Source organism: Lactonifactor sp. BIOML-A5, assembly GCF_009677585.1.
GTDB lineage: Bacteria > Bacillota > Clostridia > Lachnospirales > Lachnospiraceae > Lactonifactor.
This window is the reverse complement of the sequence record NZ_WKYV01000008.1, coordinates 57,672-115,342: the sequence shown is the minus strand read 5'-3', so window position 1 is coordinate 115,342 and position 57,671 is coordinate 57,672. Positions and strand designations below refer to the sequence as shown.

Genomic DNA, 57,671 nt, shown 5'->3' with positions numbered 1-57,671 from the left:
CGGACAGGGATTTGCCTCAAAATTTAATGTAAAATGGCCGCTGGTACTTGGACATGAGTGCGGAGGCACCATTGTAAAAGTGGGAGAAGGAGTTGTGGACCGTAAAGTGGGAGACAGAGTTGCTGTGGAAACTCATATTCCCTGCGGGAAGTGCTTTAACTGTCAGAATGGTATGGCACACAACTGCTCCGACATGGCGATATACGGAACCAGTACAAATGGCTGTTTTGCAGAATACGCACTGGCTCCCTCAAAAGTAACCTTTGTTATTCCGGAAGAGATGAGCTTTGAGGAAGCAGCCCTTTTAGAACCAGCCGGCGTTGCTATGCGTGCGGTAGAGGAGGCCTGTGTACAGCCTGGAGATACCGTAGTGGTAAATGGCTGCGGGCCTATAGGTCTGCTGGCGGTACTGATTTTGAAAGCTGGAAATGCGGCAAGAGTGATTGCTGCGGATTTGGATGATTATCGCCTGAATCTGGCTGAAAAATTGGGTGCTATTACAGTCAATCCCATAAAAGAAAATGCTGTTGAAAGGATAAAATTGCTGACCAGGGAACGCGGAGGTGCTGATATTGTACTGGAGACCAGCGGAGCTGTTCCTGCTTACAAAACCATTTTTGATTTTATCCGGCTGGAAGGACGGCTGATTACTGTGGGACATCCCGGAGGTGAAGTGCCCATTGACGTGGCGGGAAATATTAACACAAAGGGGCTGTCTGTAAAAGGTATTTTTGGACGCAGGATTTGGGAAACATGGTGGAATGTCTCCTCCCTGATAACCGCTAAAAAAATCAATGTGATGGATGTTGTAACACATAAATTTACGCTGGATGAATGTCAGCAGGCATTTGAGCAGTCAGCCAAGGGCTCCGGGAAGATACTTTTTGTAAATAAGTAGTCCGGGGATTGGCTTAAAGAAAATATAAATTTTAAGGAGGTATTTGTTATGCTGAAAGCAAAAGAGATTGCTGATTTACAGGAGAAGGCGCGCCTGGTCCGTAAAGGAATTATAGAGGTTTCCTATGCATGCGGACGTTCTGCGCATCCGGCGCCGGCGTTAAGCTGTGCAGATATGGTGACAGCATTGTATTATGGATTTATGAAGGTTGACCCCAAAAATCCAGAAAGGGAGGATAGGGACCGATTTATTTTATCAAAAGGACATGCCTGCCCTGTTTTGTATTCTGTATTAGCTGAAAAGGGCTATTTTCCAAAAGAGTATTTCCCAACCTTACGTCATCTGGACAGTAAGCTTCAGGGACATCCGGTATACGGAAAAACACCGGGCGTTGATATGACAAGCGGCTCCCTTGGAAATGGGCTGGGCATAGGACTCGGAATGGCATATTATTTGAAAAACGCTGGGAAAAAGAGCAAAGTATTTGTCATGCTGGGCGACGGTGAAATGAATGAGGGGACCCTGTGGGAGGCTATTAATGTGGCTCCTGCTCTAGAAGCAGACAATTTAATTGCAATTGTAGATCAGAATTATTTACAGAGCTGCGGCTCTACACAGGATATATGCCCAATGAATAATATGGCAGAGCGCTGGCGTGCATTTGGATGGAATGTCCTTGAGATTAACGGTCATGATATGGAAGAGATCGTGAGCAGACTGGAAATGGCGGTGAACCATCACGGTACACCAACCGTTATTATTGCCCAGACAGTGAAAGGGAAAGGCGTTTCGTTTATGGAGCATGATAATTCCTGGCATCAGAAGGTCATCAGCGAAGAACAGTATAAAATCGCTATGAAAGAACTGGAGGAGGTATAATATGAGCGTAGTATTTGATAAAGAATCCACACGAGTAGCTTTTGGAAATGCGTTGGTTCGTATGGCGGAGGAAGATGATACTATTATGTATGTTGCAGCAGATACTTTAAAGTCTGTTGGGGGAACGCAAATAAAACAAAAATATCCCAATCGGGCATTAAATATTGGAATTGCTGAGCAGAATATGGCTTTGATGGGGGCTGGCATGGCTGCAAGTGGGGCAAAAGTCTTTGTGGCTACCTATGCTACGTTTGCATCAATGAGAATCTGTGAGCAGATTAGAACCTTTATCTGCTACCCCAATCTTGATGTTAAAATCGTTGCCGGGTTAAGCGGTCTGTCAGGGGGACAGGAAGGTGTCACGCATCAGGGGATAGAAGATGTGGGAGTGCTGCGCTCTATTCCTAACCTGGTAATCGTAGAACCGGCAGACGCAGCCTCCACAGAAGTGATTACAGAAGCAATAACAAAGCATAAAGGACCTGTCTATATGAGGATAGGGCGTAATGCATCTCCCACAGTGTTTGATGATACATACAAATTTGAAATAGGAAAAGCTAACTCCCTTATTGATAAGGGAAACGATGCGGCCATCTTTACTACCGGGGCAGCGGTTAGACGTGCTTTGGATGCGGAGAAAATCCTTGCTGCTGAGGGATATGGAGTAAAAGTGATTGAGATGCCGTGCATTAAGCCGCTGGATGAAGAGGCGGTAATCGCAGCTGCAAAAGCCACCGGATTGGTATTTACTACAGAAGACCATAATATTATCGGCGGACTTGGAAGCGCTGTTTCAGAAGTCCTGTCTGAAAAATATCCTGCCAGGGTTGAGCGGATCGGGATCAGAGACCAGTTCACAGAATCAGCAGATCATGAAGAACTGCTGGATAAATATTGTCTGCTCCCACGCGATATCGCAGATTGTGTTATTGCGGGGATCAAAAATAAATAAACTTTTAGTGCCGCGCTTGTGGATGCAACCTGCCACAAGCGCACCTCCAGAATGAAACTCTAGATAAAAATTATAAGGGAAACATCATACATAGAATTGGTGTTTCGGGGTAAAGTTAGGAAAAATATGTGAAATATAAATAGATGAAGTAGTACTAATGCTTTTATATTGACCATCCTGCTGCTTGGTGTTATCTTAAACATATGATGTATAAAGGAGGAATTATGAAAACAGGAAGACGTTTGTTATCTATCGTTCTTATTGTTACAACCCTCTGTGCTATGCTGACCGGCTGCTCAGGCAGATCCAAGAAGGACAGCGTGACACTGACCGTTGCCCATGTTCTCAATGAGACCCACCCCTACCATTTGGCCTGGACAAAGGTTGCAAAACTGGTAGAGGAGCGTACAGACGGGGCAATGAAGATTGAAGTGTATGCCAATGGGGTTCTTGGAAATGAGCGGGATATTATTGAAGGAATGCAGCTGGGCATTGTGGATATCAGCTGTATGTCTACGGGAGCGCTTGCAAGCTTCTCGCCTTCCTTTATGGCTCTGGATCTTCCGTTCCTTTTCGATAGCCGGGAGAATGCCTATAAGGTGTTAGACAGTGAAATTGGCAAGGAAATGTTAGACGATCTGAGTAAGCATATGATAGTAGGCATTGATTTTTGGGAAAATGGTTTCCGCGACGTCAGCAACAGCAAGAGGGATGTGGTTGTACCGGATGACCTAAAAGGGCTGAAGCTGAGAACTTTGGAAAATGAGCTTCAGATGGGCACCTTTACTACCCTTGGGGCAAATGCCATACCTATGGCCTGGGGGGAGGTTTATACTGCTTTGCAGCAGGGGACTATCGATGGACAGGAGAATCCCCTTGCTACCATCTATCTCAATAAGATTCATGAGGTTACGACCCATATCTCTTTGACCGAACATTTTTATGCTGCGGCTCCGGTTGTTATGAGCAAGAAAACTTATGATAAGCTTAGCCCTGAAAATAAAAAGATCCTGGTGGAGGCTATACAGGAAGTGACGGATTATGAACGTGAGATTAGTGCCCAGAGTGATATAGAGTACTTAGAGGCTCTGAAAAAGGATGGCGTAAAGATAATAGAAGACATTGATAAAGAGCTGTGGCGGGAGGCTTGTCAGCCTGTTTATGATAAATATAAGGAGCAAATCGGGGAGGAACTGCTTCAGCGGATCCAGGAGAAAATGGACTCTTGAGAATAAGCAGAGAAAGCTGTAGAAGACTTTCATCAAGAAAATAATGAAAGAAAAGGTGAGCCTCACAGAGGCTTACCCGTAGAGAAAGGAGTTTGCATATGAAAAGACTGGATTCTTTGCTGGACAAGATTGAAGGAACTCTGTGTACGCTGTTTGCCTGCGTCATGGCGGTTGCCATTCTGTTTCAGGTCATTAACCGCAACACGCTTCAGCTGCCCTTTACCTGGGGGGAAGAATTGGCTCGTTACTGTATGGTGTGGCTGATGTTTATCGGTATTAGTGTGGGTGTGAAAAAGGGCGCACATATCGGTGTGGATGCGCTGGTTAACCTTTTACCGGCTAAAATCAGGAGGATGATTCAAGTTGTTTCCAACTTGCTTGTGACGGTGATTTATCTTTATCTAACTGTGCTGTCAGTTCAGATTACCTTAGGCATTCGGGAGACTCATCAGGTATCCCCTGCTATGCAGGTGCCTATGTATATTGTATATGCAGGTCTGATTGTGGGAATGCTTTTCAGCACCCTGCGTTCTATTCAGGTTACCGTTGACTGTATTTCTCATAAGGAACTGCAGAATCCGGATGCAGATTTTGCAAGTCAGTTTACGGATGAGATTCCAAGAGGAGGTGACGATACATGAGCATAGTTATGTTTGGCGCTCTGATTATTCTGATTGCAATTGGCGTACCCATTGCCTTGTCTCTTACGGGAGCAACGCTGGCAGCATTGTTCACTACAGATGTTTCGTTTCTGGTTGTTGTTCAGAGGTTCTTTACCTCGATGGATTCGTTCTCTCTAATGGCAATTCCATTTTTTATGATGGCGGGACTGCTGATGGAACGGGGCGGTATTTCTAAGCGTTTGATCAATCTGGCTAATTTGCTGCTTGGAAATATGTACGGCGGACTTGCAATTGTTTTGATTATTGTTTCTGCTTTTTTTGGTGCTCTCACAGGCTCGTCGGCGGCAACCGTTGCGGCTATAGGCGGCATCATGATTCCGTCTATGATTAAGCAAGGGTATGATGAACGTTTTACCCTTGCTACCAGTGCAAGCAGTGGCTATCTAGGCTGTATCATCCCCCCTAGTATTCCTATGATTACTTATGGAGTGGCAACAGGAGTATCTATCGGTGCCATGTTTATGGCTGGTATCTTTCCCGGTATACTTCTGGCACTGGGAATGTGCTGCTATGCACTCTATGAGGGGAAAAAACGTAATTATAAAGCACATAACGGACGTGCCTCCCTAAAGGAGATTGGTATAGCTTTCCGGGAAGCTATATGGGCGCTTTTTATGCCGGTTATTATCCTGGGAGGGATCTATGGAGGAATATTCACCCCAACCGAAGCTTCCTGTGTTGCTTTGTTCTATGGTTTAATTGTAGGCGTCTTTGTCTATAAAGAACTGAAGATCCGTGACCTGCCAGGGATGATCAAACAGTCAATGGTAAACGCTGCCATGGTTATGTTCATTATAGCAGGAGCTACAGCCTTCGGATACCTTATGACCCGGGGGGCGATTCCCACGAAGATTGCAACAGCGATTATCAGTCTTACGGATAACCGCATAGTATTCCTGCTCATTGTCAATCTTGTGCTGCTGATTATGGGGACTTTTATGGAGACGAATGCAGCTATTATGATTACCGCGCCGATCTTTCTGCCCATAGTTCAGGCCTTAGGAATTGATTTAGTACATTTTGGTATGATCATGATTGTCAATCTGGCAATCGGTCAGATCACACCGCCTTTAGGTGTCAATCTTTTTGTGGCTGCAGGTATACATGGAGGTTCCATTGAAAAAGTTGTCAATAAGCATTTGGTTTGGTATCTGATAATATCCATTCTGATTTTGTTATTGATTACTTATATTCCGGGAATTTCTATGATGCTTCCACAATTTTTAAAATAGGTTTACATAAATAAAAAAGAAATGTCAAGAAAACCTGCTGGAAAACAGCAGGTTTTTCATAGGTATTGTTTACATTTTGTTGTATTTTTTATCTTCTTCTCTGTGGTAAAATAGCCTTAACTTCAAAAACAGAGGAGAGACAGAGATGAAAAACAGGATTCTGGTTGTGGAAGATGAAAAAGCAATCTCAGATTTGATCTGTATGAACCTGGAGGTGGCCGGATATGAGGCGCTCCCGGTTTACGAAGGAGATGCCGCGGAGCAGGTACTGTGGAATGAGAAGGATCTGGATCTGGCCCCTGTGGACATTATGCTGCCTGGCCGGAACGGATTTGAATTAATGGAATGCTTTCAAAAAAGGGCAATTCCTGTTATATATCTTACGGCCATGTCAGATGTTGCTTCTAAAGTAAAAGGCCTTCGGGAGGGAGCTGAGGATTATATTGTAAAACCCTTTGAGGTGCTGGAACTCCTGGTGCGCATAGAAAAGGTCCTTGAGAGGACCGGACGGCAGAAGGAGGTACTCAGTTTCGGAGGGATTGTAATTAACCTGGACAGCCATCAGGTAAGAAAGGATGGGGAGTGTGTCACCTTGAAACCCATGGAATATGATCTGCTGTTGCTGCTGGTGAAGAATAAGAATGTGGCGTTTACCAGGGAACAGCTGCTGCAGCAGGTGTGGGGCAGTGGCTATATGGGAGAAACCCGGACTGTGGATGTACATGTGGGCCAGCTGAGAAAGAAACTGGGTCTGACGGATCAGATAAAGACCATTCCCAAGCTGGGATACCGCCTGGAGGATAGGGAATGAAGCTTTGGAAAAAGATATCTATACTAACCACAGGCATACTTCTGTTGGCCCTGGGGCTCTGCGGGAGCTTTACCGTAGTCCGAATGGGCGGCTACAGCATAGAGCAGAGGGTGTTTAATGAGGGCAAGCAGATGGAGGGCATGGGATACGCCTTTGAACAGTTCTGCAAATCCAATGAACTCCTGGACATGAGCGACACAGTAAAAGCATCTTTTCTGGACTTTCAGTTCAGGAAGTGCTGCGGGAAGGATTATGCTCTGATACAAAAGGGGGAGTCTGTGATAAATCTCACAGAGTTTCAGGTGTCTGATACAGGGCTTCTGGACAAGCTTAGGCCCTGGAACAGCGAACATCCGGATTATGAGATTCAAAAACTGAATCACAGATATATTCTTCTTATGGCCAGGCCCGTGGAGGGCATGGAAGAGACGTATATTCTGACCGCAAAGGATATTACCCAGGTTTTTACGGGGATCGAAAACCAGGCTGTACTGTTCGGGGGCGTCTATCTGCTGGTGTCATTTCTGGCGGCAGCCGGTATTGGCATTCTGACCAGGTTTGCCCTGAGGCCTCTGTACAATCTGGAGAAGGCATCCCTTGCCATCAGCCGGGGGCAATATCAGGAGCGGGTGCCCGTAGCTTCCAGGGATGAAATACAGGTGGTGGGAGAGGCTTTTAATCAGATGGCAGACCAGGTGGAAACACAGATTACCCAGCTGCAGGAGATTACAGAAAAACAGAAGATGCTTTTGGGCAGTCTGACCCACGAATTAAAGACGCCCATGACTTCCATTATGGGGTATGCGGATACGCTGCTCCATGTAAAGCTGCAGGAGGAGCAAAGAGAGAAGGCCCTCTCCTATATTTACCAGGAATGCTGCCGTCTGGAACGGCTGTCCGGAAAGATGATGAGCCTCACGGGACTCTATGTAAATGATACAATTCATCTGAAGCTTGGATCTGTGGAGGAATTGTTTCAAAAGGTTGCCCATGTGGAGAAGGAACACCTCCGGGAGAAGGAGATACAGTTTTCCATGGACTGCCGGATGGAGAAGATCCCCATGGACAGCGATCTCATGGAGAGCCTGCTGGTAAACCTTGTGGACAATGCTATCAAAGCTTCCAGACCGGGAGGAAGCATCTGGATGGAGGCAAAGGATCACAAAATCGAGGTGATCGATGAGGGGAGGGGAATTCCCCCGGACGAGGTTTCAAAGGTAACAGAGGCTTTCTATATGGTTGACAAGGCCAGAACTAAAAAAGAGGGCGGGATTGGACTGGGGCTTGCCCTGTGTAAAGAAATTGCCCATATCCACAAGGCTAGTCTTGAGATCGAGAGCTCTCCCGGCTGCGGTACGGTAGCCCGCATTCTTTTTACAGACGCTTACAATTTATTTACAACTTCCTGAATACTTTGAAAGTTCTTGCTGGTATGCTGGGATGAGAAAGGAGGAAGTGTATGAGCAGCAGGTGTATGAAAAAGTTTCTGGCAGGAGCCGCGGGAGCGGGAATTCTTGTGACAGGGCTTCTGGGATGTTACCAGACAACCAGTCAGATGACGGTTACAGAGAAAAAACAAAATGAGGCACAGGGAGGTGCCCAAAGCCAAAACGCAGCGGAGGAAAAGGGGCAGAATACATCTACAGTGGAAGGGCAGGTACAGGCCCCGGAGAGGTATCAGGCTTCTTTTGAGACCAATGAGGGGATGTTTCGGGTTGAGGCGGATGCGGATATCCGGGTGCCGGAAGCCGAGAAGATGGAGATAAGGCCTGTAAAATCAGGAAATATCAGTCAGGAGGATCTGGACCGAGTCACAGGGGTGCTCTTTCAGGGACAGCCGATGATGCAGTATCAGGACGAAAAACAGGCGGGAGAGATGACCCAAGAGGAGTGTGAGCGATATATCCGGCAACTGGAGGCGTTGAGGGACAAAGTGGATTCCGGAGTGAGGGAGCGTCTGGACACAGAGATAGAAGCGTACCGGAAGAGAGGTGAGAAGGCACCGGCATCTGTAAAGATGAAGGAGGTTCCCATCAAGGTGCCGGAACCTGCAGACGGGGCCAGCCTGGAGGGATTTGTTACCATCGGGGAGAAGGAATATGAATTTCAAATGGTAACTGTCAACGATGAGGGAGAGGTGCTTCAGAAGATAGGCTTTTATGACAGGACAGCCAGGTGCGCCCAGTACTTTACGGAGTCCCGGGTCTCTGAACAGGAGGGAGATTTTTCCATGGAAACTCCGTCAGAGACAATCATTGGGGAGGGCAATGCCCTTTTGGAACAGCTGGGATATGAAGGTTTTGCCCTGGCACAATTGGAGTATCAGAAGGCAGCCAGCCCTTACCTTGAGGAGAAAGATGCGGAAACTGGGCTGGTCCTTCACTATACCAGGGAAATTGACCAGATTCCGATTCTGTATTATCGGGAGGCGGGCAAATATGCAACCTCCCTGACTCTGAGGGAAGACAGGAAGAGTGACGGAGGGATTGGATTAGGGGAAGGAAACTCCCCCATCCAGAAGATCTGGCAGCCGGAGGAGATTTCCATCCTCTACACCGATGAGGGACTTTGGCGGGTTTTGATTAAAAATCCTTATATCGTTGAGGCAGGAGCCGGTGAGGCGGTCTATCTGCTGCCCTTCCAGGAGATAACTGACGTGTTTCAGCGTATGATAGGAGAGAAATATAAAAGCTATCAGGAACAGAATATTAAAGCCTCTGCGCAGGTACAGCAGATAAAACTCGGGTATGTAAGAACCGCGGAGGATGCGGATGACCAGGAAGGAAGACTGGTCCCCGCATGGATTTTTTACGGGAATATGGAGACAGTGTACCCGGAGGAGGGAGAGTATCTTTTATCCCAGGCAAGCTTTCACAGTGCGGCTCAGGCCCTTCTGATTATCAATGCCATGGACGGTACGGTAATCGATGCCCCGTGACAGCCATTATATAAAAAGGGCCTCCCGGCGGGCTGACGATTTATATTGAATTTCTGGCATGATATTGTATAATATCCATAGATAGGACAGAATGACAGCATACCACAGAGCGGGGGTATTATGAGCCAGAAGGGAAATACTACAGAAGAGGCGTTAGGGTACAGTCTGAAGAAGCTGATCCTTAAGATGCCTTTTGAAAAGATTACAATCCGGGATATCACAGAGGAAGCGGGGCTGATGCGTCCTACCTTCTATAATCACTTTAAGGATAAGTATGACCTTTTAGAGTGGGTTTTTACAGAAGAGATAATACAGCCGGCGGAAGCTCTGATTGAGAGCAATATGATGGAGGAGGCTGTCCATCTGATGCTGAGGCGGATGGAGATGGATCTTGACTTTTACAGGAAGGCCGTACGGATTCAGGGGCAGAATTCATTTCAGGATATAATTTTCCAGGCATTCCGGGATATTATGAGGAAGGTACTGGAGAGCAAAATGAAGGGAAAACGCATGGCCAACCGTCTTCTTACGCCGGAATCTATAGCTGAGTATTATGCGGCGGTCAGTTCCTTTGTAATAATACGGTGGATTAAGACTGAGTGGGAGGTAACGACACAGGAGGTTGCCCAGGCGTACGCCATGCTGGTGGCAGAGCCTCTGGATGAGATGATTCGGGAGCTGTAAAGCTGCGCATGACAAATAGTCGAATTTGTCATTAAAGAGCGACAAAATAATGTTGTTGTCATTATAAAGAAAACATTGTAAAGAGATTGAATATTAACATATTCAGTCTCTTTTTTTATAATAAAAGAAAGAAATAATACTATTGTCCGGAAAGAGGTGGTGTGAGGTGGGGACAGTTGTAGTGTGGCTCCTTGCCCTGGGATTGGCCCTGCATATATTCGAGACCACTATGGAGATAGGAGCCACCCAGGAAAACTGGGGAAAAAAGAAGGCTCTGGTCATGGGGGTTGTGTATGCAGGAGTACAACTGCTTCTGATGGCCCTTGGGGGACTGGCTGCCTGTGTGCTGGAAAAGCTTCCGGCCATATATATCATTGGCAGAGCCTGTCATTATACAGCAGTTTTGCTGCTTTTGATGATTGCCGTGCGCCGGTTCCGGAACGGGACGGACAAGGCAGGCTTTCTGGAGCGCAGGGAGGCTCCTCTGTCTGTGAAGGGATGTATCCTGAGGTCTGTGAGAACCGGGATGGAGGCAGTTATTATAGGAGTCTGCCTCTACTACGGGAACGGCGGCGCCCTATGGGGCGGTATCTGTGTATTAAGCCTGTCTGTTCCCGGAGCTGTGGGTGGATTTCTGTACGGATATTGGCGGGGGGTAAAACAAAAGAAGATGGTATGCCTTACGGACGCAGTATTTATGACACTGGCAGCGTTTGGGCTTTTGGTGTAGGGAAGGAGGGAAAAAATATGACAGTAACAAGAAAAATGGAACGGGCAGCAGTGGGAAAGACAATCGACGAAGTACTAAAATATGTGAACAGGGACAGAGAGAAGCACCTCTTGAATCTGGTAGACCTGGTAGAGAAGCTGGCGGGAGACATGTTTCAGGAAAAGACCTATGCGGGGGCAAGAACCCTCATTCGGCAGCCGGAAGGAAAGTGGATGCAGTATGTTAACTGTCTTCTGGACGAAGTAGATCCCCACGTACTCAGGACGACTGTGCTGAATCTGGGATACGAAGCAGCCTTTCAGGGGACAAAGATCATACGAAGGATGAGAAAGGAACACCAGTGCAATATTCCCTGGGTTATGCTTCTGGATCCCACCAGTGCATGCAACCTTCACTGTACAGGGTGCTGGGCCGCTGAATACGGGCATAAGCTGAATCTGTCCTATGAGCTTATAGACAGCATAATTACCCAGGGCAAAGAGCTGGGGGTTTACTTCTACATGTATACTGGGGGAGAGCCTCTGGTGAGAAAAAAGGATTTGATCCGCCTGTGTGAGAAGCACAACGACTGTGCATTTCACGCATTTACCAACGGAACGCTGGTGGACGATGACTTCTGCAAAGAGATGGCTAGAGTGGGGAACTTGTCCCTGTCTCTGAGCCTGGAGGGGTTCGAGGAGGTAAATGACGGTCGGAGAGGGAATGGAATCTTTCAGAAGGTGCTGACGGCCATGGATCTGCTCAAAAAGTACGGCCTGATATTCGGCACTTCCATCTGTTATACCAGCGCGAACACCGAGACTGTCACCTCAGATGAATTCCTGGATTTGATCATTGAGCATGGCTGCCGCTACAGCTGGTACTTTAATTATATGCCTGTAGGGAATGAGGCGGTAAAGGAACTGATTCCCACGGTGAAACAAAGAGAATATATGTACCACAGAATCCGTGAGATCAGAGGCAGAGAAGGGGGCAAACCAATCTTTGTCATGGATTTCCAGAATGACGGAGAATTTGTAGGAGGCTGTATTGCCGGGGGCAGAAACTACCTGCATATTAATGCCAACGGAGATGTGGAACCTTGTGTATTTGTTCATTACTCCAGCGCCAATATAAAAGAGGTTTCCCTTCTGGAGGCTCTGAAGCAGCCGCTGTTTATGGCCTACAGGGAAAACCAGCCCTTTAACGGGAATCATCTCCGGCCCTGCCCGATGCTGGAGAACCCGGAGATCCTCCAGAGGATGGTGCACGAAACCGGGGCCAGGTCTACCGATCTGCAGTCGCCGGAGACTGTGGAACACCTCTGCGGCAAGTGCGTGGAATATGCCAGCGAATGGGGGGCAAAGGCTGACGAATTGTGGGAGGAAAATCCTCACCACAGAGAATATTTCCAGAACTATAAGGAAACCTATAAATAAAACTACAGGCTTTGGACGGGAAGGGGTGGACGGCTGATTATTATGTGCCCTTTTTGGTAAGCATTGGATTTGCCCTGCGGCTTAAAACGGACTGAACTGCTCCTGTTGGAATTCCCAGACTTTTGTGGTAAGATAAAAACAGCATAGATTAGAAAGAGGGCATGTATCAATGGGACAGCTGGTTGATTTTACCATGGAGAGAGAGGGGCTTGTGAAACCAGGGGACAGGATTGAATTAAAAGAGGATAGAGCAAGTACCATGTCCGGGCTGATGTATTATTATACCATTAAGGATGCGGTTGCAATGTCGGGGAATTTGAGAAAACCCCTTGTGAAGCTGACCGGTACGGTTACCCAGGTGGTTCCGGAGACCAGTGTGTATATGGTAACCGTAGAGATTGACGATGAGTAAAGAAAAAAGGTCCCGGGTGCCGGAGAACAGGCGGAGGATGCACAGAAAGTGCATTCTCTTTTTTTGCTTGCGACAGAATGTGATATATTATATAGATGCAAAATAATGCGAAAATGTGAGGGGGTTTTATATTGCTTGCAAATAAAAAACAAATCTGATATATTAGAAAGATAAAAATATAGTGAGCAGAAAGGAGAAGGAACATATGGTGAGTACAGAAGAAAAACTGAGACGCCACAAGGCGTTCTGGGCGGCAGAGAAGGGGAATAAGCCTTTGGTAATTGTGCGGATTGGGGACTTATTTTTGAGCAGAAGGTTTGAGGCTATGCTTCCTCTGCTGGAGCGGGGGCATGAAATCACACCGGAACAGATTGTGGTTGAAGACTTTTTGCCGGATTATGAACGTATGTATCTGGAGGCGAATTCTGTTAATCAGGATGGATTCTTTGCGGCGGAGCCCTGTACAGGATTGCCGTGGATGGAAGCTATCTTTGGGGCCAGAGTAGTTGGAGAATCGGTTAGTGTGATTACAAGGCCTGTGGTCGGAGAACTGAGTAATATAAAGGGTATAGAGGACAAAGGAAAAAACCAGTGGTACCAGAAATACCTGGAATTTTCGGCAAAACTGACGGCGTTTGCCAAGGGACGTTTTCCGGTGTGTCAGCCTATTCTGCGAGGCGTGACTGACACTGTAGGAGCCTTAATAGGACAATCAGAGATGGCCTATGCGCTGGTGGATGAACCGGAAAAAGTTAAAGAGGCATTTTTTCAGATTGCGGAAGCGCTCAGAATGCTTATCAGGGATCAGTATAAGACGACAATCTCTTTTTTTGGGGGCAGGAGCATAGGATTTTATCATATATGGGCTCCCGGGAGTGTGATCTGGTACCAGGAAGATCTGGCTTCCCTGATGTCTCCGGCGCATTATCAGGAGTATCTGTATCAGACTTCCTGCAGAATTGTTGAGGATTATGAGTATTCGCTGGTACATCTTCATCCAGCCAGCTTTTTGCATCTGGACGGGATTCTGCAGGTGGCTAATCTAAAAGCAGTCCAGCTGAATAAAGATTTGACAGGTCCTTCCGTGGAAGAAATGCTGCCCCAGTGCAAAGCGGTATTGGATGGGGGGAAGAACCTTGTTCTGGGAATGGGGCCGTTTACAAAGAAGGATATTGACGTAATCTATGAAGAACTGCCTCATGAACGGACGGCGCTCAACATACTGGCTGATAGCGTGGAAGAGGCCAATGAAATAATCGGATATATAGACTCGAAAGATTGGTAACGTGAAATATTACATAAATAAAAAGAGATAGAAAATTGTACAGTATTACTGAAAAATCAGTGAAAATATCTGCTAAAATGGACATTGACCCATAGCTAAAAATGTATTATATTGGAATTAGTGATATATCAGACGCGAATAAATCACTACAGGAGATGTAATATGACATCAAAGGAAAGAGTAATGGCGGCATTAAATCATGAGGAAGCCGACAGAGTGCCGCTGGATATTGGCGGGATTAATAATTCTACCATGCATGAACAGATTGAGAAGGCATTGAAAGAAAAACTGGGCCTGAAAGACAATGGAACTGTCATAAAAGCAGTCCAGCAGGGCGTTGTTGTTCCGGATGACAGTGTGGTGGAGTATTTTGGAGGTGATACGTGTTCCCTGTACATTAATGAATCCCGCCCCTGGAAGGATAACGGGGACGGCACCTTTACGGACATGTGGGGGGTGGGGCAGAAGCTGAATCCAGATGGGTATTATTATAATATGTGTTTTCATCCCATGGAGCATGTGGAGGAGCCGGAGGATCTGGAAGCTTACACCTTCCTGCCGCCTACAGAGTACATGGTAGAGGGTCTGGCAGAGAGAGCGGAGGCTCACAAGGACAAGTGCTGCATTCTGGAGGGGCTGCGGGAGCCTATGTTCGGCCTTCCCTCCTGGCTGAGAGGAAATCAGAATTATTACATGGATCTGCTTGCCAATGAAGAGCTCTCGGACGCCCTCCACGAGAAGATACTGGCGTATTATCTGGAGCTGATTGATTTTATTATGGTACGCATAGGGGATAAGGTTGACATTGTAAAAGTGGCGGATGATTTGGGGGCGCAGGATGCGCTGCTGATGTCCCCGGAGACGTACAGAGCTAGGGTGAAACCTTACCAGGAGCGGCTTTACAGCTATATAAAGAAAAAGTATAACAAAAAGCTGCTGCTCCATTGCTGCGGGGCGATTGAACCTATTATCGGCGATCTCATAGAGATTGGTGTGGATGCCCTGAATCCGGTGCAGATATCGGCTAGAGGCATGGAACCGGAGATGCTGAAGAAGAAGTATGGAAACAATATCACCTTCTGGGGTGGTGGCGTGGATACACAGAGCTGCCTGAACCTGGGGACAGCAGAAGAGGTAAAAGAACAGGTGAAAACAAATCTGGAAATTTTTAAGCCTGGAGGCGGCTATGTTTTCTCCCAGGTGCATAATATTCAGCCGGGTGTACCCCTGGAGAATATCCTGGCTATGTATGAGGTTTTTAGAGAGAATTCTCAGTATAAGTAAAATGGAATGGAAATGGTGTGCAGATGGGCTGCTGCCTGAAGACAATCTGTCTTCAGGCAGCAGCCCATTGTTTTTTGAAAGAAAAGCCTATACATATAATAATTGGATAATATTGGTGTGATATATTATAAAAACAAAGGAAAAGGCAAAAAACATGTAAATCATATATAGAAAAAATGCACAATAAAAATAAGAAATAACTATTAATATATAACAAAATGCGGCAAAAAACGAAAAAAGCTGAGAAATATTATTGACACACCGCGGGGAGCGTATTATGATGTAGTTGCGTCTGATATATTAGAAAAACACATAAATATAAGGAAATTGCGGCAGGTATTCTGTTTGTTTCCTTTGGGAATCAGAAGAAAAGGAGAGCTTATATGAAAACAAAGATTTTAAGTCTTTTTATGGCGGCAGTGTTAGCTGCAGGTATGTTGGCCGGATGCGGAAAAAGTTCTGATGACAATTCTGCAGGAACAGAGTCAGATGCATCAGATACAGAAAAAGAAACAGATAAAAAGTCAGATGGAGAGCCGGTGGTATTGAAGATTGCAACAATTCTTACCAGCGGTGAACCGGCGGTAAATCAAATGGAGGCATTTGCAGAGCGTGTGAACGAGAGGTCTCAGGGTTCCCTGGAAGTACAGGTATATGCCAATTCTGAGCTTTATTCAAATGCACAGGATATCGTAGAGGCGATTACCAGAGGCGGTAATATCATTGGATTTTTCGATCCTGCCCAGATGTCTGATTTTGTACCGGACTATGCGGTTATGAATGCTCCGTATTTGTACAATGCTCCGGAGGATATAGAGAAAGTGGGATTGTCTGACTATGGGCAGGAGATGGTGGCTCAGGCAGCCGAAAAAGGAGTCCGGGTTCTGGACAGCATGACTACATATTTCGGAACCAGACAGGTGATTAGCAAAAAGAAATTTACCAACCCGGAAGAGTTTAAGGGCATTATGTGCCGTGTGCCGACCACCCCTCTTTGGGTAAAGACCATTGAAGCTATGGGAGGAAACCCCACGACCATAGCTTTCAGCGAAGTCTACAGTGCAATTTCCCAGGGAGTGGCCGATGCGGCTGAAAACCCTCTTCCCAGTATCTATGCAGCCAAACTTCATGAAGTGGCTCCCTACGTAATGCTCACCGGCCATATGATTGCTCCGGGCGGACTGGAGATGTCTGAAGAGTTCTTCCAGAGTCTGACAGAGGAGCAGCAGACCATACTAACAGAAGAGGCCCTTGCATTTGCGAAAGGAACAACAGAAGAAGTGTTAGAAGCAGAAAAACAGGTAAGAAAAGAGATGGAAGAACAGGGAGTTGAATTTGTAGAAGTAGATACAGAGGCGTTTGCTGAGGCATGTAAATCTGTGTATACAGCATTTCCTGAATGGACAGACGGCGTATATGACAGGGTGAAAGAGATTGTGGACAAAGAGTAACCAGGGGTGAAACACTTGTATGTTCGGCGGCCGGGTAGCCATGTCTGGCCGTCATTAAAATTAGAAAGAAGGAGATTCAAGATGCAGAAAAACTTTAAAATTTTTTTGGCTAATCTGGAAGAGTTTATCGCAGGTTTCTTTCTCATTCTGCTGATTGTACTGACCAGCGCTAACGTCATATTACGTCTGGTATCAGGAAAGTCCCTGCCCTGGGCAGAGGAGCTCTCTTATGCCAGCTACGCCTGGGTAGTGTTTGTGGGGGCGAGTGCGGCATTTAAAAGAAAAGGACACAGCAGTATTGATTTACTGGTTCAGCTCTTTCCAAAGAAGATGGAGAAAGGGGTAGCGGTATTAACCACAGTAGTTGAGATGACAGCTATCGTGGGCATTGCCTATCTGGCAGTGAATCTCTCCGCTGCCGCTGTGACCAAGCTTACTCCGATTCTCCATATCTCATATACCTATGTGGATTTGTCTGTTGTATTTGGCTTTTTTATGATGCTTCTTCATTGCATCAAGCAGATATATAATATTTTTAAATATGAAGATTATAACAGCAGGCCTCTGTATGCCAGCCTTATCAATATAGATCCGGTACAGGATATGACAGATGAGATTACAGCTTCACAGGGAAAGGAGGGGCAGTAGAAGATGGCATTTTTACCTCTGATATTAATGTTTATACTTTTTGCGATTAATGTGCCGGTTGCTTTTTCTCTTGCAATATCGGGCATGGTATATTTTATCTTTTTAACAAATGATCTTCCCATGGACTTACTGATACAGGCAATTATGAGCAGTACCACATCCTACCCCATGCTGGCAATTCCTTTCTTTATAACAGCAGGTGTTGTAATGTCCTATGCCGGGATTTCCAAGAAATTAATGGATATGGCCGAAGTGCTGACCGGACACATGCAGGGCGGCCTGGGACAGGTAAATATTCTTCTGAGTGTTTTCATGGGCGGGATCTCAGGCTCACCTATTGCGGACTGCGCCTTTGAAGCAAAGGTTTTGGTTCCGGAGATGGAAAAGAAAGGGTATTCCAAAGCATTTTCGTCTGCATTGACAGCGGCATCTTCTGTGATTACACCGATTATTCCCCCTGGCATATGTCTGATTCTGTACGCTACGGTAACCAACCAGTCCATAGGCGATATGTTTATGGCCGGCTATATTCCCGGGATTCTCATGGGGGTGGCGCTGATGATCACAGTATGGAGAATTTCCAAAAAGCGAGGTTATCTGCCGTCAAGAAAGGCCAAAGCATCCTGGAAAGAGATAGGAAAACAGGCAAAAAGTTCTGTATGGGCCCTCATTATGCCTTTTGGCATCATTATGGGGCTCAGGATGGGATGGTTTACCCCCACAGAATGCGGAGCCATCTGTGTGCTTTACTCCGTATTTTTGGGAATCTTCATATACAGGGAATTAAAAATAAAACATATTCCAAGGATTTTAATAGAGTCAGTACTCAGTACGGCATCGGTTATGTTTATCATGTGTTGTGCGGGCTTATTTTCCAAATATCTGAACTGGGAGCAGATTCCCTCTACGGTATCAAACTTCCTGCTGGGGCTTACAGACAATAAGTATATATTTCTGCTGATTGTAAATGCTTTGCTGCTGTTTATGGGAATGTTTTTTGATGCCAATGCCGCACTGGTGATCTTTCCTCCCCTGTTGGCGCCGGTTGCCCAAAAGCTGGGAATTGATCTGGTGCAGTTTGGAATTATCATGTGCATGAACATTACCATCGGCGGAGTGACACCTCCATTTGGCATTCTCATGTTCACCGCTGCTAATATAACAAAGGTAAAGGTGGGAGAATTTATCAGGGAGGCGCTGCCTCTGCTGGGAGCCCTGATTGCAGTTTTGCTTCTTGTAACTTATATACCAGGGATCTCGCTGTTTTTAATCAGACTGTTGGGATAGGAGGAAGATACATGTCTCGGTACTATGAAGAAGTTCCGGTTTTGGGTGACAGAAAAATGATAGAAGAGGCTGCTGGAGGATATCTGCAAAAAGAAGGATTTCAAGCGCTGGGAGAAGACGGCCTTTGGGGAAAGCTTTATAGTATCACGGGAGGCCCGCATTTTATTCAGCTGACTATAGGCGAAGGGCGGGTGGCTGTCCAGGCCTGGATAAAAATTGCACTGCTGCCCAGACTCTGGATCGGTGAAATGGGGATTAAAGGCATGTACGGGTTCCTTGCAAAACGGCAGATGAGACGCCGCCTGGAGGAACTGAAAAAAGTAATGAAAGGTGTATAGCATAAATGGAAAAATTGCAGTTCCGTATAGATACGGGAAACGGTTCAAGAGAGCTGATTTTGGATAGTAAAAATTTCTTATATTATGCAGCTCAGAAGCTGGAAAAAAGTCTGGTGCCTGAGGAAAAGGTGATCGAAGCAGCCATTGACCGGCCTCTGGGAGGGGTATCTCTTGAGGATATCCCCATAGACGGAAAAGTAGCTGTCATCATAGACGATGCCACCAGACCCACCCCCTCCCGGAAGATCATTCCGTATCTTCTGCGAAGGGTGGAAAAGAGAAGCCAAAATATTACATTTATAACAGCTCCCGGAACGCACAGGCCTCTGACGGAGGAAGAGCTGGATAAAAAGATCGGAAAAGATGTGCTCAAAAAATACAGTGTGGTCAATGTGGACGCACAGAGAGAAGAAGATTACCAGTACATCGGTGAGACGGAACAGATGAAAACTCCTTTATATATCCACAAAGCCGTCCTGGAAGCAGACTATCTGATAGCCATCGGCAATATCGCACCCCATAATGTGGTGGGCTGGGGCGGAGGCGCCAAGATTATTCAGCCAGGGGTCAGTGGCAGGATCACAACGGAGGCCACCCATCTGTCAGGCTGCTTTGAGCGGATCGAGGAAGTATTTGGAAATGTAAACTGTAAGGCAAGGCAGGAAATTGATGCCATCGGAGAAAAAGTGGGACTGAATTTTATTGTGAATACAGTTTTAAGCGCTGAGGGGCAGATTCTGGGATTATTCTGCGGTCATTATCTAAAGGCCCACAGGGAAGGTGTGGCTTTTGCCCAAAAAGTCCTGTGCCCCTCCATTCCGGAGTTGGCGGATATTGTGATTGTCTCTGCGTACCCCTGTTATCTGGACTACTGGCAGGGATTCAAACCCGTAGGGTTTTCCCTGAAGGGAGTAAAGAAGGGGGGGATTGTGATTTATTTGTTTGATCCTCCGGAAGGCCTATGCGGGAATTCCCCTGCCCATAAGCCAATTTTGGAGCAATATCTGAATAAGGATGAGAAAACGGCCAGAAAGGATATTGAAAATGGAACCATCCAGGATCTGGTGGGGATCTGCAATCCTCTCTGCCATTATCAGGTGGTGGAACAGGTGAAGGTATTCTGTGTTACAGATACTCTGACAGAGGAAGAGTGCCGGCTGCTGAGATTTAAAAGATTTACCGATGTGCAGAAGGCAGTGGCCGATGCCTTAAAGGTTATGGGGCAGGATGCGAAAATAGGAGTTATTCCCTGCGGTGGAGAGACCCTGGTGCGGGTGGAGCAAGAGTGAGAAGTTTGCCGTGCAAGGATGGACGTGAGAAAGATTATATGGTAAATTAATGAAAGAATGAAGTAGATTACTGGAGGGGTCGTATGAACGTTGGTGCTAGAAGAGATGGGGAAAGTCATGCAGAGTATGCATACCGTATAATGCGTACAAATATACTGGATCTGACTATGAAGCCTGGAACTGTAATTAATGAGGGAGATATCGCGGAACAGCTGGCTGTAAGCAGGACACCGGTTCATGAAGCGGTTCTGAAACTGAAAGAGGAATTCTTAATTGACATAAGGCCCAGGAAAGAATCCAAGGTATCCTATATTGATATTGATATGGTGAACGAAGGCTTCTTTATAAGAAGAAACCTGGAACCGGCTGCCATGAAAGCTGCTATGAAGCACATCGGCCCGGAATACAGGAAAAGGCTGATGGAGAATCTGAGGACACAAAAGGAGATCATTGAGGAGGGAAGACTGGAGGAGTTCCTCACCTGTGATGATGAATTCCACGAGATTATTTATATTGCTGCGAATAAGCCTCTTACCTTCAGTGTAGTACAGCGGATGGGGTCTCACCTCACCCGTATGCGTTACCTGATTCAGATTTTTAACTGCTATGATTTTATACCTGTAAGCTTCCGGGAGCATGAACAGATGTACGAGATGCTCACTTTTGGAACTGCGTCGGATTTCAGTATTGATGATTATGTGATACAGCATATCAAAGGATTCCAGGATTATCTGCCGAAGATTGTAAATGAATACAGAGATTATTTTAAATATTTGTAGAGAGAAAGCGTCGCTCAGGGACCGGGGATATGGTTGTGGGCGGCGTTTTTACTTTCTTTTATATATTGCGGCTGCCTGCACAGACAACAGAGAGCAATAATATGGTATAATTATCAGATGCAAAGAAAAGCAATATCGATTATACTTATGATAGGCTTTATCTGTCTGCATATATTGCGTGAGCATCGCATATCAAAAATTGCTTTGAAGTGATTAACAGCTCCCTCTCTGGAGGTACATAAAATGCTGCCATATATACTGATAGTATTAGTATTCTGGTTTTTATTCTACTATGCCATTGCGTTAGAATATTTTCGTGTCATTAACATTTACCCAAAAGAAAAGTGTATGAATATTGGAAATAAGCGGTGGAGTTGTTATCCGTATACGAAAAGAAATACATATAGGGAAATACCCGCTGAAGTTATCTGGGGGAATAGATCTATGGCTGCGTTAACAGTGATAACGCTCTTTTTATTCCTGGTGAAAGAAGACAGTAAGGTTACATTAGTAGAAAACTATATTCTCTTTTTAAGTTCTATATATCTCATTTGTATGCTAAGCATGAATTACTGGGCTTTTATACACGTATGTAAGAGGATGACTATAAAAACGTTGAATATATGGTTAACTAATAAAGAATTAATTCAAAAGGAATGGATAGCAATAGATTTGGTTTCTGTGTATAAAAGAAACAATAGAACTTTGGCTGAAGTAAAAATAAAAGATAATAATAAAGTTCTCAGAGATGTCATATTAGACAGTGTTAACCCGGAAGTTTTGCGAAATAATGAATTCAAAGTAAAGGAGATGGGAGGGGTATGCTGGGTTGAGTTGGAAAAGGGCAAAGAGTATTGTTATATAGAAGATATTGCGGATGCGATCGTAGAACAGGAGGAAGATGTCTCTTACTATTTAAATATAGTGGATTTTTCTTTGACACCCTATTTTCATAATTATGATAGTATAGCGCTGGGAAATAAAAATATGATTCAATTACCCAGGGTGAGTAAATGCTGGACAATAGATGAAAACTTTGAAGCCCTGTGCAAAATAGCTGAGAAATGGTGCCGCGCAAACAATATCCCTTATCAGTACAAAGAGATGGACCAGATAATGTCTATATTTTAGAATCAAGCCATTCATCGCCTGCTTTTTGAAAGCGGCAGCCGGATGTGTCCGGCGTTCTTCCGTCAAAAGACAGCAAGGCGAGGAGACAACAGACTATAGACAATTCCATGGGTAATTCGCTATAATGGGAATAGTTAGTAAAAAGGGTTTGGTTATGGAACGTTGAAGAAATACAAAGGAGGATCCTATGAAAGAGACAGAAGAAAGAAGCAAAGGGCCGAAAGCTGTAAGCTGGAGATTGGCGGCAGCTGTGATTTTTGGAAGCCTGCTGTTTTCAACCACAGCTATGGCAGCGGAGGGAGACGGGGAACTATGGGTCAATGGACAGAATATCCTGGAGGCGGAACAAAACACGGTGCCCTGCGGGGCAGGTACTGCAGTATACGATGCATCCAGACATGTGCTTACGTTGAACAGTGCAGTCATAGAAACGGGAAATGAGGACGGCAATGGCATCTCTGTGAAATATGAAGGGGAGACACCCGCAGATCTGACGATTCAGCTTGCAGGGAACAGCCGGATTCAGGCGGGGAAGGAAGCCCAAATTACAGGCGGTATATTTTCTCCGGGCGGTATTATCGTTCAGGGGAACGGAGCTTTGAGTATTGAGGCTGAGAACGGCATCTATACTGCAGAAGACTTGCGCTTAAAGGGAGGCAGCATCACGGTGAAAACCAAAGAGCCGGCCCTTCAGGCGGAACAGGATATAGGAATTGAGGGGGTATCTGTAGTAGCACACTCCTCAGAGAATATGGGAATCTGCGCAGGAGGCGCGATCACGGTTAAATCCGGCAGTGTGTCTGCAAAAGGCGGACCGGGGATGCCAGGTGTGGCTGCAAGGCAGACACAGGGGACAGAGGGAGAGGAACCTGAACTTCAGATTGTCCTGGATTCCGGATATGCAGAGAGAAACGGCGGTGAAGCCGCAGTTTCAGACTGGTTCCAGGAGGGGGAAGAGACGGCTGCCTGGTCCTCCTTTGTCAATCCCGGAGAGAAGGGAAAGCTTTCCCCGGATTTTGGCAACGCTATGAATGAGGTCAGAATTGAAAAAAAGGGCAGCTGGATCAAAGACAGAATCGGCTGGTGGTATCAGTTCCAGGATAAGTCATATCCTGTGAATCAGTGGAAATACATTGACAGACAGTGGTACTATTTTAACGGTTCAGGCTATATGGCCACGGGCTGGCTGAAAAAAGGCAATACCTGGTACTATCTGAAGCCGAGCGGAGCCATGGCTACGGGCTGGTGCAAGGTGGGTAATACCTGGTACTATCTGAAGGACAGCGGAGCTATGGCAAAAGGCTGGGTACTCTTGGATAATACCTGGTATTATCTGCGGGGGGACGGAGCCATGGCTACGGGCTGGTTACTGACCGGCGGCAAATGGTATTATCTGAAGTCTGACGGAAGCATGGCTGTGGGATGGCTGAAATTAGGCAGCCTCTGGTATTATCTGGAGGACAGCGGGGCTATGGCCACCGGCTGGAGACTTCTTGAGGATGAGTGGTACTATCTGAAGTCCGACGGAAGTATGGCTGTGAACTGGTGCAAGGTAGGAAATACCTGGTACTATCTGAGATCTGACGGAAGAATGGCCACGGGCTGGCTGAAGCTGGGGAAGACCTGGTATTATCTGAAGGACAGCGGAGCGATGGTAACCGGTCTGTATCAGGTGGCAGGAAAAAATTATGTGTTTGATACCAGCGGGGCAATGAAGACTGGATGGGCAAAAACCAATAACATCTGGTATTATCTGAAGAGCGACGGAGCAGTTTATACCGGTTGGCTGAGAGATGGAAATACTACCTATTATCTGAAGGAAGACGGGGCCATGGCCACCGGCTGGTTCCTGACAGAGAATGAGTGGTATTTTGCCGACAGCAGCGGTGCCATGGCGGTGAACCGGTGGATTGGTAATTATTATGTAGGAAGCACAGGCGCCATGCACACCTCGGGCTATACACCGGATGGCTATTATGTGGATGCGGACGGCAAATGGATGCCCCTCTCTGAGGATGATATAAAGACAGACGGTGACCGGCTGGTAACAAAATATTACTATTTCACATTGCCTGAGACATGGAATAACCGGATGGAGTATTTTGTTGGAAGAGGACTGTGGGCGTTCCTGTATGCAGATACTGTCATGGATGGCAACCAAAAGAAGCAGGAAGAGCTGTTTACCATTGAGGCGGTAAGGACGGAGCAAGAAGCGAGAGAATACGCAGCGGAAATGGAAGACGGAAGATATCTGGGCCAGCACTCCGGACTTTGGTTTATTGCAGGCGGTGATGAGAACACGGTGATTGATCTGTACACCAAGGCACAGCAGGCGGAGATTCAGCAGATGCATAAAGACGTGGAAAGCATTTTAGATTCCCTGGTCTTCAGATAATAAGGAAAATAGAGAAACAGCAGGACAAGCTTGGGTGGATGTCCTGCTGTTTTTTAAATGTATCTACCACAAGAGGAATCATTATTGGACCGTTGGGGAGTTTGGCCCAAGACCATTAGTTGGAATTGAGGAATGAATAGATAAATAAAATGCTTATAGGTTAACATAACTAAATACGGATTGGATAAATCGTACAGAAAAATGTATTAATATGGAAAAATATAGTGCATATTTTATGAACATCTTGTATAATGGAGACAAGTGGTGCGGATATGGATAAATTGTATGGAAGCGGAAAATAGCATTTGGCCGGTTTCTCTAGTTCTGTGTAAGGAGGAGGGAATAAAGGGCTAAAAAAACTGGTCATTACTATAAATAAAAAATTAAGGAGACGAAGGAGGAAAGGTATGAAAAGCAATTTGGAAGGAAAATGCAAAGGGCTGGGTATCTGTAAATGTTTACTGAGTATTTTAGTTCTTGCAGGTGTGGTATTGCTGCCATCAACAGTGTTGGCTGAAGGCAATTCCAAGGAAGAGATATGGGTAAATGGGGTTAATATCCTGGAAGATGCGGACAGAACGGTGGAATGCGGAGGGGGAACTGCAGTATACGATGCCGCGTCACGCACATTAACACTCAGCGATACGGATATAACTAAAACTGCAAATAACGGCAGTGCTATTCTGGTCTTAAAAGGAAGTGACATACCAGAGAAAGTGACGGTAAAACTGCAGGGAACAAATGATATCTATCCCCTGGAAAATGAAAGCATAGATATGGGTATATACTCTATGGGGCAGATTAGCATTATAGGGGAAGGTTCACTTGATATTACTACCCGTAATAACAACAACACTCGGCAAGGAGGGGTTTATGCATTCGGAGGTTGTGATATTGACGGGATTACTCTAACAATTAGAGACGAATCAGAAAAGCGTCACGCCGAAGCTGGGATCGACAGCAATCAGTTTGAGAATGGGCATTGCAGCATTCAAAATTCTGTTGTTGTGATAGAGGGATATGACTGTGGCATTAATGTGCCGTCAAATAATATCAGCATAAAAGGAAGCAGTATCACTGCAAATAATATCAGGACAGCTATCGCCGGAGGAGAAAATGGAACATTTGTAATAGAAAACAGTACATTGGATTTGTCTGTGAGTGAAAACCTGGAACAGGGGGAAACTCCCCGTTTTGATGCCATAGGTATATTAAGCGGAGCAGATGTTACAATTAAAAAATCATCCGTAAATATAAAGAGCCCGACATCTAACGGCATATTTACAAGGGGAGGCATAACCGTTAACGATACTTCAGTTTTTAAGATTGAGAGCTATTATCCTGCCCTCTACGGCTCAGATGATATTGTGATAGACAACAGTGAGATAAATGCTGCTGCTGAAGACAGCGCCATTTATTCCGAGTCCAATATAATTATTCAGGGAGACTCCAATGTGACTGCAAATGGATATTATGCCGGGTTAAATGCAAACGGCGATATTACCATTCAGGGAGGTGACGTATCCTCTGTGTCATCCAATGACTTGGGAATCTACCTGCGGGGAGTATTCACTGTCAATGCTGGTAAAGTATACGCCAAAGGGGCTGAGGGCTTTGCAGCTGTTGGCGTGGGACGCAACAGACAGTCAGAGGACGAAGAGGCAGTTCCGGGAATCGTAATAGGCAGCGGATATGCAGAAAAGAACGGCAGTAAAATTGCCGTGTCTGATTGGTATGAGTGGAAAACGGGAATTATCCGTTCCTGGACATCATTTATTCCCCAGGAGGACGAGGGCCCTCTGCAGACGAATCTTGGCAATGCAGTGAATGAGATCACAATAGAAGAAAAGGCACCCCAGGAGAAAACAGGTGTCTGGAAGCAGGACAAAACCGGCTGGTGGTATGAATATGCAGACGGTACCTATCCGGTGAGCCAGTGGAAATATATTGACAATACTTGGTATTACTTCAACGGAGCTGGCTATATGGCCACAGGCTGGCTGAAGCAGGGAAATACCTGGTATTATCTGAAGAGCAGCGGGGCAATGGCTACTGGCTGGTATAAGGTAGGAAAGTACTGGTATTACTCAAAAGAGAATGGAGCTATGGTTACCGGCTGGCTTCTGGACGGAAACACCTGGTACTACCTGAGAAGCGACGGGTCCATGGCCACCGGCTGGTATATGGCAGGGGGCAAGTGGTACTATTCCAACGGAAGCGGAGCGATGCAGACAGGGTGGCTGAAGCAGGGCAAGATCTGGTATTATCTGAAAGCGGACGGAGCCATGGCTACCGGGTGGTGCCTGGACGGAAACACCTGGTATTATTTCAACGGAAGCGGAGTGATGCAGACTGGCTGGATTAAACTGGGGAATACCTGGTACTATCTGAAAGCAAGCGGAGCGATGCAGACAGGGTGGCTGAAGCAGGGCAAGATCTGGTATTATCTGAAGGCAGACGGAGCCATGGCCACCGGGTGGTACCTGGATGGAAAAACCTGGTACTACTCCAACGGAAGCGGAGCGATGCAGACAGGCTGGCTGAAACAGGGAAACACCTGGTATTATCTGAAGAGCAGCGGAGCCATGGCTGTGGGCTGGTGTCAGGTGGGAAGCACCTGGTATTACTTTAAAGAGAGCGGAGCTATGGTCACCGGGTGGATAAAGGACGGGAATGCCTGGTATTATCTCAATCCGTCAGGAGCAATGGCCGCCAACCGTTGGATCGGCAATTACTACGTAGGTGCAAGCGGAGCGATGTATGTATCCAGATATACCCCGGACGGTTATTATGTGGACAGCGACGGTGTATGGATCAAATTAGGTGATGACGATATAGACTTCGATTTAGACCGGGTAGTGACAAAATATTTTTATATGACAGTACCGGAATCCTGGGATGAGCCGGTACAGTATGGAGCTATAGAGAAGATGTGGATTGCCATGTATGCTACCGCCTTTAAAAATGAAAGCGGAGAGGATGACTATGAGCCGCTTTTTGGTGTTGTGGCAGCAAAGACAAAGCAGGAAGCAGAGCTGTATATGGCAGAATTGAAGAATCCGAAAAATCTGGGACAGCATTCCGGCATGTGGTTCGTAGCCGGACAGGATAAGGAGAGTGCGATTGGTTCTTACGGACCGGAGCAGCAGGCAGAGATCCTAAAACTGCAGGGGGATATTCCGGGAATCCTGAACTCTATCGTATTCAGATAAGCAGAAGAAAAGGCAGATATCATATGGTATCTGCCCTTTCCCGGGTGAAGGCCAAAGATATCACGATATAGAGCATAAATCATAAAAGAAACTGAGGAGGGGATGAGTGGAAAAGGTCGGAAGGTCTTGGTTTATGCTGTTATATAAAAAACAAGGAGATGAAGGAGGAAAATGATGAACAACCGGAGTAAAGAAAAGGTAAAAAGAACATTCTTAGGGAAATGCCTGGCGGCGATGGCTGTCCTGATTGGAATAGCAGTACTGCCGGCAACGGTAAGGGCGGCAGAGCCGGATAAAGTGCTGTGGGTAAACGGACAGAACATATTGGAGGCAGAAGATAATACAGTGCCGTGCGGTGAGGGTACTGCTAAATATGACCCTGCAAGCGGGATTCTTACGTTGGAAGACGCTGTGATTAATACAGGAGAAGCGAATGGCTATGGTATCTATGCGGAGGATACTTCAGGCGAACCGATGAACCTGAGTATACGTCTGAACGGGACAAATGAGATACAGGCAGATCTGGGAGAAGCTGCTATTTCAGGAATGATTGTCCCGGGAAGTATAGATATTGAGGGAGAGGGCTCTCTCTACCTTAATACAGAGTATGGAATGTACGTAGAAGGGGAACTTTTGCTGACAGATGCACATCTCACAGTAAACAGCGTAGATGAAGCTATAGTAGCTGAGAAGGATATTATTGTTAAAGGAAAAGGAAGCACTCTCAATGTTGGGTCAGCGGAAGCGACAGGTATAGCTACCAGGGGATCTTTTAGACTGGAAGCCGGGAGAATGTATGTAAAAGCAGAAGGAACTATGCCAGCGCTGCTTGTTGTACGGTATAAAGAGTCTGCGGACGCGGAACCGTCTGCCAATACCATATACCTGGCGGAAGGATATAGCGAGATAAATGGAGGCAGAATTGAATCTACAGAATGGCTTGAGGATGGAGATGCAAGAGTTGCAGGTGTATCTTTTGCAGCTCCCGATGTCAACGGCAAACTTGCTGATGATTTATCCAATGCCATGAAAGAGATTAGCATTGAGAAGCAGACAACTCCTCCGGTGAAGACTGGCGGGTGGAAAGAGAATAAGACAGGCTGGTGGTATCTTTATTCAGACGGCACCTATCCTGCGAATAAATGGGATCTCATTGACAACAAATGGTACTATTTCAATGGTTCGGGCTACATGGTAACGGGCTGGCTGAAATTGGGAAATACCTGGTATTATCTGAAGAGTGACGGCTCTATGGCCACCGGCTGGTACCTGGCGGGCGGAAAGTGGTATTATTCCGACAACAGCGGAGCCATGCAGACGGGCTGGCTGAAACTGGGGAATACCTGGTACTATCTGCGGGGTGACGGCTCCATGGCCACCGGCTGGTATATGGCAGGAGGAAAGTGGTATTATTCTGACAACAGCGGAGCGATGAAGACCGGATGGCTGAAGCAGGGCAGCACCTGGTATTACTTGAAAGCAGACGGCTCCATGGCCACCGGCTGGTATCAGGATGGAAAGACCTGGTACTATTCCAACGGAAGCGGAGTGATGCAGACAGGCTGGATAAAATCGGGAAATACCTGGTATTATCTGAAGGCAAACGGAGCGATGCAGACGGGATGGCTGAAGCAGGGCAAGATCTGGTATTACTTGAAAGCAGACGGCTCTATGGCCACCGGCTGGTATCAGGATGGAAAGACCTGGTATTATTCTAACGGAAGCGGAGGGATGCAGACAGGCTGGCTGAAACAGGGAAACACCTGGTATTATCTGAAGAGCAGCGGAGCCATGGCTGTGGGCTGGTGTCAGGTGGGAAGCACCTGGTATTATTTTAAAGAAAGCGGAGCTATGGCTACCGGGTGGATAAAGGACGGGAATGCCTGGTATTATCTCAACCCGTCAGGAGCAATGGCCGCCAACCGTTGGATTGGCAATTACTACGTAGGTGCAAGCGGAGCAATGTATGTATCCAGATATACCCCGGACGGTTATTATGTGGACAGCGACGGTGTATGGATGAAATTAGGTGATGACGATATAGACTTCGATTTAGACCGGGTAGTGACAAAATATTTTTATATGACAGTACCGGAAACATGGGATGAGCCGGTACAGTATGGAGCTATAGAGAAGATGTGGATTGCCATGTATGCTACCGCCTTTAAAAATGAAAGCGGAGAGGATGACTATGAGCCGCTTTTTGGTGTTGTGGCAGCAAAGACAAAGCAGGAAGCAGAGCTGTATATGGCAGAATTGAAGAATCCGAAAAATCTGGGACAGCATTCCGGCATGTGGTTCGTAGCCGGACAGGATAAGGAGAGTGCGATTGGCTCTTACAGACCGGAGCAGCAAGCAGAGATCCTGAAACTGCAGGGGGATATTCCGGGAATCCTGAACTCTATCGTATTCAGATAAGCAGAAGAAAAGGCAGATATCATATGGTATCTGCCTTTTTCAGGCCGCAGGCCAAAGTGCTCTTCAGCCGATAGCCATATCATTTACCTTTGCAATTTTTATGTATTCAGCCAGGATTCCAATGAACTGACTGTTGGTTGGCTTGTCTTTTATAGTGCTGCGGGTCAGCCGGCAGTACCGCTCCTTGTGCCCGCTTCTCCAGACAATCTGTATAGCATGGCGGATAGAGCGTTCCACGCTGCCGGTGGTTGTGTGATACTCGTCTGCGATCTCAGGGTACAATTTCTTGGTGATTCCCACCAGAAGGCTGGGATCTTTCATTACCTGGAGAACTGCATGTTTGATATAATAGTAACCCTTCAGATTAGGTGAAAGCCCCAGATGATTCAGCAAAAGAGTGAGATTGTTGGAGACGCTTTCATCCTCTGGACAAGCCTCCGCAGGAGACGGTATTGCTGCTGCCTGGCCTATCTGCAGTAGTCCTGACAACAATTGGTTTACTTTTCCATTTTCGTCAGTTAAACTAACATTAGAAATTTTGTCATCCGAAAATACGATTTGCAGAGTTTTCATTTCCATTATAGTGTTCCTCCATCTTATTCTTGGCGGTTTCTGTACAACCTTGGGATACCGCATATGGTAAATTATAGAGAAGAGCAGCGATTAATGTCAATTCACGCAATATGTATAAAAATACCAAATATGGAAGGGCTGATATATTGAAAAGGGAAAAGATTAAAAAAATTTGCAGAGACCGGGGGTATACCTTGGAGGAATTGGCAAAAATAAGCAAAATTCCTCTGAGTACATTGGCGAAAATAAGCAGCGGGGATACCCCGGATCCCAGGTTTGAAACTATGCAGTCCATTGCCTCTGCCCTCCGGTGCTCCATGGATGAGTTCTCTGACCGGGAACCCAAAATTCCTTATCAGTACGAGGAATACGTATATAAGATGAAGCAGCTGGCGCCACATGTGAAGGAATATATTAAGTTTATCATAGATTTGGAATATGACCGCATGATCTATCTGAAAACGGAGGATAAGATCCGGCTCAGATGTTTTGAGTTCACCAACGTAGTGGACGGGCTGGGGGAATATGAGAGCAAGATAGAAAAAATGATTGTAGCAGACAACAATTCCTTTACCAGGGATTGTACTTTTTGCGTGCACATCTGCGACAATGCTCTGGAGCCTCAGTTTTTCAGAGGGTCTTTTCTGGGATTCCGGTATGAAGATGGAGTTATGCCTAAGCAGGGGGAGATTTGGATGTTTCTGAAGGAGGGGTATCTCTATATTGGCAGGTACTATCACTATAAAGAGAAACATTTATTAAAATCTCTCAACGGCAACATAGACGATATGGTAATTACTAAAAAACTAGACTGCAAGAGAATGGGGAAATTTATAGGTGTCATTAAAAATGAAGTTTCCATAGAGTATCTTCCCTGCCCCCGGCTTATTAAGGGCAGGGAGGGTGAGACTCATATAGATGACCGGCTGTGAGTGTTCCGGTATTCTTTTGCACTGCATCCTGCAATTTTATTAAAATATGCGGAAAAATATTTGTAATCCTTATATCCCACCTGTTCCGCTATCTCATAATATTTGAGATCTGTGCCGCACACCAGATCCTGGGCCTTTTGAATACGGAGTCTGTGGATATACTCTTTAAAGGAATAGCCTGTTTCCGCTTTAAAGATGCGGCTCAGATAGCCTGGGGAGAGGTAGGCGGCTCCCGCCGCGTCCTCAAGATGGATATCTTCCGTGTAATGCTGATGTATATAGTGCAGTGCAGGCGCAATCTGGGAATGGGCAGGGTGTTCCGTTTTGGAAGGAAGGGCAAGGCTTGCAATGAGATCCATGATCTCCCGGGGGGTTTCCAGTTCTTCCATCAGCGCATTTATCTTCAGAATATCTGCGGTATCCTCTGAGACAGCTCCCAGCAGGACTGCCAGCCGTTTGACTGATTCCAAAAACAGCAGACGGGAGCATTTATGCTCTTCCATGTAGGAATAATAGGTATGAAGCTGCTGCTGGATCTTTCCGGAGTCCCTGGAAAGTATAGCTGTTATAAGCTGACTTTCATAGGTGTAGGGCTGTATCTCCGGGTCAGAAGAAAAACGCTGTTCCGGGGTGAGCAGTGTATAGGGCTGTCCGGTGTTCCAAAAGCAGTGTTCCAGCGCCTGGGTGAGTACCGTGTAGACCAGGGGGAATTCTTCTGGGGAAGTAATATCCCTCATTACAACGATGGAATTGCCAAAGGTGACCGGAAGAATACCGGGGAGAATATCGTCCATGGCATTCCGGTCCAAAGGGTATTCTTCTGTATTCAGAATAACAATGGCTTGGTGATCCCGAATAAAAAAGGCAAAGGGCTGAAAGCGCAGAAAATGCTGGATCAGACTGCCAAGAACCAGCTTCTCATCGGTACTGTCCGTGCGGATCAGGGCCAGTGCATAGGAAGAGGCAAAGAGCTCCAGGCCTATTTTGCCGGCCTTTTTTGCAAAGTAGGAATAGGAAACCTGATTCTGCAGAAACCGGGAGAGCAGGGTGCCCTTAATCAGATGGCGGTTTTCTTCATAGATATCTTTGAGCTGAGAAACTTTATGGGAGCTGGCCTGGGCCGCCTCTACTTCTTTTTTGACTTTAATCACAGATTCCAGGATCTTTTTGCTGTCTGCACTCTTTAAAAGGAAGGCGCTTACCTTGACATCGATGGCACTGGTAAGATTCTCGGTATTTCCGTAAGCAGTGAGAATTACTACCCGGGTTTCCGGCAGCAGTTCCCTGAGCCGCTGAGCGAGCTCCAGACCGTCCATAAGGGGCATCTGGATATCTGCCAGGACAATGTCGGGCCGGAGGCGCACCGCAAGCTGCAGGGCTTCCTCACCGTTGCCGGCTTCTCCTATGACTTCCATTCCATTGTCTTCCCAGGGAATGGCATAGCGCATGCCGTGCCGGATAAAATCTTCATCATCTGCAATCAATATCTTTATCATATCGTACTCTCCTTTGGCTGCGTGATTTTAAATACACTGCATTCCTTTTCTACATAATATTCCATAGGATAAGCTTCCCCGTATTTCAGACGGAGGCGCTCCCTGATATTTTTCAGGGCGAGCCCTTTCTGTGAATCTGTGGGGTCGGCCAGGATGGCACTGATCTCATCCGGACAGATCAATTCGCCGGTATTGGCTACCTCATATATAATATTGCCGTTTTCCTCATAGACGGTGACCCGTACAAAGCCGTGGAGGCTGTTTTTCAGGCCGTGAACCAATGCGTTTTCCACCAAAGGCTGCAGAAGAAAACAGAGAACATATTCATCCAGGAGATTCTCCGGACAGGTCTGGAAGAACTGAACCTTGTTTCCGTAGCGAATCTGCTGAATCGTGATATAACAGGAAAGATGTTCTAACTCCTGTGCCAGGGGAATCTTATCGTTTGTCTTGGGCGAGAGGGTCAGGCGCATCATTTTCGACATATTGGAAACCATGGTGCTTACATTTTGGGTATCTCCCATCTGGGCCATCCAATAGATGGTGTCCAGTGTATTATAGAGAAAATGGGGGTTGATCTGGGTCTGAAGCATATCAAGCTGGGATTGCTTTAATTTTAATTCGCCCATGTAAACCTCTTTATAGAGAAATTCGAGCTTCTCAGCCATCTCATTGAAATGATGAGAGAGGACCGAGATTTCATCTGTCCCCTTTACCGGTACCCGGACAGAAAAGTCTTCATTGGACAGGGAGGCCATGCGTCTTCCCAGCATATCCATGGGCTTGGTGATGATCTTGGCAAAAGCCAGTGACAGCAGAATGGAAAATGCGAATACCAGGACAGACAGAATCATCATGTTGGAGAGAAAGGTCTTTTTCACCACCGTGAGGACGTCCGGCCTGGTAATGCTGTATATAATAAGATCCGTATGCTCTATGGAGTAGGCCGAGAGAATCCGGTTGCTTATAATCTTACTGTTTTCCCCGGAAGCAGCCAGCTGGGACAGCTTTTGATACGAAAGCTCCTCTTTGGGAAATTCTGACTGCTGGCTGGTATCTGACTCGACCAGACATCCGTTGTCCGGGGAGAGAAGAAAATAGGAGGTTTGATCATCCTTCTGGTTTTCCAGAATAGCAGCCTTTATCTTAGCACAGCTGATGGAGAGCTTGATATAGCCGATGTGCTGGGAGATATTGCTGGGATTCTTTAACAGCCGGGTGAGATATAGATATCCGTTCTTCTCTCTGGCAGCGGAATAATCCCAGCTGGGGGATGCGTTCTGTTCTTTGGCAGCTGCCGCATCCTCATTGGTGAGACGGATATTAGATCCCACCCCAATCATATCCGGCACCATGTTAGCCAGCGTAATGCCGTGGATACCCGAGGAGAACCCGTAGGGCATAGACAGGAGAATATCGCTGGCATTTTTTTTGTCTTTCAGATAAGATGGACTGGAGGGGGGCTCTGTGAGAAAGGTTCTCAGGTTTTGCTCCATGAGGGGATACAGAGTTAAGTCCAGGGCATCGCTGAAGAAGACATCAATATTCTTCCCCACCTCATTGATGTTGGCAGCATAGAGATTCTTGAGATCCTTCTGGGCGCTTTTTATAAACAGGTTACTGGCAACAATATATATAATAAGAATGGGAATCGCTACAAGGCAGAGGAAAAACAGAATAATTTTCTTCCGCATCGTCATTTTAACTTTCATAGTCATACTCCTTATGGCAGATTGTTCTCTGGTTGGATCTTATCATCAGAAGACAAAGAGTGTCAATGAAATAGGGGGAGAATCCCCAAGGAGATAATTTTTTGGGATACTGGTAAATAACTTAGGATGTTTTCGCCCCAGAGAGGCTGAAAGACCCTTAATCGGTCATTTTAACAGGATATCAAAAACAATAACTTCGGTTTTTTCTTTTTACCGGGGCCGATATAATGAATCTAACAAAAACGAATTGGAGGTATTGGGAATGAAAAGGAAAATGAAAGCTGCTGCGCTTTTGATGGCAGGGATACTTACGGTAACTGGACTGACTGCCTGCGGCGGCGGGGATGACGCAAAAGCGGAGGGCAAAAAAGGGACAGGAGACGGAATCGAACTTACGGTATCACATTATTACCTGCAGGAAGAACGGGAGAGCAATGCAGTGGGTGACAGCTATCTGGCCATGGTGGAGCAGTATGAGAAGGATCACCCGGATATCACAGTAACCCAGCAGGCCATGTCTCAGTCCGATTATTCAACAAAGATTCAGGCACAGGCCGCTGTGAACGAGGTGCCGGATGTGTTTATGGTAAAAGGCTCCTGGGTAGATAATTTTGTGGAAAACGGAATTGTAGCCCCTATTAACGAATATCTGGACAAATACGAATATAAAGATAACTTCAGAGAGGGTGTATTTGACGCAGCCACCAGGGACGGCCAGATCTACGGTATGCCCAACCAGATGTCTATAACCTCTGTGGTTTACTACAACGAGGCACTGTGGAAATCCATAGGATACGATTCCTTCCCGGATAATTGGGACGACATCTACGCTGCAGCAGAAAAGTTCCAGGAACAGGGTATTTCAGCCATTGCTCTGGGCAACAGTGAGAAATGGGCGGCGGAATCCTGCATCCTGTCTACCTTAGGTGACCGTTTTACAGGAACCGACTGGACAAACAGTATCATCGACAATTCCGGGACAGCAAAGTTTACAGATGATTCCTTTGTATCAGCACTTGAGAGACTGCAGACACTGGCCACGAAAAATGTACTGAATCCTGATTTTAACACCATAACAGAGACCCAGGGGGTTGAGTATTATTCCCAGGGCAGGGCAGCAGCAGTTGTCTCCGGACACTGGAGCGTAGCTGCAATTGAATCCTTTGCCGATGAGGAGACCATTAAGAATACAAAGGTCGCTGTTCTCCCGTCAGAGGATGGAAGTAAGCCGGAAAGCATCTCCGGGGGATGCGGATGGTATTTTGCAGTGAACAAAAACCTCACAGGGGAAAAGCTGGATGCAGCTATGGACTTTATCTTCTCTACCACAGGATATGAGATGTGTGAATATGCAGCCAAAGAACACGGGCTTATGGGAGCCGGTCTTGTAGAGGATGTGGATGTCTCTGCATTTCCTCAGCTGACCCAGGACTTTATCGCACTCACCAATGAACTGAATTTTACTCCGGTATACGATCTGGTTATGGACGGAGCTGTCATCGAGGTGATGAATACAGGAATACAGGATCTGCTGAATGGTTCAAAGGAACCGAAGGATCTGGCGGCAGAGATTCAGGCGGAGCAGGATAAATTAAAATAGTGGCTAAAACAGAGGCGGAACTTCTGTCCGCAGAAGATCCGTCTCTATTTTTGCCCAAAATTGGAAAGGTGTGAGTGTATGAGCAGTTGTTTAAAAGTAAAAAAGCGGACTATATTCCTCTATATGCTTCCCGGTATTCTCTGGTACAGCTTTATTATTTTGGTTCCGGTATGCCTTGCCGCCTACTACGGAATGTTCGACTGGGCAGGAGGAACGAATAAGACTTTTCTGGGAATCCAGAATTATCTGGACGTTATCAAGGACCCGGTTTTCCGCCAGTCTCTGGGGAATAATATTTATCTTACCATAGTCTGTCTGGCAGGGCAGATAGGAATTGCCTTTATCCTGGCAGTGATGCTGAACGGACGGCACATAAAGTTTAAAGGGTTCCACCGTACCATGAGTTACTTCCCGGCGGTTCTTTCCGCTGTTGTCATCGGTTTTATCTGGAATATGCTCTATGATTACCACTATGGACTTTTGAATTCTTTTCTGAAGGTAATCGGTCAGGGGGATCTGGCTCAGGCATGGCTGAATAATGATAAGCTGGTGCTTCTGCTGGTGGCAATTCCGCTGATCTGGCAGTATGTGGGATATTACCTGCTGATTATCATGTCAGCCCTATCTTCCGTGGATCCTCAGATCTTTGAGATGGCAGAAATTGACGGTGCAAGCGGCTTTAAAAGGGCTATTTATATCACGCTTCCGCTGATTAAGAATACACTGATTGTCTGCGTTACCCTCTGTATCGCGGGCAACATGAAGATTTTTGATCATATTTATGCTATGACAGGAGGCGGACCTGGTACGTCCAGCAGTGTTATGGCCATGTATGCCTATAAGACATCTTTTATGTCGTATAAGATGGGATACGGCAGCGCTATGTCCATTATCATACTGATTGTCAGCCTGATTCTGGTGGCGGGAAGCCGGGGACTGCTTTTGCGGTTCGGGAAGGATAAGGAGGTTTAGGATGAAAGAAGCAGGAAGAAAGATTTTAAGAATTATACCAAATGTTGTGCTGATACTATTTTCCTTGTCTTGTATCTTTCCGGCGATATGGCTGTTCTACTCCTCGCTGAAGGATAAGGCGGAATTTTACCAGAGCCCCATTGCACTGCCAAAGAGCCCGAATTTTCAGCATTACATCTCTATATTTACCAACAGCAAGATTCTTACCTGGATGGGAAACACCATACGAAACAGTTTTCTTTCCCTGGTATTTATCCTGCTCATCGGATTCGTGGTAGGCTACTTCCTCTCCAGATACAAGTTCAGAGGGAGAAAGGCGCTCTATGGATATTTCCTGGTGGGGATGCTGGTGCCGGTTCACGCTCTGATGGTACCGATGTATGTTCTTTTTACGAAGATGGGTCTGACGGACAACTGGTTTACGCTGGTGCTTCCGTACACAGCCCTTTCGCTGCCCATAGCTATTTTTCTGGTGGAAAGCTATGTGAAATCGATTCCCCTGGAAGTGGAGGAGGCGGCGGCCATTGACGGGAGTTCCCTTCACAGAACCCTGTTTTCCATTATCCTGCCCATGTGCAAGCCTATCTTAGTGACTGTGGGCATCATACAGTTTTTCTATGTATGGAATGAATTTACATTTTCCCTGATTTTGATTGATTCAGAAAAGTGGATGACCGTTCCTGTGGGTATTACCCTCTTTAAAGGTCAGTTTACCACAGATTACCCTAAGATGATGACCGCTATGCTGATCGCAATTTTACCGGCTGTGGTTTTGTATTTCTCATTCTCCAAACAGATTATTAAGGGAATGATTGCAGGCGCGGTTAAAGGATAAGACATAAGTTTCAGATAATAAGAAAAGAAGAGGTGGATACAGAATGAAAAAATTGTGTTTAAATGAGAACTGGCAGCTTCACGAGGCCCCTTTAAAATGGGGGAAGGAATACAAAAGCCAGATAGACCGCCAGACAGACGGCTGGTATGACTGCAGTCTGCCGGCAGATGTGAGAATGCCTTTGATTGAGGCGGGGGTTATTAAAGATCCTGTACTTTCCGACTACTGCAGAGAGTCTGAGTGGATAGAAGACCGCTCCTGGTGGTTCCGGAAGACATTCGACGGAAGCGCTGTATGCATGGAGGATGATATCGTTGAACTGGTCCTGGAGGGACTGGATACCAGAAGCGATATCTTTATAAACGGACAGTTTATCGGCTGCCACAGAAATGTGCACTACCCCTTTGTGTACGATGTTAAGGAGCTTCTGGTGCCGGGAGAAAACGAGATTATGGTGAGAGTCACCAGCGGTCTGGAAGAAGTGGCAGAGGAGGATCTGGCAGAGCTTGACCATGCAGTCTGCCTGGAGAGTAATAACGGGGGTGAATTCCGGGGGGACGGCCGGCGTTCCTTTGTGAGGCGGCCTCAGTATACTGTAGGCTGGGACTGGGGACCTAAAGTAATCACCATAGGAATCACCGGAAACGTCTGCCTGAGAAGTTATAAGACCATTGCCATCCGCGAGGTACACTTACATACCGAAAAGCTGGGGGAAACTGCCCGGGTACACGCCATGGTAAATATAGAGGATCTGTGTTTCATCAGTTCCAAAAGCTGTGATGTAACGGTTCAGATGGTGAGAGAGGGAGCGGTATGCGCGGAGGCTAAATTGGAAAAACAGCTTCTCACCTCAGGATATAACTATCTGGATCTGGAGCTGGAAGTTAAGAATCCCTGTCTGTGGTGGCCCAACGGATATGGGGAGCAGCCTCTGTATGAAGTGCGGGTATGCGCTGCCTGCGGCCGGGATGTGGAGGAATACCCTGCCTTCTCCTTTGGCATCCGTACCATACAGCTGGATACCAGTGTGATTTCCGGGGAGGACAGAAATTTCATTCTGGTTGTCAATGGAAAACCCATTTACTGCAAGGGCGGCAACTGGGTGCCAAATGATTTTATCTATGCAAGAGTACCGGATGAAAAGTACCATGTGCTCACAGACGAGGCGGCAGAGGCCAACTTTAATATGATCCGGGTATGGGGCGGAGGCCTGTATGAGAGAGACCTCTTCTATGAATTATGTGATCAAAAAGGACTCCTTTTGTGGCATGATTTTATGTTTGCCTGTTCTACTTATCCGGATCACCGGCAATGGTTCCGGGACGAAATGCGCCAGGAGCTGGACTATCAGACCAAGAGACTGAGAAACCACTGCTGTATGGGGTTATACTGCGGCACCAATGAGGTACACTGGATCTTTAATTCCATTGACAATCCCAGATGGGGAATAGAATTTTCATATGAGCACCAGTATGGACTCAGAATTGCCAATCTTATGGCTAAGGAGATTATACGAAACAATTGCCCGCAGATTCCTTACTGGAACAGCTCACCCTACGGAGGGGAGCTTCCCAATGATGATACCGTTGGAGATGTTCACCGCTGGCACAATGCTCTCATGAGCAAAAAGATGGAAGAGCGTATCGAGGCAAAGGATTACGACACTATAGAATCAAAGTTTGTGAGCGAATACGGCTTTATCGGACCATGCTGCAGGAAAAGCACAGAAGAATATATGGATGGAGCTTCCATGGACAGGGAAGGAAATATCTGGCACATGCATTCCAATGTATTTGAAAAGGGAACCGTAAATGCAGCAATTGAGAAAAATTATCTGGATCACCCGGAGACATTGTCCCTGGACGATTACATTCTCTACGGCGGAATGGTACATGGATTAATGTACGGATATTCACTGGAGGCTATCCGCTTCAAAGAACACTGCGGCGGCGGTTTGTTCTGGATGTACAATGATGCCTGGGGAGAAGTGGGCTGGACTATTATAGACTATTACCTGAGAAGAAAGATTCCTTTTTATGCGGTAAAACGGGCTCTCGCCCATCAGAAATTTACTATGCGGGCAGCAGACGGGCAGCTGGTACTGCAGGGGGCCAATGACTATCCGGAGGATCTGGAGGTTTCCGGAAAGCTAGGCTACGTCTCCTTTGACGGAAAGGTGAAGGAGCTCAGAGACATCGTACTTAAAGTTCCTGCAGGAGAGAGGACATATCTTCTGAAGGAAAAGCTTCCTGAAAGAGATTATACTGCCGGTACGGTAATGCTCTATACAGACAGTGATGCCATTGACAATATATGGCTGCGCACCGATGACATGCGTCAGCTGAACTTCGGACCCAACCCTGTGAGAACTGTGGAGGTACGCCAGGAGGGTGAGGATAAACTGGTTACAGTTACCGCCGACGGCTTTGTACACGGGGTTTATGCGGAGGGAGATTACGATTGCTCCGACTGCTATTTCGATCTGCTTCCCGGGGAGGTAAAAACCTTCAGAATCAAGGGAATTGGCGGGAAGGAACCTGTCATCAAACAGGTAAAATAAAGGATAACTATGCAGGAGGTATAGAATGCGCAAAGAATGTTATGAAGAAGCCAGGAAAAAGGCGCTGGAATTTTATGAAAAGGCTGCAATTGTTTTGACGGAAGAAGAAAAGGCTGCAATTGAAATCGCAGACTTCGGACTGGAGGATCTGGAACACATTGGGCTGATTTTGGTCACTTTTGTGAATACGGACAGATGCTGTGCAAAGGAAATGGTTCTCTTTCCCGGCCAGACTTGTCCGGAACACTGCCATGGACCCATACCCGAGCTGCACTATGAGGGAAAAGAGGAAACATTCCGCTGCCGGTACGGAAGCGTGTACCTGTATGTGGAAGGGGAAGAGACTGCCAATCCCCTTGGAAAGAAACCGGAGGGATATGAGGACACCTACACCGTCGGACATGAGATTGTACTCCGTGCCGGAGAACAGTATACTCTTGTTCCCAACACAAAGCACTGGTTTCAGGCCGGCCCGGAGGGTGCGGTAATCTCTGAGTTCAGTACAAAGAGCCTGGATGAATATGATGTTTTCACAGATCCGAAGATTAACCGTACCCCTGTGATTGAATAACCGGCACAATAGGAAAGGTGAGACTATGAAAGTATCAGTATTAACAGATATAAAAAAGGTTGAAGAGCAGGAGCGGGATATTCCCGTTATCCGCAGGGATGAAGTTTTAATCAAGGTTTTACACTGCGGAGTCTGCGGTTCGGACGTTCACTATTATGAGCATGGACGCATCGGAGATTTCGTGGTGGAAAAGCCTATGATTCTGGGACATGAATGCGGCGGAGAAGTTGTGGAAGTGGGCGATGGGGTAAAAGGCCTGGAGAAGGGGGATCTGGTGGCTGTGGAGCCGGGATATCCCTGCGGGAAATGTGAGTTTTGCAAGACCGGAAGGTATCATCTCTGCCCGGATGTGGTATTCCTGGCCACACCTCCGTATGACGGCGCCTTTGCAGAATATATCAGATATCCTGCAGATATGGTTTACAGGCTTCCTGATACTATGGATACCATAGAGGGGGCGCTGATTGAGCCTTTGTGCGTGGGGCTCCACGCCGCAGAACAGTCAGAGGGAAAAGTAGGCCAGACAGCTGCTATTTTAGGCAGCGGCTGTATTGGACTATGCACCTTGATGGCATTGAAAGCTATGGGAATCTGCAGCGTATATGTGGTGGATGTTATAGAAAAGCGCCTGCAGATGGCAAAAGAACTGGGAGCGTCTGCAGTGATTCACGGGAGAGAACAGAATGCCGAAGAAGCAATTATGGAACTTACCCGGGGAAAAGGTGTAGATCTGGTATTTGAGACAGCAGGCACAGAGTTCACCACAAAACAGACCGCAAAGCTGGTCAAAAGAGGAGGAACCGTGGTGTTGGTAGGCATGGCAGCCAATCCCGTTTTCCCATATGACTTTGGAACGCTGATGAGCAAGGAGGCTAAGCTGCACACAGTATTCCGATATAAAAATCTGTACCCCACAGCCATCGAGCTGGTGAGCAGCGGGATAATTCCGGTGAAAAAAATTGTCACCGATACCTATGAATTTTCCCGGATTGGGGACGCGTTGGAGGATAGTATTCACAGGAAAGAAGAGATGGTGAAGGCGGTTATTAGGATGTAGTATTTGGCAGGGACTATTGCATGGTTTGTGATGGTTCCTGCTTTTTTATATACTTGGGGTTTAACTTCTTAAGCTTGAGACTGCCCAGTCGGAGGGCATGGGGTGGCAGGGGGACGGTGAGAGGAATTCTGGGGCAGCGGGCTGGCTGGTTCGGGCGGGAGGGAGGCTTAAGTTCCGGGGACACCTCCGTCGCGAAGAGAGTCTAAGACAAAACCGGAATCCCCGCCGGAGCACCGTTCGAATGGTCAAAGAATGCTTGATGTGCATTCTCTGCCCATGCTCACTTTTTTTCGGCCCGGACTGCCGAAAAAATCTCCTGCGGGAATCCCGGTTTTGCCTAAGACGCTCTACTCACTCCTGCGGAATCGTCCCCGGAACTTAAGCCCTCCCTCCCGCCCGAACCAGCCAGCCCACCGCCCCAGAATTCCTCTCACCTGGGTATAGGGAAGTTCCAGGAGGGGGAGATTTTTGGCGGTTTATCCAAAACATCAAGTCGCCAATAGTGAGAAACAGGAGGAAGAGTGTACAACTCCCGACCTTCCCCACCCGTTTTCCGTGAATGTGAAGTGAGTCTCTGCCAGGTCAAGGGAGGAGGTCTTGGGGCCAGGGGTACTGGGTGGATCTGTGCAGACTACGGAGTGCGTCCGAAGATCCACTGCCGGCGGTCACTTAGGAGCGAAGGCTTTCCTGAGCTTCTTAGTGAACGGCCAGGCAGTTAGCAGAGGAGAAACGCAGTAGCAAGCAGATCCACCCAGTACCTCTGGCCCCAAGACCTCCTCCCTTGACCGTCAATCTGCGACACTCCCCCCAAAAAACCTTCATGGAATCCCCCTCCTCCCTACAAAAGAAAAAAAACTTTGCTAATACCATGAATAATGGTATAATATACGGAGTATGGAAAAAAGTAAAAAGTTGTATAGGTAGAGACAATGGAGAAAAAAGTAAAGATTAAAGGACAATTAAAGACTTATCTACAGTGGCCGGCTATATTGACAGTTTTGCTGTTGATTATGAATATTGCCCTTTATGTGGTAAACAAACAGGCTGGGGCATTGGCCAGTATTTTTCTTGCAGTCTATATTCTGATTGTGGCGATACTGTATTTTTACAATCGTCCCGTCCTTATGAGTGAGCTGATATCCTTTGCTACCCAGTATGGGCAGGTGCAGAAGAACCTGCTGGAGGAATTTCTGCTGCCTTATGCGCTGATGGATTCCCAGGGGAAGCTGCTTTGGATGAATCATGAGTTTTCTCAGATGACAGGGAAAAGCAAGAAGTATCATAAATCAATTACATCAATATTTGAGGACATAACGGCCGATGCCCTTCCCAGGGAGGAAGAGCGCACTCAGCTGTGTTTTCAGTTTGAGAAAAAAGACTTCAGGGCTTCTATGACAAAGGTATCTATGGCAGAGCTGTTTGAAGGTTCTGATATGATGGAGGCTCAGGGGGAGAATTATCTGGTTGCCTTATACCTTTTTGATGAGACGGAGATAAACCGTTATATCCGGGAGAATGAGGAAGAAAAGCTTGTTGTAGGACTTTTATATCTGGATAATTACGATGAGGCGCTGGACAGTGTGGAGGAAGTAAGGCGTTCATTGCTTACAGCCTTAATTGACCGTAAGTTAAATAAATACTTTGGTGAATTGGACGGGCTTGTGAAAAAGCTGGAGAAGGATAAATATTTTCTGGTTATGCGGAATCGGTCTCTGATGGAGCTTGAAAAAAGGAGATTTGATATTCTGGAGGATGTCAAAACTGTCAATATAGGAAATGATATGGCCGTGACGATCAGTATCGGGATCGGAATTAATTCCGGCAGTTATGCTCAGAATTACGAATATTCCAGGATTGCCATTGACCTGGCTCTGGGCCGGGGCGGAGATCAGGTGGTTATAAAAGACGGCAACCAGATTTCGTATTTCGGTGGCAAATCCCAGCAGATGGGCAAGAGCACCAGGGTAAAGGCCAGGGTAAAAGCTCATGCGCTGAAAGAATTTATGAGCAGCAAGGATAAGGTTGTTGTCATGGGACACAAGATCAGCGATGTGGATTCATTCGGCGCAGGTGTGGGAATCTACCGTGCGGCTAAGTCACTGAATAAACGGGCCCATATTGTGGTCAACAATCCGACTATGTCTATCCGGCCGCTGATGCAGAGCTTCCTGAATAATCCGGATTATGATGAGAACATGTTTATCAACAGCTATGAGGCAAAAGAGATTGTGGACAATAACACAGTCGTGGTTGTGGTAGATACGAATAAACCAAGCTATACAGAGTGTGACGATTTACTCCATATGACTAAAACCATTGTGGTACTGGATCACCACAGGCAGGGCAGTGAAGTAATCCAGAATGCAGTGCTTTCATACATTGAGCCCTATGCGTCATCAGCCTGTGAGATGGTAGCGGAGATTCTGCAGTACTTTTCCGATGATATCCGCATCCGCAATGTGGAGGCGGACAGCCTGTATGCGGGCATTATGATTGACACGAATAATTTCCTGGCAAAAACCGGGGTGAGGACGTTTGAGGCCGCCGCCTTTTTGAGGCGATGCGGGGCAGATGTTACTAGAGTGAGAAAGATGTTCCGTGACGATATGGAATCCTATAAAGCCCGGGCAGAGGCTGTGCGGCATACGGAGAATTACAGGGAGTGCTATGCGATCTCAGTGTGCCCCAGTGAAGGACTGGACAGCCCTACGGTGGTAGCGGCTCAGGCGGCCAATGAGCTGCTGAATATTGTCAGTGTCAAGGCTTCCTTTGTGCTGACGGAATATAACGATCAGATTTATATCAGTGCAAGAGCCATCGATGAGGTGAATGTACAGTTGATTATGGAACGGCTGGGCGGAGGCGGACACATTAACATTGCAGGCGCACAGCTTAAGAACATCACCCTGGATGAGGCGGTTGCACTATTAAAGAAAACAATTGATGAAATGCTGGAAGAAGGAGATATTTAAATGAAAGTGATTTTAACAGAAGACGTAAAGTCCCTGGGAAAAAAGGGAGAGATTGTAAATGTAAGTGACGGGTATGCCAGAAATATGCTGTTCCCAAAGAAGCTCGGGGTAGAAGCCAACGCTAAGAATATCAATGACCTGAAGCTTCAGAAGGCACATGAAGATAAGGTTGCGAAAGAACAGCTGGAGGCTGCAGAGGCATACAAAAAAGAGCTGGAAGAAAAAGAAGTAGTACTGTCCATTAAAGTAGGAGAGGGCGGAAAGCTTTTTGGTTCTGTATCTACAAAGGAAATTGCAGAGGCGGCAAAGGAGCAGCTTGGATATGAGATTGACAAAAAGAAGATGCAGCTTCCAAGTCCTATAAAAGTATTGGGCACAACTATGGTTCCTATCCGCCTGCACCCTAAGGTAACGGCAGAATTGAAGGTTATCGTAAGAGAAGCTTAAGGAGGCTACATGGAAGAAGCGCTCATTAAGAGAATCCTGCCCCACAGCGTGGAGGCGGAGCAGTCGGTAATCGGCTCTATGATCATGAGCCGGGATGCCATTATGGCAGCGTCTGAGATGCTGACTGGGGAAGACTTTTATCAGCACCAGTATGGTGTGATTTTTGATGCTATGGTGGAGCTGTTTAATGAGAATAAACCGGTGGACTTGGTCACCCTTCAGGATCGCCTGAAGGAAAAAAATGTGCCGCCTGAGATAAGCAGTATGGAGTTTGTGCGGGAGTTGGTCACAGCAGTGCCCACTTCCGCTAATATTAAATATTATGCCGGAATAGTCAGTGATAAAGCTATGCTCCGCAGGCTAATTAAAGTAAATGAAGAGATTGCCAATGAATGCTATCTGGGACAGGAAAAGACAGAGGTAATTCTGGAAGAGACAGAGAAAAAGATTTTTGACCTGGTACAGCGAAGAAGCAGCGGTGACTATGTTCCTATCAGGCAGGTAGTGCTGAATGCTATTGAAAAAATAGAAAAATCGTCCCGACAGAAGGGTGCGGTAACCGGCATCCCCACTGGTTTTGTGGATTTGGATTATAAAATGTCAGGGTTTCAGCCCTCAGATTTGATTTTGATTGCCGCCCGCCCGTCTATGGGTAAGACGGCCTTTACTTTGAATATTGCCCAATATATGGCCTTCCGGCAGGATGTTACCACAGCGATCTTCAGTCTGGAGATGTCAAAGGAGCAGCTGGTGAATCGTCTGCTCTCCCTGGAATCTAAGGTGGATTCCCAGAGCATCCGTACAGGTAACCTGGAGGATGAAGAGTGGTCAAAGCTGATTGAAGGCGCCGGTATCATCGGCGGGTCTCATATGATCATTGACGATACCCCCGGTATTTCTATTGCGGAGCTTCGGTCAAAGTGCAGGAAGTACAAGTTAGAGCACAATCTGGGAATTATCTTTATTGATTACCTTCAGCTAATGACAGGCAGCGGCCGGACCGATTCCCGTCAACAGGAGATTTCTGATATCTCGCGTTCCCTGAAGTCCCTGGCCAGAGAGCTGAACGTACCGGTGGTGGCGCTGTCTCAGCTGAGCCGCGCCGTGGAGCAGCGGCCGGATCACAGACCAATGCTGTCTGACCTCCGTGAATCAGGGGCAATTGAACAGGATGCGGACGTGGTTATGTTCATCTACCGGGATGATTACTATAACAAGGATACAGAGGACAAGAACATTGCAGAAATTATTATAGCAAAACAGAGAAACGGCCCCATTGGGACAGTAAATCTGGTATGGCTTCCTAATTATACCAAGTTTGTTAACATGAAGAAGTAGACGCAGAATATGTCGAGCGAAATTCATTGCATTTCCCTTTCATTTTGTTATAATTAACCTTAAGGATTAGTCAGGTTAAACCTTAGGGGCAATTCTAATCACAATTTCATAGGGAAGGGGTCAGTATATGAGTGACACCAAGTATCTGATTTCTGAGGCAGCGAAGCTGGCAGAAGTAGAATCTCATGTATTACGGTACTGGGAGGAGGAATTAAAGCTTCCTATTGGCAGAAATGAGATGGGGCATCGATACTACACCCGATGGGATATTCAGGTATTTCTGAGTATTAAGGAACTAAAGAAAAAGGGACATTCACTAAAAGAGATTAAGGAGATGGTTCCTTTACTTTATAAAAATGCACCGAAGGAAAGTTTTCAGGCACCTGTACAGAAGCAGGCAGCTGCATCCGGGCCTTCGAGGAAGTCAAAAAGGGCAAGAGCCCAGGAAGCGGTTAGGAAAGAAAAATCAGAGTCAGACAAGCCGGCGCCGAAGCAGGACAAGCCTGAAGAAACGTCTGTGAAGGCATCTCAGGAGAAACAGGCACCTAAAAAAGAGATACCGGAAAGTTTTTACAAGATTTTGGAAAAGCTTGTCTCTTCCGGCTTAAAAGAGAACCATCCGGAGGAAGCCCGCTACAAAGAGCTGGACAAGACGATCCGTACTCACCAGGAATCCAGACGTCTGATTGCGGCTACGATTCAACAAACGAAGAAAGAAAAGAAAAAAAGGAAGTTTTCAAAAAAGAGATAGACAGATAGCTGTTGAGTGACGATGCTCAATGGCTATTTTTTTACAAAAAGTACTGCAAATGCCCTGTTTTACATGATATAATTCATACTATGGAGAACGAAAAGTTATATATCAATGTGAAACAAAATATATGTGACGGTATTTACCGGGGAATTTACAAAGACGGAGACAAGATTCCTCCGGAACGGACACTCTCTGATAATTTGAAGGTAAGCCGGGTAACGGTTAGAAAGGCCCTGGAGATTATGGAGCAGGGCAGATTGATTGTGCGTGAGGTAGGAAACGGAACCAGAGTACAGCTGCATAATTACGGATGGGCCAGAGAGTTGGAAGTTTTGGTACTTGTGGCACCTGCAGGACATGCACAGTTTTCTGTTTTCATTGAACAATTTCAGAGGTGCGCAGCCGCCGGCGGGTCTTTGCTCCTTTATCTGGAAAGGCTTAAAAAGGACACCATAGAGGATTGCTTATACCGTCTGTATCAAAGAGGTCTCTGTGATGTGGCTGTCTGGCCCCATGGCATTTCTCTGGAACAGGAAAAGTTGGAACGCCTTAGGGCTCTGGGGATGAACATGGTCTTTTTTGACACAGATACAGGTTTTCCCTTTGGCGACTGCGTATATTCAGACATAGAAGCCGGTATGGTGGCTATGTGTTCCAGCGTTAGGAAGAAAAAGAACCGGAGACTTGGATACATAGGATTGGATACCAATCAATCGTACAGTGCACGTCAGGCGAAGGAAGCTTTCATGAAAGTGGGAGCACCAGGAAAAGTTCTGTTTGAGCTGCCGCAGAAGAGAGAAAACCATCCTCAAATTATAAAAAAAGAGTTGGAACGCCTGGAAAGGAAGGGCAAACTGCCGGATGCAATCATTTGTCCGGACGGAAAAGATGCTGTTCTTCTGGCTAAAAGACTTCTTAAAATGAAGGCGGCAAATATTAAAGTAGCTTCTTTTGAGGAACTAGCGGATTCCGCAAGATTTGGGATTACTACATATGAAAAGGACTTCCGTGAGATCGCGAAGACGCTTTATGAATGTCTGTCAGGGCAGAGCCGGAAGGGGGAACTGTGGAAAGCCAAGAGGTATTTGGTTAGTGGAAGTTTAACTGAGAGATAAATGGGGAACCAGCGCAATGCGCTTCGCCTTTCCCGGATTCCTATCCCAGAGAACTTAAGAGAGGGGATTCGGGCATTTCGGGACTGCAGCTGGATATAAAAACAGAGGACTAGACATTAAGCCTAATCCTCTGTTATGTTTGTAAAATATATTAGCCTTCTACAATAGCGTCTGTAGGGCAAGCTTCTGCACATGTTCCGCAGTCTACGCAAACATCAGCGTCGATTACATATTTGTCATCGCCCTGGCTGATTGCTTCTGTAGGACATTCGCCTTCGCATGTTCCGCAGCTTACACATTCGTCTGTAATTACGTATGCCATATGTATTATCCTCCTTATCCCTCATTTTCGTTAAAACTTAGATTAGTTTCTAGAGTCATTTTAAACTATTTAGTATTAGAATACAAGTATAAATTTCTAAACAATTGGTAAAGGAAATCCATGGAAATCGTAAAGAAAACGGGATGTTGCCAAAAGTGGTTGAATATCATCTAAAATGGTATTATAATGATAGGACAAAACCAATGAAGGAGGAAATGACCAATGCAGATCACAAAAGAAATGACAATTGGACAGCTGATCCAGCTTGATGAAAATATTGTTCCGATTCTTATGAGAGCAGGAATGCACTGTATCGGGTGCCCGTCCGCACAGGGTGAATCTCTGGCAGAGGCGGCCATGGTACACGGCATTGACGCAGATACATTAGAGAGTCAGATCAATGATTTTTTGGCAAACAAATAAATTTATAAAAGCTGTTTTTTAAGGCCGGGAACATTTCCCGGTCTTATTTCATGCATAAAGCTGTCCGGCATATGCAAAAACAGGGCCCCAGAGGAAAGTTCTGGGACCCTTAGCTATTTTATAAATGATAGAGTTTTTGGAGTGCATCTCTGGAAAGTATACAATCTCCGTGTTCCACTAGGTATGCCTCGCCTCCGGATGTGAAAGACCTGCCCTTTCCATACTCCGAGAGAATATTGCATATCTTATTGAAATCTTCCGGCGAATGGCCGGACTGATGAATAATCAGAACATAATTCCCGGTACGCTGATCCTGATAGAGTGAATTATCTCCTTTATAGAAATGATTCAGACCATGAGAGGCGGCTATTACCAGATCGATGTTGGAAAACTGATATTCCCGTACCAGATTAATTGGTACTTCAGGGGCAGCCTTGGCATCGGATTTGGAGGCTTTCTTTTTATTCAGCGCTTTGGATTTGGCTTCATAAATCTTCTGGAAGATATCCAGGATATCGTCCGCGCCTTCAAATTCTACAGGACTCTCTTCCGAACCTCCATTCTCTAAAAATGGGGCAAATTTGGAAAATCTGGTATCCAGTTCCTCCGGATCTTCTACTTTGGTTATGATTAAAATTATGCTGTCAGGTGTAACAGGTATTGCTTCTATCATCAGAGGGATGTTGTCAGCCTCAAAACCAAATTCGAAATTAGCCTGCTGCATCATATCACGAAACAGAGTCTTTGCCTTTTCTGTCCCATAGGCCAGTTCACTCAAATGAATCTGACGGTCTTCCAGGTCTGCCTGGGTAAGAGTGCAGCGAATCTGGTTATCGTTGATTTTTTCTATCTTCATTATAATCACATCCTATCTATTAATCTATATTAAAAACCGTAAAAAGTTCTGGTCTTCCTTTTATATTATATACTACCAAGTGTGTTTATGTAAAGAATTTTGGAGAGTTTTCGTAAAAATGGAAAATTGGGATTTAACTTCCTAAGCTTGAGACTTTTTCAGTCGGAAGGTATGGGGTGGCGGGGGGACGGTGAGAGAAATCCCGCGGCAGCGGGCTGGCTGGCTGGGTTGGGCGGGAGGCAGGCTTAAGTTCCGGGGACACCTCCGTCGCGAAGAGAGTCTAAGACAAAACCGGAATCCCCGCCGGAGCACCGTTCGAATGGTCAAAGAATGCTTTATGTGCATTCTCTGCCCATGCTCACTTTTTTTCGGCCTGGACTGCCGAAAAAATCTCCAGCGTGAATCCCGGTTTTGCCTAAGACTCTCTACTCACTCCTGCGGAATCGTCCCCGGAACTTAAGCCTCCCTCCCGCCCAACCCAGCCAGCCCGCCGCCGCAGGATTCCTCTCACCTGGGTATGGGGAAGTTCCAGGGGGATCTATTTATCCAAAACATCGAGTCATAAATAGTGGGAAACAAGAGGAAAAGTGTACAACGTTCGACCTTACCCACCCGTTTTCCGTGAATGTGAAGTGAGTCTCTGCCAGGTCAAGGGAGGAGGTCTTGGGGCCAGGGGTACTGTGTGGATCTGCGCAGACTACGGAGTGCGTCCGAAGATCCACTGCCGGCGGTCACTTAGGAGCGAAGGCTTTCCTGAGCTTCTTAGTGAACGGCCAGGCAGTTAGCTGAGGAGAAACGCAGCAGCAAGCAGATCCACACAGTACCCCTGGCCCCAAGACCTCCTCCCTTGACCGTCCGTCTGGGACACCCCGCTCGCCGACTATTTCACCTCGAGCTTCATATACACAAAACTATATTTTTTTACAAAATCTCTTGCAATCCCCTCAAAATAAGATATAATAACCATAAGAAAAGTCAGGGAAACTGCACATCATTTTCGCAGGAAAGGATGTGGTAGCTAAAGATAACAGCAGATAATAGTATTCCCATGTAAGTAAAAAAGTTCTGTATTCCAATCATGCGGTGTCTCTGCCGCAAAAGAACGAACAGATTCAGTTGTTCTTAGATTCCCAAAACAATGATTTATATTGAATAGAAGTTTACTGCAGAATCCTTGTCTTTTCTAATTATTTTTGGCGCTTTTCAGTAAAGTTGTTTCAGAAAGGAGAAGGGGTAGCTGCAGCTTATAATATATCACGATTTTGCTGGTTATCCGTAAAAAGTATGGGGAAAAAACGTTCCAAAAAGACGGAAACTCTCCGTGAGGAATTAAAGCATTATGAAAAACAAGGAATCTCTCTGTGGCTGGACGGCAAGGCCAGCACGCCCAGGGAGATAGAAAAGGCACATAAGATTGCTGAAGACGGAGTCTACATGCGTGACTATGTCCAAAATGAGAAAGGAGAGATAGAGAAGCTGGAATTTGATTTTGTAAAAACTAAATAATACATAAGAAAAGCGGTCTTTTAGTCGATAAGGTCCCACAGTACAGCTGAAAGGCCGCTTATTTGATCCGGGATGATGAAGTCTGCCGGATAATCTGTCTGTGCAGAGGATACATTTTGGTATGATATGGGAAAAGAGCCGCTATTTTTTTAGATGTATGAAAAAAACATAAAATGTCGAATAAGGTAATGACGAAATTTAAAAATATGTTATAATGGTACGGAAAGCAGGAGGTAAACATAATGAAGAAAAAAGTAATACCGATTTTAGTTGCTATGCTGCTGGTAGTAGTTGTAGCATTGGTCGGCATTGTAACGATGACGATTAAGAAACACACGCCGTCGGACAAGGAGATGGATGCGGGTACATATTATAAAGTAGAAAACAGTGATGACGTGGCAGTGATCCTGCAGGATGCGGTAAGTGAGAAAAAAGGAAAGTTAATTGACGGGAAAGTATATCTGGATTACGGTACCGTGAGCAGTACCCTGAACAAACGGTTTTACTGGGATAAGAATGAGAACAAATTGTTATATACCACCCCTACAGATATTATAACAATTTCTATAGATGGCAATACCTATCAGGTATCGGGTCAGGAACAGTCCGTAGATTATGTAATCTTTAAACAAGAGGGGGATGAGGGGTATCTGGCTCTTGATTTTGTAAAACAATATACGGACATGGATGTTCAGCAGTATGAATCTCCCAATAAAGTTGTGATTCAATATAAATGGGGAGAGGTATCTGAGGTAACAGCCAGCGATGATACGGTGATACGCTATAGAGGCGGGATTAAAAGCGAGATTTTAACCCATGTGGCCAAAGGGGACACTATGGTTCTCCTGGAGGAGCTGGAAGAGTGGAGTAAGGTGGCCTCTTCGGACGGGTTTATCGGCTATGTGCAGAAAAAGGATATAGGAAGTCCCGAGAATAAGATGCTTGAGTCAACTTCAGGGTTTACAGCACCGGAGTACACAAGCCAGAGGAGGGATTATAAGATTAACCTTCTGTGGCATCAGGTTACCTCTCAGGCAGCAAATGACGGCCTGACGCAGGCAGTAGCCAATGTAAAAGGTGTGAATACAATATCCCCCACATGGTTTTCTGTGAGTGATAATTCCGGAAATATTTCTTCCCTTGCAGATGCCAATTATGTGGCTGCAGCAAAGCAGCTCGGCATGGAAGTGTGGGCGCTGGTAGATAATTTTAATACAGAGATGAGTACGTATGAGGTATTGTCTCATACAACCTCCAGGCAGAACCTTATAAATAATCTGGTACAGGCTGTCCTTGGTGCGGGAGCTGCCGGAATTAATGTTGACTTCGAAAGCCTGAAAGAGGAGGAGGGGCCTCACTTTATACAGTTTATCAGAGAACTCTCCATTCAATGCAGAAAAAACAATCTGGTATTATCTATAGATAATCCTGTTCCTGAGAATTATACTATGCTTTATGACCGAAAGGAGCAGGGAGCGGTGGCAGATTATGTGATCATCATGGGGTACGATGAGCATTTTAAGGGTGATGAAGAGGCCGGTTCGGTGGCATCCCTTCCTTTCGTGCAGAAGGGAATTGAAAAAACGCTGGAAGAAGTGCCGGCAGACCGGGTGATTAACGGGATACCGTTTTACACCAGACTGTGGAAGGTTCCGGACAGCGGCAGCGAGGTGACCAGTGAAGTAATGGCAATGGATCAGGCATCTGCTTATATCAGTGAGAACCAGATCGAAACTTTCTGGGATAAAGAGTCCGGCCAGAACTACGGTGAACTTTCCACAGAAGATGCTACCTATAAAATATGGCTGGAGGACGAACAGTCGCTGGAAGAAAAACTGAAGCTGATACAGCAGTATGAGCTGGCTGGGGTTGCAGAATGGAAACTTGGATTGGAACGCCCGAGTGTCTGGGATTTAATCAGTAAATATGTGAATTAGGATACCGGGAGTCAGAAGAAAGAGGTGGAGTATATGGGCGAACAGGAAATGTTTAAGACTACAATAATGGGAGGCTTTGATAAAGAGGATGTTTTGGAGCAGGTGCAGAAGCTGAAGGACGATTCTGCATCAAGGCTTGCCAAGCTGAAGAAGGAGATGGAGGCTAAGGACGCGAAGATAGCAGAGCTGATCAAGCGCCTGGAGTTAAAGGATGCTCAGCAGGCCAGGCTGGAAGAAGAGATACATAACAAATACCAGAAATATATTGAACGTTACGACAGTATTGGAAGGCTGGTATTTGAAGCTCAGGTGAAAGCAGAGGATATGGTTGCTGAAGCCCAGCGAAAGAGCGAGGAAATTATTACTCAGGCAGAGGAAGAGGCAAAACGCAGGGTAGATTCCGTGCAGTCTGAGATTGACGACAAACTGGTTGAGGGCAAGAAAAAGTACCTTGCGGTTCAGGATGAGATGAACGGCATTGTGGAACTGATCAACCAGGCTCAAAAACGCTTTATGGCTTCTTATAAAGAGGTACACCAGATAATCAGCACGATGCCAACTTCCCTGCAGGATATAGAAGATGAACGGGATGTGGATCTTCTGCACCCGATGGAAGAGATAGAGATACATGAGATAGAAAAGGAAAAGGCAAAAGAGGTTCATCTGGGGGATACCCAGGAGCTGGAGGTGCTGGATGCTCTGGACAGTATTGCAGATCTGGATGAATACGATGCAGAAGATGAGATTAATGACCAGCTGGTGAATAAGATTCAAAGTATGCTGGGCGACGATCTGGATGATGAACTGGAGGACTAGAGCCAGAAGATTGGGATTATTAGAAGCTCCCTTAAAGCATATACTTTAAAGAATATGCTTTAAGGGAGCTTCTCATTATGAGAAAAAAGGCGATAGAGCTTCTGATGGCGGTTCTTCTACTGGTAGGGGCATTTTTTCTGTCAAAAGAAGGGGCTGAGCTAGTCAGTAAGGAGCTTTCACAGGATGCAAAAGTAATCGTGGTAGATGCAGGACATGGAGGCATTGATCCTGGAGTTATCGGAATCGGAGGGCTGAAAGAAAAGGACATCAATCTGCAGATTGCAAAGAAAGTAAAAAAGAAACTGGAGAAAGAGGGCTACACAATTGTAATGACCCGAACCAAAGACGAAGGGCTTTACGATGAAAATACCAATAATAAAAAAGTTCAGGATATGCAGAACCGATGCAATCTGATAAAAGAAAAAAAGCCGGTTATGACAATCAGCATCCATCAGAACAGTTATCCCGATGCATCAGTCTGCGGTCCTCAGGTTTTTTATTTTACACATTCTGTTGAGGGGGCGAAGCTGGGGAAATCCATCCAGGATCAGCTGAATACATATCTGGAGGTTGCCCGGCCCAGGGTTGAGAAAGGCAACAGCACTTACTATCTGTTAAAAAAGAGTGAGGGTATCCTTACTATCGTTGAATGCGGGTTTTTGACAAATCCGGATGAGGCTGCAAAACTTCAGACAAAAGAATATCAGGATAAGGTCGCGGAAGCTGTATGCCAGGGGGTTTTGGAATATCTGGGAAATGAATAGACAATATATAAATAAAATAACTATTGTCTACAAAAAAGAGAGCGAATTTCTTAAAATGATTAAAACATTTCTTTATAATAAAGTACGTAGCAGAGAAACCCATATGAAGTAAAGGGGGAATTTTATGAAGATTGCAATTACCTGTCACTATGCGAAGCTTCCGGAAGATCATCCAACTTGGATACGGGCGGTCCGAATGGCAGATGTGGTTCTCAGCAAATCCCAGAATCTCACACAGGAGGAGCTTCTGGATTTTGTCCAGGGAGCAGATGCGCTGATCACAGGGACTGACTGGATGCGAAGGGATGTCATTGAACGGCTTCCGGATTGCCTGAAGATTATATCCAGGCCCGCTGTGGGATTTGACCGGGTGGATGTAGCGGCGGCCAAAGAGAGGGGGATTGCAGTGTGCAATGCTCCCGGCGCCAATTCGGATTCTGTGGCCGAGCTCACCGTTGGTCTTCTGTTAGCCTGTACCAGAAAGATACCCGATCGTGTTTCAGCGTGCAGGGAATACTGCTGGAAGGCTGGAGAAAAATGCACGGAGCTGAAGGGGAAAACTATTGGCATCTGGGGGCTTGGGGCGATCGGAAGAGGGGTGGCGCTGCGCCTGAGAGCATTTGGTATGAATATTTTAGCCAACGACATTATATCCAGGGAAGAGTTTTGCAGAGAAAATGGGGTAAGGCAGGTCACGGAGGAGGAACTTCTCACCAAGAGTGACTTTATCTCTCTGCATATGCCGGCCAATGCCCAGACACATCATATGATTAACCGTGAGACCATTGCCCTAATGAAAGACGGAGCTGGACTGATAAATGCGGCAAGAGGGGCTTTGGTGGATCATGAGGCAGTATATGATGGTCTGATCAGCGGCAAACTAAAATTTTACGGAGCAGATGTTATGGAGAACGAGCCGCCCGGCAGGGATAAGCTGTTTACACTGGACAATGCGTATATCACTCCTCATATAGGGGCAAATACCAGAGAAGCTACAGAAAAGATGCTGGATATTGCCTTGTGCAATGCTCTGGATCTGCTGGAAGGCAGGGAGTGCCGGAATATTGTGAATCCATAAGAGTCAGGGAGTTTGGTGACTGGGGACACGGATTTCCTGAACGCTGAAAAAAATATTTTACTTTGCCTAATCTGGTGGTATAATGTTAAAGAGTATACTTTAGCATGCGGCGAAGGCCGTATGCCTGCCCAAGGGACATGTATTTACAGTGCCTTTGGGTATAATCTGATAAGAGGTACGAGATGGAGACAAAAATAGTAACTGTGGATCCTAAGGATCCGGATCGGCATGTGATAGAAGAAGCCGGAAGAATTCTCCGCCGGGGGGGACTGGTAGCCTTTCCTACGGAAACAGTCTATGGCCTGGGGGGAGATGGGCTGAACCCGAACGCCTCGGAGAAAATATACCGTGCGAAGGGACGGCCGTCAGACAATCCCCTTATCATTCATATTGCGGATTCAGACAGTCTGGATACGATTACCTCTGATTTTCCCTGGCAGGCTGAGGCATTGGCAGATGCCTTTTGGCCGGGACCGCTGACTATGATACTTCATAAGAGCAGCAAGGTTCCCTATGAAACCACAGGAGGACTGGACAGCGTAGCTGTACGTATGCCCAGCCACCCGGTTGCCATGGCGGTAATACAGGCTGGGGGCGGTTTTATAGCTGCCCCCAGTGCCAATACGTCAGGGCGTCCAAGCCCTACGGAGGC

The 57,671-nt window shown here is 46.3% G+C and carries 49 protein-coding genes (2 of these 49 cut by a window edge); 44 read left to right on the top strand and 5 right to left on the bottom strand.

Features of this window, described 5'->3' with window-relative positions:
- The 25 genes from GKG41_RS08910 to GKG41_RS23735 all read left to right on the top strand — a co-directional run.
- Positions 1–898 carry the 3' portion of an alcohol dehydrogenase catalytic domain-containing protein gene (locus GKG41_RS08910; RefSeq protein WP_154258165.1) on the top strand. Its footprint begins 149 nt before the window's first position, so 898 of the gene's 1,047 nt are visible here — the last part of the coding sequence; its start codon lies off the left edge, out of view; it ends in the stop codon at positions 896–898.
- A gap of 48 nt (positions 899–946) precedes the next feature.
- Positions 947–1,777: a transketolase gene (locus tag GKG41_RS08905; protein ID WP_154258164.1), complete on the top strand. Its 831-nt coding sequence runs from the start codon at positions 947–949 to the stop codon at positions 1,775–1,777.
- A 1-nt stretch (position 1,778) separates the two neighbouring features.
- The gene (locus GKG41_RS08900; protein ID WP_154258163.1) at positions 1,779–2,729 is read left to right on the top strand and encodes a transketolase C-terminal domain-containing protein; all 951 of its coding nucleotides are present in this window, start codon (positions 1,779–1,781) and stop codon (positions 2,727–2,729) included.
- Positions 2,730–2,953: 224 nt separating this feature from the next.
- Positions 2,954–3,958, top strand: coding sequence for a TRAP transporter substrate-binding protein (locus tag GKG41_RS08895; protein ID WP_173015574.1), 1,005 nt, complete (start codon positions 2,954–2,956; stop codon positions 3,956–3,958).
- A gap of 98 nt (positions 3,959–4,056) precedes the next feature.
- Positions 4,057–4,599, top strand: a complete 543-nt coding sequence (locus tag GKG41_RS08890; protein WP_154258161.1) for a TRAP transporter small permease — start codon at positions 4,057–4,059, stop codon at positions 4,597–4,599.
- Entirely contained in the window at positions 4,596–5,873 is a 1,278-nt protein-coding gene (locus GKG41_RS08885) for a TRAP transporter large permease (RefSeq protein ID WP_154258160.1), read from the top strand. The genes GKG41_RS08890 and GKG41_RS08885 overlap by 4 nt, the downstream gene beginning before the upstream one ends.
- 145 nt (positions 5,874–6,018) lie before the next feature.
- The gene (locus GKG41_RS08880) at positions 6,019–6,684 is read left to right on the top strand and encodes a winged helix-turn-helix domain-containing protein (RefSeq protein ID WP_154258159.1); all 666 of its coding nucleotides are present in this window, start codon (positions 6,019–6,021) and stop codon (positions 6,682–6,684) included.
- Positions 6,681–8,093 (top strand): HAMP domain-containing sensor histidine kinase, encoded by a 1,413-nt coding sequence (locus tag GKG41_RS08875; RefSeq protein WP_154258158.1) that lies wholly within the window; start codon positions 6,681–6,683, stop codon positions 8,091–8,093. The genes GKG41_RS08880 and GKG41_RS08875 overlap by 4 nt, the downstream gene beginning before the upstream one ends.
- Before the next feature lie 50 nt (positions 8,094–8,143).
- A complete protein-coding gene (locus GKG41_RS08870) occupies positions 8,144–9,622 on the top strand; it encodes a DUF6034 family protein (RefSeq protein WP_154258157.1) in 1,479 nt (492 codons plus the stop codon).
- Between the two features lie 120 nt (positions 9,623–9,742).
- Positions 9,743–10,306, top strand: coding sequence for a TetR/AcrR family transcriptional regulator C-terminal domain-containing protein (locus tag GKG41_RS08865; RefSeq protein WP_154258156.1), 564 nt, complete (start codon positions 9,743–9,745; stop codon positions 10,304–10,306).
- A gap of 166 nt (positions 10,307–10,472) precedes the next feature.
- A complete protein-coding gene (locus GKG41_RS08860; RefSeq protein ID WP_154258155.1) occupies positions 10,473–11,036 on the top strand; it encodes a hypothetical protein in 564 nt (187 codons plus the stop codon).
- 17 nt (positions 11,037–11,053) lie between these two features.
- Entirely contained in the window at positions 11,054–12,454 is a 1,401-nt protein-coding gene (locus GKG41_RS08855) for a radical SAM protein (RefSeq protein ID WP_154258154.1), read from the top strand.
- A gap of 169 nt (positions 12,455–12,623) precedes the next feature.
- Positions 12,624–12,866: a hypothetical protein gene (locus GKG41_RS08850; protein ID WP_154258153.1), complete on the top strand. Its 243-nt coding sequence runs from the start codon at positions 12,624–12,626 to the stop codon at positions 12,864–12,866.
- Between the two features lie 205 nt (positions 12,867–13,071).
- Complete coding sequence (locus GKG41_RS08845) at positions 13,072–14,151, top strand: hypothetical protein (RefSeq protein WP_154258152.1); 1,080 nt, start codon at positions 13,072–13,074, stop codon at positions 14,149–14,151.
- Positions 14,152–14,313: 162 nt separating this feature from the next.
- Complete coding sequence (locus GKG41_RS08840) at positions 14,314–15,435, top strand: uroporphyrinogen decarboxylase family protein (protein WP_154258151.1); 1,122 nt, start codon at positions 14,314–14,316, stop codon at positions 15,433–15,435.
- Between the two features lie 383 nt (positions 15,436–15,818).
- A complete protein-coding gene (locus GKG41_RS08835; RefSeq protein ID WP_154258150.1) occupies positions 15,819–16,886 on the top strand; it encodes a C4-dicarboxylate TRAP transporter substrate-binding protein in 1,068 nt (355 codons plus the stop codon).
- Between the two features lie 81 nt (positions 16,887–16,967).
- Positions 16,968–17,534: a TRAP transporter small permease gene (locus tag GKG41_RS08830; RefSeq protein ID WP_154258149.1), complete on the top strand. Its 567-nt coding sequence runs from the start codon at positions 16,968–16,970 to the stop codon at positions 17,532–17,534.
- 3 nt (positions 17,535–17,537) lie between these two features.
- Positions 17,538–18,821, top strand: coding sequence for a TRAP transporter large permease (locus tag GKG41_RS08825; RefSeq protein ID WP_154258148.1), 1,284 nt, complete (start codon positions 17,538–17,540; stop codon positions 18,819–18,821).
- A gap of 11 nt (positions 18,822–18,832) precedes the next feature.
- Entirely contained in the window at positions 18,833–19,159 is a 327-nt protein-coding gene (locus tag GKG41_RS08820) for a hypothetical protein (protein ID WP_154258147.1), read from the top strand.
- A gap of 5 nt (positions 19,160–19,164) precedes the next feature.
- Positions 19,165–20,448 carry a nickel-dependent lactate racemase gene (gene larA, locus GKG41_RS08815; RefSeq protein ID WP_154258146.1) on the top strand — a complete coding sequence of 428 codons (1,284 nt, stop codon included), beginning with the start codon at positions 19,165–19,167 and terminating at the stop codon, positions 20,446–20,448.
- Positions 20,449–20,531: 83 nt separating this feature from the next.
- Positions 20,532–21,227 (top strand): GntR family transcriptional regulator, encoded by a 696-nt coding sequence (locus GKG41_RS08810; protein WP_154258145.1) that lies wholly within the window; start codon positions 20,532–20,534, stop codon positions 21,225–21,227.
- Positions 21,228–21,470: 243 nt separating this feature from the next.
- Positions 21,471–22,358 carry a hypothetical protein gene (locus GKG41_RS08805; protein ID WP_154258144.1) on the top strand — a complete coding sequence of 296 codons (888 nt, stop codon included), beginning with the start codon at positions 21,471–21,473 and terminating at the stop codon, positions 22,356–22,358.
- 187 nt (positions 22,359–22,545) lie between these two features.
- Positions 22,546–24,753 carry a carbohydrate-binding domain-containing protein gene (locus GKG41_RS08800; protein WP_154258143.1) on the top strand — a complete coding sequence of 736 codons (2,208 nt, stop codon included), beginning with the start codon at positions 22,546–22,548 and terminating at the stop codon, positions 24,751–24,753.
- Positions 24,754–25,160: 407 nt separating this feature from the next.
- On the top strand, positions 25,161–27,965 hold the full coding sequence (locus GKG41_RS08795; RefSeq protein WP_154258142.1) for a hypothetical protein: 2,805 nt from the start codon (positions 25,161–25,163) through the stop codon (positions 27,963–27,965).
- 174 nt (positions 27,966–28,139) lie between these two features.
- Positions 28,140–30,383, top strand: a complete 2,244-nt coding sequence (locus GKG41_RS23735) for an N-acetylmuramoyl-L-alanine amidase family protein (RefSeq protein ID WP_173017837.1) — start codon at positions 28,140–28,142, stop codon at positions 30,381–30,383.
- Between the two features lie 63 nt (positions 30,384–30,446).
- On the opposite strand, the gene GKG41_RS08785 is transcribed toward GKG41_RS23735, so the two are convergent.
- The gene (locus tag GKG41_RS08785; protein WP_243141004.1) at positions 30,447–30,962 is read right to left on the bottom strand and encodes a sporulation initiation factor Spo0A C-terminal domain-containing protein; all 516 of its coding nucleotides are present in this window, start codon (positions 30,960–30,962) and stop codon (positions 30,447–30,449) included.
- 104 nt (positions 30,963–31,066) lie between these two features.
- On the opposite strand from GKG41_RS08785, the gene GKG41_RS08780 reads away from it, so the two are divergent.
- The gene (locus GKG41_RS08780) at positions 31,067–31,888 is read left to right on the top strand and encodes a helix-turn-helix domain-containing protein (protein ID WP_256282226.1); all 822 of its coding nucleotides are present in this window, start codon (positions 31,067–31,069) and stop codon (positions 31,886–31,888) included.
- Here the strand turns inward: GKG41_RS08780 and GKG41_RS08775 are convergent.
- Both GKG41_RS08775 and GKG41_RS08770 read right to left on the bottom strand, forming a co-directional pair.
- Positions 31,867–33,384, bottom strand: coding sequence for a response regulator (locus GKG41_RS08775; RefSeq protein ID WP_154258139.1), 1,518 nt, complete (start codon positions 33,382–33,384; stop codon positions 31,867–31,869). The genes GKG41_RS08780 and GKG41_RS08775 overlap by 22 nt on opposite strands.
- Complete coding sequence (locus tag GKG41_RS08770) at positions 33,381–35,096, bottom strand: histidine kinase (RefSeq protein WP_173015697.1); 1,716 nt, start codon at positions 35,094–35,096, stop codon at positions 33,381–33,383. Before GKG41_RS08770 ends, GKG41_RS08775 begins: the two co-directional genes overlap by 4 nt.
- A 262-nt stretch (positions 35,097–35,358) precedes the next feature.
- Here GKG41_RS08770 and GKG41_RS08765 point away from each other — a divergent pair, with 262 nt between their 5' ends.
- The 11 genes from GKG41_RS08765 to GKG41_RS08715 all read left to right on the top strand — a co-directional run bounded on the left by GKG41_RS08765 (position 35,359) and on the right by GKG41_RS08715 (position 49,317).
- Positions 35,359–36,696, top strand: a complete 1,338-nt coding sequence (locus GKG41_RS08765) for an extracellular solute-binding protein (protein ID WP_154258137.1) — start codon at positions 35,359–35,361, stop codon at positions 36,694–36,696.
- A gap of 78 nt (positions 36,697–36,774) precedes the next feature.
- Positions 36,775–37,668 (top strand): sugar ABC transporter permease, encoded by an 894-nt coding sequence (locus GKG41_RS08760; protein WP_154258136.1) that lies wholly within the window; start codon positions 36,775–36,777, stop codon positions 37,666–37,668.
- Position 37,669: 1 nt separating this feature from the next.
- A complete protein-coding gene (locus tag GKG41_RS08755; protein ID WP_154258135.1) occupies positions 37,670–38,503 on the top strand; it encodes a carbohydrate ABC transporter permease in 834 nt (277 codons plus the stop codon).
- Positions 38,504–38,546: 43 nt separating this feature from the next.
- The gene (locus tag GKG41_RS08750; protein ID WP_154258134.1) at positions 38,547–41,063 is read left to right on the top strand and encodes a sugar-binding domain-containing protein; all 2,517 of its coding nucleotides are present in this window, start codon (positions 38,547–38,549) and stop codon (positions 41,061–41,063) included.
- A gap of 25 nt (positions 41,064–41,088) precedes the next feature.
- Positions 41,089–41,634, top strand: a complete 546-nt coding sequence (locus tag GKG41_RS08745; protein WP_154258133.1) for a D-lyxose/D-mannose family sugar isomerase — start codon at positions 41,089–41,091, stop codon at positions 41,632–41,634.
- Positions 41,635–41,659: 25 nt separating this feature from the next.
- Positions 41,660–42,691, top strand: a complete 1,032-nt coding sequence (locus GKG41_RS08740; RefSeq protein ID WP_154258132.1) for an NAD(P)-dependent alcohol dehydrogenase — start codon at positions 41,660–41,662, stop codon at positions 42,689–42,691.
- Positions 42,692–43,620: 929 nt separating this feature from the next.
- On the top strand, positions 43,621–45,663 hold the full coding sequence (locus GKG41_RS08735; RefSeq protein WP_154258131.1) for a DHH family phosphoesterase: 2,043 nt from the start codon (positions 43,621–43,623) through the stop codon (positions 45,661–45,663).
- Entirely contained in the window at positions 45,664–46,110 is a 447-nt protein-coding gene (gene rplI / locus GKG41_RS08730; protein ID WP_154258130.1) for a 50S ribosomal protein L9, read from the top strand. It begins immediately after the preceding gene.
- Between the two features lie 9 nt (positions 46,111–46,119).
- Positions 46,120–47,448, top strand: coding sequence for a replicative DNA helicase (dnaB, locus tag GKG41_RS08725; RefSeq protein WP_154258129.1), 1,329 nt, complete (start codon positions 46,120–46,122; stop codon positions 47,446–47,448).
- A 127-nt stretch (positions 47,449–47,575) separates the two neighbouring features.
- A complete protein-coding gene (locus GKG41_RS08720) occupies positions 47,576–48,199 on the top strand; it encodes a helix-turn-helix domain-containing protein (RefSeq protein ID WP_154258128.1) in 624 nt (207 codons plus the stop codon).
- 89 nt (positions 48,200–48,288) lie between these two features.
- Entirely contained in the window at positions 48,289–49,317 is a 1,029-nt protein-coding gene (locus GKG41_RS08715; protein WP_154258127.1) for a GntR family transcriptional regulator, read from the top strand.
- Positions 49,318–49,468: 151 nt separating this feature from the next.
- On the opposite strand, the gene GKG41_RS08710 is transcribed toward GKG41_RS08715, so the two are convergent.
- The gene (locus GKG41_RS08710) at positions 49,469–49,639 is read right to left on the bottom strand and encodes a 4Fe-4S binding protein (protein WP_072851643.1); all 171 of its coding nucleotides are present in this window, start codon (positions 49,637–49,639) and stop codon (positions 49,469–49,471) included.
- A 222-nt stretch (positions 49,640–49,861) separates the two neighbouring features.
- Here GKG41_RS08710 and GKG41_RS08705 point away from each other — a divergent pair, with 222 nt between their 5' ends.
- On the top strand, positions 49,862–50,062 hold the full coding sequence (locus GKG41_RS08705; protein ID WP_072851646.1) for a DUF1858 domain-containing protein: 201 nt from the start codon (positions 49,862–49,864) through the stop codon (positions 50,060–50,062).
- Between the two features lie 118 nt (positions 50,063–50,180).
- On the opposite strand, the gene GKG41_RS08700 is transcribed toward GKG41_RS08705, so the two are convergent.
- Positions 50,181–50,918 carry an adaptor protein MecA gene (locus GKG41_RS08700; protein WP_154258126.1) on the bottom strand — a complete coding sequence of 246 codons (738 nt, stop codon included), beginning with the start codon at positions 50,916–50,918 and terminating at the stop codon, positions 50,181–50,183.
- Positions 50,919–52,202: 1,284 nt separating this feature from the next.
- On the opposite strand from GKG41_RS08700, the gene GKG41_RS08695 reads away from it, so the two are divergent.
- The 6 genes from GKG41_RS08695 to GKG41_RS08670 all read left to right on the top strand — a co-directional run.
- On the top strand, positions 52,203–52,424 hold the full coding sequence (locus GKG41_RS08695; protein WP_154258125.1) for a hypothetical protein: 222 nt from the start codon (positions 52,203–52,205) through the stop codon (positions 52,422–52,424).
- A gap of 242 nt (positions 52,425–52,666) precedes the next feature.
- Positions 52,667–54,361, top strand: coding sequence for a glycosyl hydrolase family 18 protein (locus GKG41_RS08690; protein ID WP_173015623.1), 1,695 nt, complete (start codon positions 52,667–52,669; stop codon positions 54,359–54,361).
- 33 nt (positions 54,362–54,394) lie between these two features.
- On the top strand, positions 54,395–55,177 hold the full coding sequence (locus GKG41_RS08685; protein WP_154258124.1) for a hypothetical protein: 783 nt from the start codon (positions 54,395–54,397) through the stop codon (positions 55,175–55,177).
- 77 nt (positions 55,178–55,254) lie between these two features.
- Complete coding sequence (locus tag GKG41_RS08680) at positions 55,255–55,941, top strand: N-acetylmuramoyl-L-alanine amidase (RefSeq protein ID WP_154258123.1); 687 nt, start codon at positions 55,255–55,257, stop codon at positions 55,939–55,941.
- A 124-nt stretch (positions 55,942–56,065) separates the two neighbouring features.
- Positions 56,066–57,019, top strand: a complete 954-nt coding sequence (locus GKG41_RS08675) for a phosphoglycerate dehydrogenase (protein ID WP_154258122.1) — start codon at positions 56,066–56,068, stop codon at positions 57,017–57,019.
- 182 nt (positions 57,020–57,201) lie between these two features.
- A protein-coding gene (locus GKG41_RS08670) for an L-threonylcarbamoyladenylate synthase (RefSeq protein ID WP_154258121.1) crosses the window boundary here: on the top strand, positions 57,202–57,671 show its 5' end (the start). 580 nt of this gene lie beyond the right edge of the window; 470 of the gene's 1,050 nt are visible here — the first part of the coding sequence; its start codon is at positions 57,202–57,204; its stop codon lies off the right edge, out of view.

What these genes read in the sequence shown, in the direction of transcription:
- GKG41_RS08905 (WP_154258164.1), top strand. Translation starts at nt 947, where the DNA reads ATGCTGAAAGCAAAAGAGATTGCTGATTTACAGGAGAAGGCGCGCCTG.
- GKG41_RS08900 (WP_154258163.1), top strand. Translation starts at nt 1,779, where the DNA reads ATGAGCGTAGTATTTGATAAAGAATCCACACGAGTAGCTTTTGGAAAT.
- GKG41_RS08895 (WP_173015574.1), top strand. Translation starts at nt 2,954, where the DNA reads ATGAAAACAGGAAGACGTTTGTTATCTATCGTTCTTATTGTTACAACC.
- GKG41_RS08890 (WP_154258161.1), top strand. Translation starts at nt 4,057, where the DNA reads ATGAAAAGACTGGATTCTTTGCTGGACAAGATTGAAGGAACTCTGTGT.
- GKG41_RS08885 (WP_154258160.1), top strand. Translation starts at nt 4,596, where the DNA reads ATGAGCATAGTTATGTTTGGCGCTCTGATTATTCTGATTGCAATTGGC.
- GKG41_RS08880 (WP_154258159.1), top strand. Translation starts at nt 6,019, where the DNA reads ATGAAAAACAGGATTCTGGTTGTGGAAGATGAAAAAGCAATCTCAGAT.
- GKG41_RS08875 (WP_154258158.1), top strand. Translation starts at nt 6,681, where the DNA reads ATGAAGCTTTGGAAAAAGATATCTATACTAACCACAGGCATACTTCTG.
- GKG41_RS08870 (WP_154258157.1), top strand. Translation starts at nt 8,144, where the DNA reads ATGAGCAGCAGGTGTATGAAAAAGTTTCTGGCAGGAGCCGCGGGAGCG.
- GKG41_RS08865 (WP_154258156.1), top strand. Translation starts at nt 9,743, where the DNA reads ATGAGCCAGAAGGGAAATACTACAGAAGAGGCGTTAGGGTACAGTCTG.
- GKG41_RS08855 (WP_154258154.1), top strand. Translation starts at nt 11,054, where the DNA reads ATGACAGTAACAAGAAAAATGGAACGGGCAGCAGTGGGAAAGACAATC.
- GKG41_RS08850 (WP_154258153.1), top strand. Translation starts at nt 12,624, where the DNA reads ATGGGACAGCTGGTTGATTTTACCATGGAGAGAGAGGGGCTTGTGAAA.
- GKG41_RS08845 (WP_154258152.1), top strand. Translation starts at nt 13,072, where the DNA reads ATGGTGAGTACAGAAGAAAAACTGAGACGCCACAAGGCGTTCTGGGCG.
- GKG41_RS08840 (WP_154258151.1), top strand. Translation starts at nt 14,314, where the DNA reads ATGACATCAAAGGAAAGAGTAATGGCGGCATTAAATCATGAGGAAGCC.
- GKG41_RS08835 (WP_154258150.1), top strand. Translation starts at nt 15,819, where the DNA reads ATGAAAACAAAGATTTTAAGTCTTTTTATGGCGGCAGTGTTAGCTGCA.
- GKG41_RS08830 (WP_154258149.1), top strand. Translation starts at nt 16,968, where the DNA reads ATGCAGAAAAACTTTAAAATTTTTTTGGCTAATCTGGAAGAGTTTATC.
- GKG41_RS08825 (WP_154258148.1), top strand. Translation starts at nt 17,538, where the DNA reads ATGGCATTTTTACCTCTGATATTAATGTTTATACTTTTTGCGATTAAT.
- GKG41_RS08820 (WP_154258147.1), top strand. Translation starts at nt 18,833, where the DNA reads ATGTCTCGGTACTATGAAGAAGTTCCGGTTTTGGGTGACAGAAAAATG.
- larA (WP_154258146.1), top strand. Translation starts at nt 19,165, where the DNA reads ATGGAAAAATTGCAGTTCCGTATAGATACGGGAAACGGTTCAAGAGAG.
- GKG41_RS08810 (WP_154258145.1), top strand. Translation starts at nt 20,532, where the DNA reads ATGAACGTTGGTGCTAGAAGAGATGGGGAAAGTCATGCAGAGTATGCA.
- GKG41_RS08805 (WP_154258144.1), top strand. Translation starts at nt 21,471, where the DNA reads ATGCTGCCATATATACTGATAGTATTAGTATTCTGGTTTTTATTCTAC.
- GKG41_RS08800 (WP_154258143.1), top strand. Translation starts at nt 22,546, where the DNA reads ATGAAAGAGACAGAAGAAAGAAGCAAAGGGCCGAAAGCTGTAAGCTGG.
- GKG41_RS08795 (WP_154258142.1), top strand. Translation starts at nt 25,161, where the DNA reads ATGAAAAGCAATTTGGAAGGAAAATGCAAAGGGCTGGGTATCTGTAAA.
- GKG41_RS23735 (WP_173017837.1), top strand. Translation starts at nt 28,140, where the DNA reads ATGAACAACCGGAGTAAAGAAAAGGTAAAAAGAACATTCTTAGGGAAA.
- GKG41_RS08785 (WP_243141004.1), bottom strand. Translation starts at nt 30,962, where the DNA reads ATGGAAATGAAAACTCTGCAAATCGTATTTTCGGATGACAAAATTTCT.
- GKG41_RS08780 (WP_256282226.1), top strand. Translation starts at nt 31,067, where the DNA reads ATGTATAAAAATACCAAATATGGAAGGGCTGATATATTGAAAAGGGAA.
- GKG41_RS08775 (WP_154258139.1), bottom strand. Translation starts at nt 33,384, where the DNA reads ATGATAAAGATATTGATTGCAGATGATGAAGATTTTATCCGGCACGGC.
- GKG41_RS08770 (WP_173015697.1), bottom strand. Translation starts at nt 35,096, where the DNA reads ATGAAAGTTAAAATGACGATGCGGAAGAAAATTATTCTGTTTTTCCTC.
- GKG41_RS08765 (WP_154258137.1), top strand. Translation starts at nt 35,359, where the DNA reads ATGAAAAGGAAAATGAAAGCTGCTGCGCTTTTGATGGCAGGGATACTT.
- GKG41_RS08760 (WP_154258136.1), top strand. Translation starts at nt 36,775, where the DNA reads ATGAGCAGTTGTTTAAAAGTAAAAAAGCGGACTATATTCCTCTATATG.
- GKG41_RS08755 (WP_154258135.1), top strand. Translation starts at nt 37,670, where the DNA reads ATGAAAGAAGCAGGAAGAAAGATTTTAAGAATTATACCAAATGTTGTG.
- GKG41_RS08750 (WP_154258134.1), top strand. Translation starts at nt 38,547, where the DNA reads ATGAAAAAATTGTGTTTAAATGAGAACTGGCAGCTTCACGAGGCCCCT.
- GKG41_RS08745 (WP_154258133.1), top strand. Translation starts at nt 41,089, where the DNA reads ATGCGCAAAGAATGTTATGAAGAAGCCAGGAAAAAGGCGCTGGAATTT.
- GKG41_RS08740 (WP_154258132.1), top strand. Translation starts at nt 41,660, where the DNA reads ATGAAAGTATCAGTATTAACAGATATAAAAAAGGTTGAAGAGCAGGAG.
- GKG41_RS08735 (WP_154258131.1), top strand. Translation starts at nt 43,621, where the DNA reads ATGGAGAAAAAAGTAAAGATTAAAGGACAATTAAAGACTTATCTACAG.
- rplI (WP_154258130.1), top strand. Translation starts at nt 45,664, where the DNA reads ATGAAAGTGATTTTAACAGAAGACGTAAAGTCCCTGGGAAAAAAGGGA.
- dnaB (WP_154258129.1), top strand. Translation starts at nt 46,120, where the DNA reads ATGGAAGAAGCGCTCATTAAGAGAATCCTGCCCCACAGCGTGGAGGCG.
- GKG41_RS08720 (WP_154258128.1), top strand. Translation starts at nt 47,576, where the DNA reads ATGAGTGACACCAAGTATCTGATTTCTGAGGCAGCGAAGCTGGCAGAA.
- GKG41_RS08715 (WP_154258127.1), top strand. Translation starts at nt 48,289, where the DNA reads ATGGAGAACGAAAAGTTATATATCAATGTGAAACAAAATATATGTGAC.
- GKG41_RS08710 (WP_072851643.1), bottom strand. Translation starts at nt 49,639, where the DNA reads ATGGCATACGTAATTACAGACGAATGTGTAAGCTGCGGAACATGCGAA.
- GKG41_RS08705 (WP_072851646.1), top strand. Translation starts at nt 49,862, where the DNA reads ATGCAGATCACAAAAGAAATGACAATTGGACAGCTGATCCAGCTTGAT.
- GKG41_RS08700 (WP_154258126.1), bottom strand. Translation starts at nt 50,918, where the DNA reads ATGAAGATAGAAAAAATCAACGATAACCAGATTCGCTGCACTCTTACC.
- GKG41_RS08695 (WP_154258125.1), top strand. Translation starts at nt 52,203, where the DNA reads ATGGGGAAAAAACGTTCCAAAAAGACGGAAACTCTCCGTGAGGAATTA.
- GKG41_RS08690 (WP_173015623.1), top strand. Translation starts at nt 52,667, where the DNA reads ATGAAGAAAAAAGTAATACCGATTTTAGTTGCTATGCTGCTGGTAGTA.
- GKG41_RS08685 (WP_154258124.1), top strand. Translation starts at nt 54,395, where the DNA reads ATGGGCGAACAGGAAATGTTTAAGACTACAATAATGGGAGGCTTTGAT.
- GKG41_RS08680 (WP_154258123.1), top strand. Translation starts at nt 55,255, where the DNA reads ATGAGAAAAAAGGCGATAGAGCTTCTGATGGCGGTTCTTCTACTGGTA.
- GKG41_RS08675 (WP_154258122.1), top strand. Translation starts at nt 56,066, where the DNA reads ATGAAGATTGCAATTACCTGTCACTATGCGAAGCTTCCGGAAGATCAT.